Raw genomic sequence first — 56,545 nt, 5'->3', positions numbered from 1 at the left:
GTACGCGTCTACGGCGACAAGCTGACCAACAAAACCGTCGTCACCGACGTGGTCGACTTTATGCTGGGCCGCTTCCGCGCCGCCTATCAGGACGAAGGCATAGGTGCCGATGTGGTGCTGGCCGTACTGGCCCGCCGCCCGACCCGTCCGCTGGACTTCGATCGCCGCGTCAAGGCCGTCAGCCACTTCCGCAGTCTGGATGCCGCACTGGCATTGGCTGCTGCCAACAAGCGCGTCAGCAACATTCTGGCCAAGGTCGAAGGCGAGCTGCCGACCACCGTCAAGCCGGAGCTGTTGCAAGACGCCGCCGAAAAGGCACTGGCCACCCAGGTTGCAGCACTGCAATCCGAGCTGGCCCCGCTGTTCGCTGCCGGTGACTATCAGGCGGCCCTCACCCGTCTGGCCGCCCTGCGCGAGCCGGTCGATACCTTCTTCAACGAGGTGATGGTGATGGCAGAAGACGAGGCCCTCAAGGCCAACCGTCTGGCGCTGCTGAACAACCTGCGCAACCTGTTCCTGCAAGTGGCGGATATCTCCCTGCTGCAGTGATGTTGGTTGGTTTAGTGATATAAAAAACGGCGCCGTTAAGGCGCCGTTTTCTTGGATTCCGTTAAGATCCACACTTTCACGAATAACTGATGCGGAGCCACAATTGAAAAATTTCCTTATATATAAATGCCTATCAAAAGCATTAAAAAAACCGGCACCTGACCTTATTCCTAGAACTGGTGAAGATGCAGCATCGGTGGACTGTTACTCATGCAGAATAATACTAAATGACAACATTTCATTCTGGGTTGAGTCTATTGAAAGAGATTGTATTAATGGATACACGATCGGGGAAAAAAGTGACGACAGGCTTTATAAAAAACTAACACTAAATGATGTAGGATTATCACAAGTAAAAATTAAAAAATACAAAGGGATTTATGATTACACGTTTGAAAATGGCTATGACTTCATACTAAAGGATTTAACAAAATATATTGATATTGTGTTATTCTCTATAAAAGAATTCGATGTCATCACGCAGTCAATTTTCAATAAAAAGTCTCTTCAGAAGAACAAAAGAACTGATATTCTGAAGATTCTAGTTGAACGGTACTCAACCAGAAATACCGAATTCAACATTGTTTCACTCATGATGCATATACATTCCAGTAAATACTTTAACCATCCAGACAAAGATACAGCAACATCATTATTGAAACTATACCTCAACTCATTTGTTGAATCTGGTGAAGTTATAAAAACACAAGGAATAAACTATAAGCTAACTGGAAAGGCAATTGTCACTCTAGAAAATTACGAAAATGAAGAGAGAAAGCACAAAGAAAACTTAAGATTACAACGAATAATAACTTTTACCACCATAATTATGGCATTACTTGCGGCGATTCAGGCTGACCTAGTAAAAATGCCAACCATCCTAGATTTGACTAGTTTTCCGTATATATGCAAGCCATGATTTTTATACAACAGCCCGTAGGTTCGATTAGCGCAGCGTAATCGGATGTTCGTGTAAATCAACTCTTCCGTCATATCAGCCAGCCGAATATCCTCTCCGGCGGGCCAACCGGGACAACTGCTTCTCGATCGTCCGATTACGCTGCGCTAATCGAACCTACGATTCCTTTGCCAGCGCGGCGACAATCTTTTCCACGCTCTGGGCTACCGACAGGGTGGCGCTATCCAGTATCAGGCGCTCCCTGTCCCAGGGTTGATAATCGCGGTCGAGCACCGCCTGCCAGTCCGGCAACGCAAACCTCGCAATATCGGCCGTCCGGCTCTCGACCCGTTCGCGGTGCACACTCGGGTTGGAGCAGACAACCTCGATATCGAGACAGGACACACCGGCCGAGAGGGCAATGTCGTGGTAAGCATCTCGGGTGAGCTGTATGGGGTTAACGGAATCCGTAATGACGGTCGAGCCAAGTTTCAGGTTCTCTCTGGCCAGCTCATAGGCGACAAAATAACCGGCGGGCCCCATCTCTTTGTTTGTCTGGTCGGCGTCACGAATGGCCTGCTCTATGGTATCAATGCGCAGATAGACGGCGCCCAACCGCTGGGCCAAGGCCCGCGCAATCGTGCTCTTTCCGCTGCCCGGCAAACCACTGAAGATAATCAGCATCATGTCTCCCCTGTGATGAAAAAGCTTGCCGGTATTTTCCCCGCGATGGAGGCCCTGAGTCCAGCGCCGGTGTGCCGGCAGCCCACCGACAGGCTCGCCCGATCACCACAACCCCATGCAGGCACCGGCTGCGCGGCGCCCCACAGAGTGAACCTTGCCGCGTTCGGGTATGGGCATGGGAAGCTGCCGCTGCTAGGGTATGACCATCAATTAATCGACGACCGAGGCGTTATGCAACGCAAGACCCTGGCCCTGTTGCTGGTCACCCATCTGCTGGTAGGGGCGGCCGGCTTTGCCGCCGGCATCTATGCCCTGCCGATCCTGATAGCGCCTGCCGCACCGAGCAGTGAACAGGTGGCGGCCAGTCAGCAACTGGCAACCTTTAACGGCACCTTTCGTCGGGATCTGAAAGAGAGCGATCGGCTGCACTGGGGCGAAGGCCAGGTGAGCATAGGGCCAGATGCCATCAGCCTGATGGGCAAGCTGGCGCCGGGGCCCGATTACCAGCTCTATCTGTCGCCGGAATTTGTCGAAACCGAGGCGGACTTTGCCCGCCTGAAGCCACGGATGGTGCGGGTCGGGCCGGTGAAAACCTTCGACAACTTTATCGTGCCGCTCCCCGCCAATATCGATCCGGCCCGCTACGACAGCGTGATCGTCTGGTGCGAAACCTTCGGCCAATTCATCACGGCCGCCCGCTATCGGCAGTAGATGCCATGCCAGCTTCCCGCCGTCATGAGCCAGCAGATCAAAGAGGAGGTTTCTTCTCCCGCGACAGTCCAATACAAAAGGCGCCAACGGGCGCCTTTTGATGATCGGCAGCGGCGAGCCGCACCGACCCCATTGCACGGAACGCCTTACTCCACCGGCGCCATCAGGTGCTGGTAGGGGGTGCCAGACCACATGATATAGGGTATCGAGGTGTCAGGAGCGGCACCTTTCGGGTACTGATCGTAGAAGGCGTCATCCGCCCCGACAACCATCACGTGGGGCCCGGTCTGCAACCAGTGATTGCTGGTGGTGGGCTGGGTGGCGTAAGGATCTGTGTTGCTGGCATCGGTGCCACCCTTGAGCATGTACATAAAGCCGATCTTGCCCTTGGGCGGGGTCTGATGGCCGATCCAGGCGTGAGCCCAGGCCATCGCCGCCGCATCCATGCACATGGGGTCCGGCCCCGGCGTGGCCGGGTTGTCGGGCATGCAGGTAAAACCGTTGCTGCCTTCCCGCAGGGTACGCATCTTGCCATCGGCGCCCATGGCGACAATGGTGGCGCCGGCACCGACCCTGGTGGGGGCCGCCGCCATGGCGCTGGTGATCATCGCCTCGTCCGTCATCGCCGCAGCGCCGGCCATCTCTTCGGCCTGCACCAGGCCGGCCAGGGTGATGGCCGCGAGTGCTCCAAGGGTGGACATGTGCTTGCACATAACGTCTGTCTCCCGGTTGATTGGATAGATCACGCGCGGCCTGACTACCATGGCGGCCGTGCTGCCGGGCAGCAGCTGTCTGGTGGGGGACGGGTGATCGGAAGGTGGCGCCATGGGGTCGCAGCCCGGGGGCGTGCGGTGGGCCGCCGACGTCATCTGTCTGACTATAGTCCCTCCAGCTCCCTGCGCCGGATGGCGCAAAAAACAAGGCGCCACCCGGGCGCCTTGTCATAGGGTGAGGACAAAAAACTAGCCCATGTAGACCGGCAGCAGACCCGCCATGTTGAGCAGATGGAAGAGGGCGGTCAGCACACCGAACAGCAAGACGCCCACTATCATCGGCAGGCCGCCCGGCGCGCGGAAGCCATCGCCTTTGCCGCCTTGCTCGCCCTTGCCGGCGCGCACCTTCCAGGCCAGCAGGGCCGGTATGATGCAGGTCCAGAGCGTCGCCACGGCACCCGCGTAGCCGATGGCCATCAGGAAGCCGAACGGGAACAGCAGGGAGAGCAGCAGCGGCGGCAGGAAGGTGGCCGCCCACGACTTGGCGCGGCCACCGCGGCCGTTGTCGAACTTGAACAGATCCGCCAGATAGTCGAACACCCCCAGACCCACCCCGATGAAGGAGGAGAGGATGGCTGCCATGGAGAAGAGGTTGAGGGCGCTGGAGACGGCCTCCGACTCTATCACCGAGGCCAGCGCCTTGAGCAGCACGTCGACGTTGCCGCCCTGGGCCACCACGGGTCCGAACTCGCTGCGCGGCAGGTTGCCGAACACGCTCACCAGCCAGATGAGGTAGAACAGCAGCGCTATGGCGGTGCCGCCGAGGATGGCGTAACGGGCGCGGCGCTCCTCACCGTAGTAGGCGCGCATGGACGACACCGAATGGTGATAGCCGAACGAGGTGAGCGCCACCGGCAGCATGGCCAGGGCATAGGGGGCATAGCTGGCGTGCTGGCTCAGTGTATCGAACAGCAGGGTCGGCTTGATGTTGAGCGACAGGCCCGAGATGCCGAACACGAAGCTCAGCCCCATGGCGATGACCAGCACCACTGAGATGCGATCCACCGCCCGGGTGGAGTGCCACACCAGGCCGGAGAAGCCCAGGGTGAACAGGATGGATCCCCAGTGGCTGCCGATGCCGGTCATGCCATCTATGATGAGGCCGGCCGAGGTGATGTAGGCGTAGAGCAGTATGCCGCCGACAAAGTAGACGGTGAGGTTGTTGAGGACGTTGACCTTGTCCCCCAGCAGTTCGCGGGTGACGGTATCGAACGACACGCGCAGCGGGTAGCCCTGATAGGACTCCAGCAGCATCCAGCCGGACACCGTCATCACCACCATGGTCAGGGTGATGGCCAGCACCGACCAGATGGTCCAGGCGCCCGCCCCGGCACTCGGCAAGCCCAGCATGCCGGCTCCTACACAGACGCCGGCAATGATGCATGCCCCGCCCACCAAAGATGGTTTCTGTCCCATTTACTTCTCCAAAGACGATTGTGGATCTGGTCGCGACCGCGGACCGTTGCATTTGCTACGCCGGTTGTCATGGTAGATCGCGCTCATCTATGTGCCGGCGCCCAGTGCTTGTTGCTTCGAAAGCGAAGCAAGGTGGTTAAGGCGGGCTGCCGGCCCGACACGGCAGCAGGGCCGCCATGTCGGGGAAGGGACTTTACCCTGCTACCCCTCAGGTATCAAATGCGGGTGCATCTTCAGGCTGCCCGGTGGGCCCTTAGCAGACAGCCTGCAACTGGCGCATCGGCATTCAATGAGCCAGTTGCGGCAACAGCTGCAGCAGCTGGGCGCGATCCGCCAGCGGCGTCTGGCTGACCCAGATACCCAGCAGGCCGTAGGAGAGCAGCGGCAATATCAACAACAGCAGGCAGAGCAAACCCAGCAGCTGGCGGGGCTCAAGCCTGCGCGCCTTGCTGCCAAGGTGCAGCGCATCGGCCCGCTTGGGGCAGGCGGTGATGCAGCTCATACAACTGGTGCACTCCAGGCTGCGCACCGCGATCAGCTGGTGCACCTGGATGCGGGAGGGACAGGCCCGGCTGCACTTGTCGCAGTCATGGCCAGCACTTCGCAGGCAGCGGGCCGGGTCACGCCGAATGCGCAGCGGTGTCAGCAGGCCGAGTAAAGACAGCCAGGCGCCGTAGGGGCAGAGGTAGCGGCAGAAGCCCTGGCGGAAGGTGGCGGTGAGCAGCAGCACCCAGCCCAGACACAGGCCCGAAATCAGGGTCAGGTTGAAGAAGAAGGCCCCCATCTTCATGTCCGCCGCCTGATGGTAGGGGCTGGTGAAGTAGCCGGGCAGGGCGGCGCCCGGCACCGCGACCAGCACGATAAACAGCAGGAAAGCCAGCACCAGAAACTTCTGAGAACGCAGCACGGCATCGAGCCAGCGCGGCGGCGTCCACTCCCCCACTATCCATCGGCTGCGCAGGCCGTGCAGCCACTCGCCCACCAGCCCGAGCGGGCAGAACCAGGCGCAGAAGGCCCGCCCCAGCAGCAGGGCCGACAGGCAGAGCACCAGTACAGTGATGGTGGCTGCCGGATGATGGGGATCCACTATGCCCTGACTGAGCCAGGCCCGCAGCCCGAGCCCGCCGGCGATGGGCAGGAAGCCGTCCACCACGTCCGGGCGCACCAGCCAGGGGGTCTCCCCCTGCCCCAGCTGCCAGATATGGATGCCGTACTGCACAGTCACCAGCCCCCAGCAGAGCAGCAGCAGCTGGCGTGTGCGCGCCCGCAACCACTGGCTGTCGAGCGTCTCGAGGGCGGGCAGCGGCCGCCGGTGGTGCCAGAGGGCAAGCGCGACGACCACCAGCCCCAGCGCGAACCAGAGCAGGCTGTCCGCCGCCACCAGCCAGATCAGGCCCAGCAGGCCGAGGGCAAGACGCCACTGCCAACCGGTGCGCGCCTGCCACCCCAACAGGGCCAGATAGACCAGGCCAGCCACCATGGTCATCGCTTCAATCAGGCTCATGCATCTCCCTCATAGCACTCATTCGGATAAGGGGGCAGGATAACGAACATCTGAATTGATTATTTTGATCTGCATGGGCAGAGGGGGACATTCGCGCCCAATGCCCCTGGCTAGGGTTGAACCTTATGCCTTGCGGCTGTTGAACAGCGGCTGGTCCGATTCGACCTGCTCGGCCCAGAAGTGGATGTTGAAGCGGGCATCCTCCGACAGCTCGACCCTGTGCCAGTACTGGGGCGGGCTGGTGGCAAACTGGCCGGCATGGATCACCAGGCTTATCTCAGGCTCCTCGGCCTGCTCGTCGGCAAAGCCGTGATAGGTGACGGTACCCTCCATCACGCAGAGCTGACCGAAGACGCCGGCTGCCGTGTTGTGATGGGTGAGCAGAGCCTGTGGCACGCTCTGGCGGGTGAAGAAGGGAGTGGAGCGACGCACCACCCAGTGGGTAGGAATAAGGTGCAGTGACATAGACATTCTCCTAAGAGTGCCGGTCGGCCCGGCCTCAATCGATAAAGTGGATCAACGGGGCAACTGACGCAGCAGCGGGAAGGCGGCGCTCATCTGATCGCCCCCCACCACGAAGCCGCACAGCTCGCCATCTTCGCCGTGCGCCTCGGCCACCATGCCGTGGCTGTTCCAGCGGCACTGCCAGGCGAGATCCTCGCCCTTGGTGCGGCCCGCCAGCTGCAAGGGATAACGCGGCGTTTTCACCTTCACCAGCATGGGCGGCAGGGTCAGCGGGGTTGGCGTGCCAAGCAGAGTACGCGCCAACGCATTGGCCCCCAGCACGATTGGTTGCAGGAAGGGGAGCAGCTGGCCCCGCCACTGCACGCAATCACCCAGTGCGAAGATATGGGGATCGCTGGTCTGCAAGTTGTCGTCGACCAGGATGCCGCGCTCCACGTCGAGCCCGGCCCCCCGGGCCAGGGCCAGATTCGGCCGCAGGCCGATCGCGGCGATCACCAGATCCTGCTCGCTGGTGCTGCCATCGGTCAGGGTCACCCGCCAGCCGTCGCCGGGCTGGGCGTCTATCCTGGCGATACCCAGCCCGAATTGCAGGCTGACCCCCTGACTGCGCAGCGCCTGTTGCAGCGGCTGGGTCAGGGCGGCCGGCAACAGGGCGCTGAGCGGGCTGTCGGCCAGATCCAGCAGGGTGACCTCGCGACCATCGCTCGCCATGTCCATCGCCAGCTCGCAGCCGATGAGGCCGGCCCCCAGCACCAGGATGCGGCGGGCCTGCTGGATTAGCCCCTCGGCGGCGGCGTACTCCTGCTGGCTGTTGAGGGTCACCAGATGCTCGCTTCCCGGTATCTCTGGGCGCGCCGCGCTGGCGCCGGTGGCCAGCACCAGCTGGCCGTAGGGGAAGCTGCCCTGCGAGGTCAACAGGGTGCGCCGGGCGGGATCTATACCCAGCACGGGGCAATGGGGCAGCAGCGCGATGCGTTGCTGCTCGGCAAAGTCGCTGCCGCTCTGCCGGGTCATGGCCGCGGCGGCGCAGCCCCGGCTCACCACGTGGCTCAAGTCCGGCTTGTTGTACTCGTCGCCGCTGTCGGCCGTGATGAGGCGGATGGGCTGCTCACCATCCAGCTTGCGCAGGCTCTTGACCAGCTGCTGGGCGGCGAAGCCGCTGCCGATCACCACGATTTCCCGGCTGATGCCGGCCTCATTCAGGGTTGCAGCGTTCATACACAGGCCTCCACGGCGCAGGGTTCGAATACCTCCTTGCCGATGCCGCAGCCGGGGCAGAGGAAGCTGTCAGGCACCTGGGCCCAGGGAGTGCCCGGTGCCACCAGCTGATCCGGCTCGCCCAGTGCCGGGTCATAGACCCACTGGCAGACGACGCAGAGCATGCTCTGCTCATCGTCCAGCGTGCTGGCGGCCGGGGTGGCGACACGCGCAACCGGCACCTCGATCACGGGCGCCGTCACTGCGGCGTTATTTGTGATGATCGGGCGGGGTGCCTCGAGCGGGTGCAGCGCCCACTGGCGGGCCAGCTGGCGGCCGTGCTCGCGGCAGTCGGCCAGGGCCGAACCATCCGGGCGCCACTTGGCCTTGAGGGAGATGCTGATGTCGAAACCCGCATCCATCAGCCGGGTCTGGATGCGGTCCACGGCGCCGCCGGTCCAGCCGTAGCTGCCGAAGGCCGAGGCGCGCTTGTTGCGAAAGCGCAGGCCGGTGATCTCTTCGAGCATGCCCGCCACCTTGGGCATCATGACGTTGTTCATGGTGGAGGAGCCCACCAGAATGCCCTTGGAGCGAAATACCTGGGTCAGGATCTCGTTCTTGTCGTGGCGGGCCACGTTGAAGATCTTCACCGCCACGCCCGGGTCCACCTCGTGGATGCCCTGGGCGATGGCGTCCGCCATCATGCGGGTGTTGTTGGACATGGAGTCGTAGAACAATGTGATGCGGTCTTCCTGATAGTGGTCGGCCCACTCCAGGTATTTCAGGATGATCTGGGTGGGGTCCTCGCGCCAGACGATGCCGTGGGAGGTGGCCACCATGCTCACCGGCAGGTTGAAGCCGAGCACTTCCTTGATCTTGGCGGTCACCAGCGGGCTGAAGGGGGTCAGTATGTTGGCGTAGTAGCGCTGGCACTGCTCCATCAGCTCGGTCTGATCCACCTCGTCGTTGAACAGGTGCTCGTCGCAGTAGTGCTGGCCGAAGGCGTCGTTGGAGAAGAGCACGGCGTCCTCAGTCATGTAGGTCATCATGCTGTCGGGCCAGTGCAGCATGGGGGTCTCGATAAAGACCAGCTGCTTGCCGTTGCCTATGTCCAGGCTGTCCCCTGTCTTGACCGGGTGGAAGTTCCACTCTGGATGATGATGATGACCTGTGATCGAGTCGATGGCGTTGTGGGTGCAGTAGATGGGGGTGCCAGGGATGCGGGCCATCAGCTCGGTCAGGGCGCCGGCGTGATCCTCCTCGGCGTGGTTGATCACCACGAAGTCGATGGAAGCGAGATCGATCTCCGCCGCCAGGTTCTGCACGAACTCCCGGCTGAACTTGTGATCGACGGTGTCGATCAGTACGTTCTTCCCTTCGCGGATGAGATAGCTGTTGTAGCTGGTGCCCTTGTGGGTCTTGTACTCGGTGCCGTGGAAGTCGCGCACCTCCCAGTCCCGTTGGCCGACCCAGTGAATGTTGTTTTTGACGTGAATGCTCATCAAGTTGTTCCTTAGAATGCAATAGCGAATGTGCGACTGAACGGACTATTGCAGTTGACGTGCCAACATGTAACCCATTGTTTTTACTTGATAACAACATCTTACATTGTCATTTAGACATCAGATCTATATAGTCAAAATCACAAACACATGTCATTTGGACAATCGCCGTGATCTCGACCGACAGCCTGGCGCGCATCGCCCTCGACCTGCAACTCGGCATCTCCCATCAGGACAGGTTCCACCGCCTGATCCAGAGCGTGCGCAGCCTGCTGCACTCGGACGCCTCGGCCCTGCTGCGCTACGAGGGGGGCCAGTTCATCCCGCTGGCCATCGACGGCCTGATGCAGGACGTGCTGGGCCGCCGCTTCGCGCTGGCGGACCATCCGCGCATGGAGGCCATAGCCCGGGCCGGCGACGTGGTACGCTTCCCCGCCGACAGCAACTTGCCCGACCCCTATGACGGCCTGATCCCGGATCACGACGACTTCAGGGTGCACGCCTGCGTCGGCCTGCCACTGTTTTCGGATCAGACGCTCATCGGCGCCCTGACCATAGACGGCATGAATCCGACCCAGTTCGACGGCATCAGCGACGAGGAACTGCGGCTGGTGGGCGCCCTGGCGGCGGCCGCCCTCAGCAACGCCCTGTTGCTGGAGCGCCTCGCCCGCCAGAGCAGCGAACCCCTCGCTCCCTCCAGCCAGAATGGGCCGGGCCAGCCCGAGATGATAGGCCGCTCCCCCGCCATGGAGCGGCTGCGCCATGAGATAGCCGTGGTGGCGAGCTCGGAGCTGAACGTGCTGATCCTGGGGGAGACGGGGGTCGGCAAGGAACTGATCGCCAAGGCGGTGCATCAGGGTTCACCCCGCGCCAGCGCGCCCCTGGTCTATCTCAACTGCGCCGCCCTGCCGGAATCGGTGGCGGAGAGCGAGCTGTTCGGCCACGTGAAGGGGGCCTTCACCGGCGCCATTCACAACCGGGCGGGCAAGTTCGAGCTGGCCGACAAGGGCACCCTGTTCCTGGACGAGATCGGCGAGCTCTCCCTGCCGCTGCAGGCCAAGCTGCTGCGGGTGCTGCAATACGGCGATCTGCAGCGCATCGGTGACGACACCCCGCTCAAGGTGAACGTGCGCATCCTGGCCGCCACCAACCGGGATCTGAAACAGGCGGTGGTCGAGGGGCAGTTTCGAAGCGATCTCTACCACCGTCTGAGCGTCTTCCCGATCCACGCCCCGGCGCTGCGGGAGCGACCGGACGACATACCCCTGCTTGCCGGTTATTTTTGCGAACGCTGCCGGGTCAGCCTGGGGCTGGAGCGGCTGCGCATCCAGCCCAGGGCGCTGCAACTGCTCGCCAGCTACGACTGGCCGGGCAACGTGCGGGAGCTGGAGCACGCCATCCACAGGGCCGCCGTGCTGGCGCGGGCCGAACAGGGCAGTCAGGCCCCCGCGCTGGATTGCCACCACTTCAACCTGGCGGCCACCGGCGCCCCCTCATCCAGTCGCATCCCTGTGGAACAGGCAGCGCAGCAGATGACAGCTGGCATTGGACTGCGCACGGCTACCGATGCCTTCCAGCTCCAGCTGATCGAGCAGACCCTGGCGGCCCAGCAGGGCAACTGGGCCGCCACCGCCCGGGCGCTTGAGCTGGACGGCGGCAACCTGCACCGGCTCGCCAGACGGCTCGGGCTCAAGGCCTGATGCTGGCGACACCCCACAAACAAAAACCCCCTCGGTGACGAGGGGGTTTTTCGTGGTGCCTGTGCGATGACCGGGGCCGCAGCATGGTCCATCGGCGGCAGATTCAGTCGCGGGCACGGCGCAGGTGGTAGTCGACGTGATAGTCGTTGGCGTTGCGGAACATGATGGAGTAGTTGAGAAACTCCCCGTTCTCGCCATAAGAGAGGGAGGTCAACCGCAGGATGGGCGCCCCCTGCTCGATATGCAGCAGCTCGGCCATCTGCCGGTCGGCCAGCACGGCGCTGAAGCTCTCGTAGTTGCCGGCGATGGGGAGCTGGCACTCGTTCTCGATGTAGGCAAACTTGGAGCCCTCCAGATGGGCCACCGACAGGGTGCGAAACAGCCGCACCGGCATGTAGCTCTCCTCCAGCAGCAGGGCCCGGCCATCCACAGAACGCACCCGGCTGGAGTAGTAGACGGGTTCGTTCACCTTGACCCTGAGCTGGCTGGCAATCGCCGGTGGGGCCGGCATGGTACGAAACTCCAGCACCTGGCTGGTGAGCTCCCGGCCCTGATCGCGCATCAGCTCGGTAAAGCCGCTCAGCCCCTTGGTCTCATGCTGGACATCCTTCTTGGTCACATAGGTGCCGCTGCCGTGGCGCCGCGCCACCAGCCCCCACTCGATCAGCATGTCCACTGCCTTGCGCACCGTCATGCGTGACACGCCGAACTGGCTCGCCAGCATCTTCTCGCTCGGCAATACGTCCCCCACCCGGCAATCCGCGCCATTGACCCGGATACGCAACCGATCCGCCACCGATTTATAGATCACTGCTAGACCTCTCCCAGCCTGTACCCGCGGCCTCCTCATTCAGGGGCTTCAGGCCCAACCAATTGAAAATAAACAACTTTAAATTCAAATAAACCGACAAGAACGTCACAAAAACAAGATGTACAACAATATCTCAAAATTTAGATCTCTTTGTCTAAATAAGAGCATGCGCCGGATCACATAACCACCACATATTTCATGAGGGCTTGACCCATTGTTGTTAGGTTCAATTCAGCAACACAAACAACACCCTATCAAAAACTCTCTTAATAAAGGGACAATATATGCTCAGTCAAATTCAACGCTTTGGCGGAGCAATGTTTACTCCTGTACTACTGTTTCCATTTGCAGGTATGGTAGTGGGCATTGCAATCATGCTGAAAAATCCCATGTTCGTGGGAGAGGCGCTGGCAAACCCGCAAGGGTTGTTTTTTCAAATAGTACATATTATTGAAGAAGGTGGCTGGACCGTATTCAGAAACATGCCGCTTATATTTGCCATCGGTTTACCGATTGGGCTGGCAAATAAGGCGCAGGCACGAGCCTGTCTCTCCGTATTGGTCAGCTTCATGACCTGGAATTATTTCATCAATGCCATGGGGATGACCTGGGGCGACTATTTCGGGGTCGATTTCAATCAGGCGGTCGGCGGCGAAAGCGGCCTGGCCATGGTCGCCGGGATCAAGACGCTGGACACCAGCATCATAGGAGCCATCGCCATCTCGGGTATAGTCACCGCCCTGCACAACCGGCTGTTTGATCGGCAGCTGCCCGTCTTTCTCGGCATCTTTCAGGGCAGCTCCTTTGTCACCATCATTGCCTTCTTCCTCATGATCCCCTGTGCCTGGCTGACCCTGCTGGGGTGGCCCAAGGTACAGATGGGCATCGCCTCCCTGCAGGAGTTCATGCTGATCTCGGGCCCGCTCGGTGTCTGGGTCTACACCTTCCTCGAGCGCATCCTGATCCCGACCGGACTGCATCACTTCATCTATGGCCCCTTCATCTTCGGCCCGGCCGCGGTGGAAGGCGGCATCCAGCTCTACTGGGCCCAGCATCTGCAGGAGTTCAGCCAGAGCACGCGTCCGCTCATCGAACTGTTCCCCCAGGGTGGCTTCGCACTGCACGGCAACTCCAAGATCTTCGGTGCCATGGGGATTGCCCTGGCCATCTACGCCACTGCAGCCCGTGAAAACAAGGCCAAGGTGGCCGGTCTGCTGATCCCGGCGACCCTGACCGCCATGCTGGTGGGCATCACAGAGCCGCTTGAATTCACCTTCCTCTTCATCTCGCCACTGCTGTTTGCCATCCATGCCCTGCTGGCCGCCACCATGGCCACAGTCATGTACCTGTTCGGTGTCGTCGGCAACATGGGCGGCGGCCTGCTCGACCAGTTCCTGCCGCAGAACTGGATCCCCATGTTCCACAACCATGCCGGCATGATGTTTACCCAGATAGCCATAGGCCTGGTGTTTACCGGACTCTGGTTCCTGATATTCAGGAGTCTCATTCTGAGATTCAATTTGAAAACCCCGGGGCGGGAAGACAGCGAAATAAAGCTGTATTCCAAGGCCGATTATCAGGCCGCCAAACAGCAACGAGGCTGTGATATTGCAGAGCAAATTATCGAGGCACTCGGCGGCAGCAAAAACATAAGAAGCCTGAATAATTGCGCCACCCGATTAAGAATATCGCTGATAAATTCCAGCCAGGTTGCGGCAGATGACATATTCAAACAACTGGGTGCCCATGGGGTGGTTCGTCATGGCGACAGCATTCAAATAATCATAGGTCTGCATGTGCCTCAGGTACGTGAAAATATGGAATCGATAATGAACAACCCCACTCAATCCTCTTCTTTCGTAACGGAGTCATGATCATGAAAAAATTCTCTGTAGTCATCGCCGGCGGCGGCAGCACTTTCACACCGGGTATCGTCCTCATGCTGCTGGAGAACCAGCATCGTTTCCCGCTCAAGGAGATCAAGTTCTATGACAACGATGGTGCCCGCCAGGAAGTCATCGCCGAGGCATGCAGGATACTGCTGAAAGAGAAGGCACCCGAGATTGCCTTCAGCTACGGTACCGATCCCAAGGCGGCCTTCAGCGAGGTGGATTTTGTCATGGCCCACATCCGGGTCGGCAAATACCCCATGCGCGAGCAGGACGAGAAGATCCCCCTGCGTCACGGCGTGGTCGGTCAGGAGACCTGTGGTCCAGGCGGCATCGCCTACGGCATGCGCTCCATCGGCGGCGTACTGGAGCTGGTCGACTACATGGAGCAGTACTCCCCCAACGCCTGGATGCTGAACTACTCCAACCCGGCCGCCATAGTGGCGGAGGCAACCCGTCGCCTGCGTCCCAACGCCAAAATCCTCAACATCTGCGACATGCCGATCGGGATCGAGGGGCGCATGGCCCAGATCGCCGGCCTCAAGTCACGCAAAGAGATGCGGGTACGCTACTACGGTCTCAACCACTTCGGCTGGTGGACCCGCATCGAGGATCTGGCAGGCAACGACCTGATGCCGAAGATCAAGGAACACGTCGCCCGCCACGGCTATGTGCCCAACAGCGCCAGCCATGCCGAAGCAAGCTGGAACGATACCTTCGCCAAGGCCAGGGATGTGTGGGCGCTCGATCCGGATACCCTGCCCAACACCTATCTCAAGTACTACCTCTACCCTGACTATGTGGTGGCCCATGCCAACCCTGAGCATACCCGCGCCAACGAGGTGATGGAGCACCGCGAGAAGCAGGTATTCAGCGCCTGCCGCGCCATCGTCAAGGCGGGTCATTCGGAGGCAGGCGAGCTGGAGATCGACGAGCACGCCTCCTATATAGTGGACCTGGCCACCGCCATCGCCTTCAACACCCAGGAGCGGATGCTGCTGATAGTCCCGAACCGGGGCGCCATCAGCAACTTCGACCCCGAGGCCATGGTCGAGATCCCCTGTCTGGTGGGCAGCAGCGGGCCTGAGCCCTTGCAGGTCGGCAATATTCCCCTGTTCCAGCAGGGCCTGATGGGCCAGCAGGTAGCGGTCGAGAAGCTGGTGGTGGAAGCCTGGGTCGAACGCTCCTACCAGAAGCTGTGGCAGGCGATCACCCTGTCCAAGACGGTGCCCAGCGCCTCGGTGGCGAAGGCCATCCTGGATGACCTGGTGGCCGCCAACAAGGATTACTGGCCGCCGCTGCAATAAATTGCCCATAAACAAAAACCCCCTCGGTGACGAGGGGGTTTTTCGTGGTGCCGACTATCGCCGTGCAATACAGCGTGGCGGTCAGCGCAGGGATTTGACCGAACGGCGGACGATAAGCTCGGGCTCTACCGTCATGGACTCGACTTCCAGCGCCTTGTTGCGGATCCGGCTCACCAGATGTTTCACCGCCAGCAGGCCGAGCTCGGCCTTGGGGTGGCGAATAGTGGTGAGCGGCGGGCTGGAGAAGCGCGCCATTTCCACGTCGTCATAGCCGATCATGGATATGTCGTCCGGCACCTTGACCCCGGCTTCCCAGGCGGCGCAGATGGCGCCGATGGCCATGGGATCATCGAAGGCGAACACAGCCGTCGGGCGAGGCGTGAGGGCCAGGATGCGCTGCATGGCATCGAAACCGCTCTGGCTCTCGTAATCCCCTTCGAAGATCTGCTCGTCCTTCAGGATCAGGCCATGCTCGCCCAAGGCGTCGCGCACCCCGTCCAGCCGCTGCTGGGTGGTCGGCTTGGAGAGCTGGCCGGTGATGCAGACGATCTCTTTATGACCCTGCTCCAGCAGATGGCGTACCGCCAGACGCGCGCCTATGCGGGCGTTGTCATTGATCACGTTGGCAAAATCGCACTCTGTGCCCCAATCCAGCACCACCTGCGGCACATTCTTGTGGATGCGCAGCATGTCGCGCAGCGGGGTGTCGATATCGGTTCCCAGCACCAGCAGGCCGTCGACCCGCTTCTCCATCAGCATTCTCAGGTAATGCTGCTGGCGGGGCGGCTGGTTTTCGGTGTTGCACAGGATCAGGCTGTAACCCTGTTCGAAACAGTACGCCTCCACCCCTTGCACCACTTCCGCGAAGAAGGGGTTGGCACTGGTGGTAACCAGCATGCCTATGGTTTTGGTTGAGTTTATCTTGAGGCTGCGCGCTACCGAGTTGGGCGCGTAGTTGAGTTCTGCCACCGCCTCAAGCACTTTTTGGGTTGCATCTTCGCTGACCCGACGGGTGTGATTGAGTACATGTGAGACGGTGGAGATGGATACGCCTGCACGGGAAGCGACATCCTTGATAGTGGCCATCTCTGTCTCCTGAAGATCAAAAGCGGAACATTAGCAGATTTCCCGAATAAAGGCTTGGTTTTAACAGGCACTGCCAATGAATTGTCAATGCTGGCTAATCTAGGCGCTCATTTCTATTTGCGCAAACGGATTTTGGTCAAAATGGGAGCAGTGTCAGGGTAAAATATCGTCAGTTTTTTCATCTGCCATTTGTCACCAGCACACCTTGTTGTGAAGATGTTAACTGAACAAATCAGTATTAATGTCTACAATGGCATTTGAAATTAGCTATTTGTTTCAAAAAAGCACTATCCCACCCACTCTGGTTAGTATCTTTAACAGCTTGTTATTGCCCAGCGAGGAATGATAGAACCATACCTATTACCGGACTGGCGGGATCCCGGCCCGGAATGGCACACGGAAAATGAAACAATCCACTGATTAAGGGACGAATCAATGCATAAGTTGAGCAAAATCACAGTAAGCGCAGCGGTTTCTTTGGCTCTGTTTGGATCGATATCCATCGCCAACGCGGCTGACACCATCAAGATCGGCATCGCCGGCCCGGTCACAGGCCCGGTCGCCCAGTACGGTGACATGCAGTTCACCGGCGGCAAGATGGCGGTCGAGCAGATCAACAAGGCTGGCGGTATCGCAGGCAAGCAGATCGAAGCCGTCATCTATGACGATGCCTGCGATCCCAAGCAGGCCGTGGCGGTCGCCAACAAGGTGATCAACGACGGCGTCAAGTTCGTGGTCGGCCACCTCTGCTCCGACAACACCCTGCCCGCCTCCGACATCTATGAAGATGAAGGCGTGCTGATGATCACCCCTGCCTCCACCAACCCCAAGATCACCGAGCGCGGCTATCAGCTGGTGCTGCGTACCATAGGTCTGGACAGCGACCAGGGTCCGACCGCCGCCAAGTACATCATCGAGCAGGTCAAGCCCAAGCGCGTGGCCGTCATCCACGACAAGAAGCAGTACGGTGAAGGCATCGCCACCAGCGTGAAGGCATCCCTGGACAAGGCCGGCGTGAAAGTGGTGGCGTTCGAAGGCATCACAGCCGGTGACAAGGACTTCTCCGCCCTGATCGCCAAGCTGCAGAAAGAGAACGTCGATTTCGTCTACTACGGCGGCTACCACCCCGAGCTGGGTCTGATCCTGCGTCAGGCTGGCGAGAAGGGTCTGAAGGCCAAGTTCATGGGTCCGGAAGGGGTAGGCAACAAGGACATCTCCGCCATCGGTGGCCCGGCTTCCGAAGGTCTGCTGGTGACCCTGCCGAACAAGTACGATCTGGTGCCGACCAACGCCCCGCTGGTAGCGGCGTTCAAGGCCAAGGGTCAGGACTCCTCAGGCCCCTTCGTCTGGACCACCTATGCGGCGGTACAGACCCTGGCTGCCGGTATCGCCAAGGCGGGTGAGGATGACCCGGCTGCGGTCGCCGCCGCCATCAAGGCCACGCCGATCGATACCGTCATGGGCACCTTGAGCTGGGCGCCGAGTGGTGACCTGAAAGGCTTTGAATTCGGTGTGTTCCAGTGGCACGCCGACGGTACCTCCACTCAAGTCAAATAATCTGCCGGTCGGGGTGACATGAGTCACCCCTCCTTTCTTTGCGGGCAAGTACAGGGATCGCAGTATGTCCGAACACCTCCTTTACCTGGTTCAGCAGCTGCTGAACGGGTTAACCATAGGCAGCACCTATGCGTTGATCGCCATCGGCTACACCATGGTCTATGGCATCATCGGCATGATCAACTTCGCCCACGGCGAGGTTTACATGATCGGCTCCTATGTCGCCTTTATGGTGATGGCCGGGCTCGCCATGATGGGCATCGACAGCACCTTCCTGCTGCTGGGAGGCGCCTTCCTGGTCAGCATCATCATCACGGGAACCTATGGCTGGACCATAGAGCGGGTCGCCTATCGCCCGCTGCGGGGCGGCAACCGCCTCATCCCCCTCATCTCCGCCATCGGCATGTCGATCTTCCTGCAGAACATGATGCGAATGGCACAGGGCTCGCGCGATATCGCCATGCCCACCCTGATCTCCGGGGGCTGGACCCTGGGCGCCGAAGACGGCTTCCAGGCCAGCCTCTCCTACATGCAGCTCATCATCTTCGTGGTGACCTTCATCACCATGCTGGCGCTGACCCAGTTCATCGGCCGCTCCCGCATGGGCCGTGCCTGCCGCGCCTGTTCGGAAGACATCAAGATGGCCAACCTGCTGGGGATAGACACCCATGTGGTCATCTCCATCACCTTCGTGCTGGGGGCCACCCTGGCCGCCGTCGCGGGCGTGCTGCTCGGCATGTATTACGGCGTCATCAACCCCTATCTCGGCTTCATGGCCGGTCTGAAAGCCTTTACCGCTGCGGTATTGGGCGGCATCGGCAGCATTCCTGGCGCGGTGCTGGGCGGCCTGCTGCTGGGGGTGGTGGAAGCACTCACCGCCGGCTATCTCAGCACCGAGTACAAGGATGTGATGGCCTTCGCCCTGCTGATCGGCGTCTTGCTGTTTATGCCCACCGGCATTCTGGGCCGACCGGAAGTGGAGAAAGTCTGATGAAACGCCAATTCATTCACGCCTGTATCGCCAGCCTGGTATTGCTGGTGCTCTCCTTCTGGCTGCTCGGCTTCAAACTCGAGACCGACGGCACCCGTTTGCTGGTAGTCAGCCGCCTCGACGTGTCGCTGGCCTGGCTGGTGGGCGGTGCCGCCCTGGTGTTCTGGTTCCAGATGTTGCGCGGCCAGATCAGCCGGCTGTTCAAAGGCTCCATCAGCGGCTTCTCCATCGGCTTCACCAAGCTGGTGCTGCCCAGCCCGGAAGAGGCACCCAAGCTCTATAACCTCACCGCCGTGCTGGTGCTGTTGTTTGCGGTGAGCTGGCCCTTCATGGCCTCGCGAGGCGCCATCGATCTCGCCACCCTCACCCTGATCTACATCATGCTGGGGCTAGGCCTGAACGTGGTGGTGGGTCTGGCCGGTCTGCTGGATCTGGGCTACGTCGGCTTCTACGCGGTCGGCGCCTACAGCTATGCCCTGCTCAACACCTACTTCGGCCTGAGCTTCTGGGAGTGCTTGCCCATCGCCGGCCTGACGGCAGCCACCTTCGGCTTCCTGCTCGGCTTCCCGGTGCTGCGGCTGCGGGGGGACTATCTGGCCATAGTCACCCTGGGCTTTGGCGAGATCATCCGCATCCTGCTCAACAACATGACCAGCCTCACCGGCGGCCCGAACGGCATCTCCGGCATTCCCAAACCGACGCTGGGCGGACTGGAGTTCAACCGCACCGTCAAGGACGGGGGTTTTGGCACCTTCCACGACTTCTTCGGCATCGCCTACAACGCCAACCACAAGGTGATCTTCCTCTACCTGATGGCGCTGGTGCTGGTGGTGGCCACCCTGTTCGTCATCAACCGCCTGCTGCGCATGCCGCTGGGCCGCGCCTGGGAAGCGCTGCGGGAGGACGAGATCGCCTGCAAGTCGCTGGGGCTCAACCCCACCATCATCAAGCTGACCGCCTTCACCATAGGCGCCTGCTTCGCTGGCTTCGCCGGCAGCTTCTTCGCCTCGCGCCAGGGCTTCATCAGCCCGGAGTCCTTCGTCTTCATCGAGTCGGCCATCGTCCTTGCGATCGTGGTGCTGGGGGGCATGGGCTCCCAGATCGGGGTGGTGCTGGCCGCCATAGTGATGACGGTACTGCCGGAGCTGGCCCGTGAATTCAACGAGTACCGCATGCTGATGTTCGGTCTGCTGATGGTGTTCATGATGATCTGGCGGCCACAGGGACTGCTGCCGATGACCAGACCTCACCTGGAGCTACAAAAATGAGCAATCAGACGTTGTTAGAAGTCTCTGATTTATCGATGCGCTATTTGGCCGGATTGCTGGCGGTGACTTGCTCCACCTTGAATCGGGGGCTGAAAAAATGAGTGCCAATCAGAAGTTAATGGAAGTCTCTGATCTGTCGATGCACTTCGGCGGTTTGTTGGCGGTCAACGGCGTCAAACTGGACGTGGACAAGGGGGAGGTGATCTCCATCATAGGCCCCAACGGCGCGGGCAAGACCACAGTCTTCAACTGCCTGACCGGCTTCTATCGCCCGAGCGGCGGCACCATTCGCTACAAGGGTGAAGAGATCCAGGGGCTGCCCGGTCACCTCATCGCCCGCAAGGGAATAGTGCGCACCTTCCAGCACGTGCGGCTGTTCAAGGACATGACGGCGGTTGAGAACCTGCTGGTGGCCCAGCATCGCCACCTCAACACCAGTTTCATCGCCGGCCTGTTCAAGACCCCGGCCTTTCGCCGTGCCGAGCAGGAGGGGCTGGAACACGCCGCCTTCTGGCTGGAGAAGGTGGGCCTCAAGGATCTCTCCAATCGCGCCGCCGGCAACCTGGCCTATGGCCAGCAACGCCGGCTCGAGATCGCCCGCTGCATGGCGACCCGGCCCGATCTGCTGATGCTGGACGAGCCGGCCGCCGGCCTCAACCCGCACGAGACAGATGAGCTGAACGAGCTGATCATCAGCCTGCGGGACGAGTTTGGTGTCTCCGTCCTGCTTATCGAACACGACATGAAGCTGGTGATGGGGATCTCCAACCGCATCTTCGTGGTCAATCAGGGCACCCCGCTGGCCCACGGCAAGCCGGATGAGATCCGCAACAATCCGGCCGTGATCAAGGCCTATCTGGGCGAGTCGTAAGGACAAAAAGATGTTAGAACTTCGCAACGTATCGACCCACTACGGCAAAATTCAGGCGCTGCACGACGTCAGCGTCGAAGTGAAAGAGGGGGAAATCGTCACCCTGATAGGTGCCAACGGCGCCGGCAAGACCACCTTGCTGATGACACTGTGCGGCGAGCCCAAGCCCAGCAGCGGCAGCATCTGGTTCGAGGGGGAGCAGATAAGCTCCCTCACCACGGCCCGCATCATGCGCAAGGATATCGCCGTGGTGCCGGAGGGGCGCCGAATCTTCGCCCGCCTGACGGTGGAGGAGAACCTGCTGATGGGCGCCTTCTTCGTCGACAAGGAGGAGCAGCACGGCCTGCTGGATCAGGTGTTCACCCTGTTCCCGCGCCTGCACGAGCGGCTGCAACAGCGCGCCGGCACCATGTCCGGCGGCGAACAGCAGATGCTGGCCATAGGCCGCGCCCTGATGAGCAAGCCGCGCCTGCTGCTGCTGGATGAACCCTCGCTGGGGCTGGCCCCCATCGTCATCCAGCAGATCTTCGACACCATAGAGCAGCTGCGCCAGAAGGGGATGACCATCTTCCTGGTGGAGCAGAACGCCAACCAGGCGCTCAAGCTGGCCGATCGGGGCTATGTGCTGGAGAACGGCCACGTGGTGCTGCAAGACACGGGGGCCGCCCTGCTGGCCAACCCCGCAGTACGGCAGGCCTACCTGGGTGGTTAACCCATGAGCAGGGCCGGTGCCGAGCGGGATCGCCACCTGTTCTGGCGCGATCCGGCCCTGCCCTTCATAGAGGCGCGGGCGGTGCAGGATGGCCGCCGCGTCTGTTACGACAAGCACAGCCACGCCCACTTCTCCATCGGCGCCATCACCGGCGGCCACAGCCACTACCTCAACCAGCGCAGCAGACAGGAGGTCGGCTCGGGCTCCCTGGTGCTGATGAACCCGGAAGAGGTGCACGCCTGCAACCCCATCGCAGACCAGCCCTGGTCCTATCTGATGTTCTACCTCGATACCGACTGGCTGCGCAGCCAGCAGGAGGAAGCCGGACTGGGGGCCCATTTTCGCCCCTTCGACATGACGGCCAGCCGGGATCCCCTGCTGTATGCCCGCTTGCAACACCTCTATCGCACCCTGCAGGATGACCGCCAGGATCGCCTCGCCAAGGAGGTGGCCTGCCATCTGTTCAGCCACCAGCTGCTGGCCAGGCTCACCCCCGCCAGATGGGACGCGCGCCCGCCCCTGCATCTGAGGCGCGCCGCCGAGCTGATGCAGGACGAGTACGCCAGCCCCCTCACCTTGCAGCACCTGAGCACAGTCGCCGGTCTGACCCCGTCTCACTTCGTGCGCGCCTTCAGCCGCCATTACGGCATGACCCCTCACGCCTACCTGCTCAACCAGCGCATTCGCCATGCCCGTGCCCTGCTCGTTCAGGGGCGCCCCCTGGTCGAGGTGGCGCTGGCGACGGGCTTCGCCGATCAGGCCCACTTCCAGCGCCAGTTCAAGCGGCTGGTCGCCGCGACTCCGGGCCAATACCAGTGCCTCCCTCAGCGCTCCAGCACAAGATAGCCAACGCTGAGCAACAGCAGCATCGCCATACCGCGGTTGAACCAGCGCAGACGGCGAGGTGCGAGCAGGGCTTCCTGCAGACAGCTGCCGACATAAGCCCAGCAGGCGATGGAAGCAAGACAGATCACCAGATAGAGGCTGGTGAACCATATCGTCTGACCCACATTGCCCACGGCCCCATAGGCTCCCATGCCCATGCTGGCCGCCAGCCAGGCCTTGGGATTGAGCCACTGCATCAGGGCGCCGTATAAAAAGGCGGGTGGGGTGGCGCCCTCACGCTTCAGTTCTCCCTTGTCCGTCATCAGCAACCAGGCCAGATAGCAGAGAAAGAGGATGCCTCCCCAGCGGATGCCGCTGAGCGCCACTGGCCAGTGCGACAAGGCGGCCCCCAGGCCCAGCCCCATCAGCAGCAATAGCAGGATGAAGCCCAGGGTGGCCCCCACCACATGGCGCAGGCTGGCGCGAAAACCATATTGCGCCCCCGCACCGAGGGCGACCAGATTGACCGGGCCGGGAGAGATGGACATGGCCAGGGCAAACCCGGCCATGGACAACAGCAGACTCATTTCCATGGATGACACTCGTTGAAGGTGTTGAATCCTTACCCTACCCATGAGCCTGGCGCCGATATTGAAGAAAATTGCGATCTCCTCCGGCGGGACGAGCCGACACATTGCGGGCTTAGCACGGACGCACGCTTGCGGTAAACTGACCCACAATCACCTATTCACAGGACATGTTAATGGACCAGTTTGCCCATATCAGTGCCCATGATGCCCACCAGAAGATCGCTGCCGGTGAAGCCCGCCTCGTGGATATTCGCGATCCGCAATCCTTCGAGGCCGCCCACGCGGTCGGCGCCTTCCACCTTACGAATGGTTCTCTGGTTCGCTTTATGGACGAGGTGGATTTCGATACCCCTGTGATAGTGATCTGCTATCACGGCAACAGCAGCCAGGGCGCGGCCCAGTACCTGCTGCAACAGGGCTATGACCAGGTCTACAGCCTGGATGGCGGCTTCGAGGCGTGGCGCAAAGAGTTCCCCGTCCAGGCAGGCGACGCATGACAGGGGCGGGCAAGCCCTCCTCAACCGGCATGATCCAGCTGCTGGTGCTCGACAACGCCCGCATGGCCCAGGCGCTGGTGGACTACCTCGCCACTCTCGGCATCTCGTGCGAGCTGACCCAGTCCGAGCTCGGCGTCTCGGTCTGGCTGGCGGACGAGCAGCGCCTCGCCCAAGCCCAGCTGGAGGTGAAACGCTTCCTGGCAGAGCCGGCCCACCCGCGCTACATGGAGGCCTCCTGGCAGTCGGGTCGGGCGGATGCCCGTATCGACTACAGCAAGGGGATGACGGATCCCGTCACCGACTTCCTCCATCAGGCGGGGCCGCTGACCCTGGTGGTGATCATCGCCTGTCTGGCCATCTATGCGCTCAATGCCATAGGCCTGCCGATCTTTGACGAGCTGGCGTTCCACCCGACCCTGGCCCAGTTCACCGACTGGCAGGCGTGGCGTTACTTCACCCCGGCCTTTATCCACTTCTCGGTGCTGCACCTGGTGTTCAACCTGCTGTGGTGGTGGTATCTGGGGGGGCAGATAGAGCAGCGCCTCGGCGGCGGCAAGCTGCTGATCCTGCTGCTGGTGGGCGCGGCCCTGCCCAACATCGCCGAGTTCTTCGCGAGCGGCCCGCTGTTTGGCGGCCTCTCCGGCGTTGTCTATGCCCTGCTCGGCTACTGCTGGCTGCGCGGCAAGCTGCAACCTGCCTGTGGCCTCACACTGCCACCGGCGCTGATGGGCTTCATGCTGTTCTGGCTGGTGCTCGGTTTCTTCGACCTACTCGGCACCAGCACGGCCAACATGGCCCATCTGGTGGGTCTGCTGGTCGGCCTGCTGCAAGGCTGGCTGGACAGACACCACCAGCCAGCTTGACCCCTTGCCGTCATCGGGTTTTCTTCGACCCACTCGGCAGCCGCATCACAGTCAACATGGCCCACCTGGTGTGTCTGCTGGCCAGCCTGCTGCAAGGCTGGCTGGATCGCCATCACAAACCAGCCTGAGTTTGTTGCCGCAGCCTGCTGCCACTGTTTTTACGCCAGAAAACAAAACGCCGCCCCTAAGGGCGGCGTTTTTATTGGCCGACTGGCTTACTGCTTGAGCAGACCGCCATTGGTCACCTTGACCGCGGTACCGCCACTCATGAAGAAGCTGCCGAACTGGGACTGCATCTCTGTGGTGACGTCGCCACTCGGATCGAAGTTCTCGTCCGGTGCCAGCAGCGAGCTGTGACCACCGGCCACGAAGCGGGCCGCGTTGTGGCTGGCCGCGCCTGTGGCGGTCAGGGGTTGCAGCGCCAGCACCTTGAACAGCGGCTCGGTACCACCCAGCGGGGCGGACGCTATGCTGTTCGGGATCACCTGATCCGACAGGCTCAGGGCACCGTCACCCACGATCTCGGTGGCAAACAGCGGGAAGTCCGCCTTGATGCCACGGCCGAGGTTGATCGGGTCAGCCGAATCCAGCACCGACTGGGCCGCAAAGCTGTAGCTCTGCAGCGTGCTGGCTGCGGTCGCCTGAGTGGCCGCGTCCAGGCTCGGCAGGAACTCGTTGACGAAGCAGGTCGGTACCGCCGTCTGGCAGTTGGGAGCATAGGCGGTGAAACCGGCCTTCAGCTCGGCACTGCCGCTGGTCAGCACGCCCATCTTGATGGTCGGGCCGAAGGTCGGCGAGTTCAGCAGCAGCGGCGCTATGCCGCCACCCGGCATGGCCAGACCACCGGTGTCGAACTTGAACAGGGCATCCGCCTGCGCGTTGCCCAGGGTCTGGTTGGCGACCGCCAGCAGGTTGGTACCCGAAATGGCCCCCAGGGAGTGACCCAGGAAGTGCACCTTGAGGTTGCCGGGCGTCCCGATGGCGCTCTTGGCGTTGGCCAGGCCAACCGCCAGACGCAGACCCAGCAGGTCCGCCACGCTCTGTTTCAGGTTGTCCCGCGCCACTGTCAGGTAGCTCAGGTTCAGGTACGGCGTCGGGTTGTCCGGGGTGGTCACAGTATCCATGCTGCCACTCAGAGCGAAGCCACGCTCACCGTGCAGCGGATGATCGATCACCACCAGCGCCACCTTCTTGCCCGCCTGCATGCCGGCATAGATCTGGCCCAGTGCCAGCGCGTAGGCGTTCTCTTTCACCGAGGTCACGCCGTGCTGATAGATGATGACATCCGTGATGGTGTTGAGGGCATCCTTGGCGAAGACGCGCATCGGCACGGATTGCACCTCTTCCAGCATCGGCAGCGGGTTGAAGCGGCCTATGTTCTGCTCGGCATCCAGCGGCTTGCCGCCGGAGGTGAGGGTCACCCCGATCAGCTTGCTCGCTTCGGCCAGCAGCTCGGCCTGACGGGTCGGATCGGCAATCAGCGTCGCCAGCAGGGCCGGATCCACACCCGCCCCCACCAGCCCACCGATCACTTCGCTGTCAGACGCCTTCAGCGCATTGGCGATGGCGTACAGGCTGGGGATGGCACCGTGCCAGGACTGGGTCTTGGCCTTGCTCCAGGAACCGGCGGTGGCCGGCGAGGAGAGGAAGTAAGGCAGCTTGACGGTGCCGGTATAGACCTTGGTGCCCTGGGCAATGGGATTGAGCGGAGTGCCAGGGCCAAAGGCGGTGGCGATCGCGTCTTTCTGCTCCTGCGGCAGGAACTGCTCGGCATCCAGCTGGGTCAGGAAGGCATTGTTGCCAGTCACGGCCAGGGTATAGGTGCCTGGCAGGCTGGTGTTGCCCAGGGCATCCTGCTTCCAAAGCTTGGCGGCATCCAGGGTAACGGGGTCGGCCTTGAGCACGGACGCCGCAGCCCCCTTCACCGCCACCAGCACATCGGCGCCAGATTGGGTGCCGAACCAGTCGGAGAAGATCACATGATCCGTCGCTATGCCGGTCGCGGCCTTGAACAGCCCTTCCTGCAGCGCGATCAGACCGTTGATGGTCTGCTCCTGGGCATTGCTGCCTACGTTGTTCTTGTAGTTGCCGTAGTCACTGCCTGCCTTGAGGGCATCGCCACGGCTGTCTTTCAGCGAATCGGTGGCCACTATCATGTAGTAGGAGGACGGGTTCAACGGCTTGAGCGGAACCAGGTTCAGCTTGCCGGCCGAGGCGGCGACCACGAAGTCCACGCCGTAGGTCAGCACCTTCTTCACGCCATTCGGGCGCAGGGCGGCACTGTCAAAGCTCAGCTCCAGCAGGTAGAGCGGTGCCACCGAGGCGGCAAACTCGGCCGCGGCCGGGGCCTGCACCTGGATGCCGGATGAAGTCACTGGCACGATCTGGATAGCCTGGGTCGTGGACCAGCCATCCAGGGTCGACATGGCGGAGACGGGGTTGGAGAGATCCGCGGTCTCGGTGGAGAATTTCAGGGTACCATCGCTGGCCCGGGCCGCCAGGGCGCTGGGGCGCACAGCGTTGGAACCGGTCAACAGATAGTCGAGATAGCTTGAGGTGTCGCCTTTGTTATCGTCACTGCCACCACAGCCAGCCAACAGGGCACTGACAACTGCGGCATAAATTAGCTTCTTTTTCATATCCTTATCTCTTTTTAGTTGTTATCCATGATGTGCTGACGGGGGAGGGTGAAAACCCGACCGAACCATCTTAACAGCAACGCAACAATTGTTAAGCGTCTGGTCGGTCATCTGATCTGCTTTTTTTGTGTACAACATCAAGGAATTGGAATAGAAACGGGACTCGATAGGTTAACAGCTTCATTCCGGATACCAGACCCGACCAGCGACTCCCCTGCTCCTGATGGCAAAAAGCCACCCCGATCTCGGCAAAGCGGCTGAATTGTCGGTAGAATGTCGCCATTGCTTAAGGAGAACCACATGATCGACCCGAAGAAACTGGAAGAGATCGCCAAACAGGTGCACAACTCCCTGCCGCCCGGCATTCGCAGCATGGGTGAAGAGGTGGAGAAGAAGATCCGTCAGGTGTTGCAGTCCCAGCTCAACAAGCTGGATCTGGTCAGTCGCGAGGAGTTTGACGTGCAGACCAAGGTGCTGCTGCGCACCCGCGAGAAGCTGACCGCCCTCGAGGCCAAGCTGACGCAGCTGGAACAGCAGCTCGGCGCCAAAGGCGAGTAACAAACGCTGACATCGCCGGCTCGCTCGGCGCATAAAACAAACCCCAGCCAGGCTGGGGTTTGTTGTTTCTGGCTCGCCGAAGAGACTGGTAAATCGCCCTCGGCTAGCGCTCAGATAAACTCGTAGGCGTCGCCAAAGATGCGCTCAGGCTCGGCACCGAGGATCTTGAACTCCTCCCGCGCCGCGCCGGCCATCTCGAAACGGCCGGCCACATAGATGTCGTAGTCATGCAGACTGACGAAGTCATCCATGATGGCCTTGTGCACCAGCCCCGTCTTGCCGGTCCAATCCGCTTCCGGCTCCTGCACCACGGGGATGAAGGTCAGCGGTGCATAGTCGCGCGCCCACTGCTGCATCTGCTCCTGTTCATAGAGCCAGTGCGCCTGGCGCACGCCCCAGTAGAAGAACACAGGGCGCTTGCTGCCGGTATCGATCAGGAACTCCAGAATGGAGCGGGCATAGGAGAAGCCGGTTCCCCCCGCCATCAGGATCAACGGACGGGGCGACTCTTCCCGCAGGAAGGCCTTGCCTGCCGCCAGTTCAATCTCTATCTCGCCCTGCTCGCGCATGCGGGCCAGTACCTGACCTGCATAAGCGTTCTCGGGGGTGGCACCGATCTGCAGCTCCAGCACGCCGGGGCGGGTCGGTGAGTTGGCGATGGAGAAGGGGCGCTTGTCCGAATCGCTCATCACCACCAGCAGATACTGGCCCGGCTTGAAGCTGACCGCTTGCTGCGGCGTCAGGGCCACGTGCCAGATGGTGTCGACATATTCGCGCAGTTCCTCTACGCGGCACTTGATACGTTGCATTCTTATCCTTGTGACGGGCTCGCTCGGCCCGCTTTCGCTCATTGATTCACTGTGGACTGACGACCAGTGCAGCTGGTCAGGTTCCCCGAGCATACCCAATTCCGCTCGGAGATCATCAACCTTTTGCACCAGAACGGCGGTGGCACCGCGGATCCTCTGGCTGGCCGGGCATGTTCGACCCGGCCCGAGTGATATAAATCCCAGGCAGCCGGGCCTAGCCGAGAATAGCCAGCTCGTCCCAGATGGCATCCACCTTCTGCTTCACCGCCTCGTCCTGGACTATGGGTTGCCCCCACTCGCGGTTGGTCTCCCCCGGCCACTTGTTGGTGGCATCCAGCCCCATCTTGGAGCCAAGACCGGAGACGGGCGAGGCGAAGTCCAGATAGTCGATCGGGGTGTGCTCGATCAGGGTGGTATCCCGGGCCGGGTCCATCCGGGTGGTGATGGCCCAGATCACATCCTTCCAGTCGCGGGCGTTGATGTCGTCGTCGCAGACGATCACGAACTTGGTGTACATGAACTGGCGCAGGAAGGACCAGACTCCCAGCATCACCCGCTTGGCATGGCCTGGGTAACGCTTCTTGATGGTCACCACCGCCATCCGGTAGGAGCAGCCTTCCGGCGGCAGGTAGAAGTCCACAATTTCGGGGAACTGCTTCTGCAGCAGCGGCACGAACACCTCGTTCAGCGCCACCCCGAGCACCGCCGGCTCATCGGGCGGTCGGCCCGTGTAAGTGCTGTGATAGATGGCATCGCGACGCATGGTCATGTGGGTGATGGTGAAGACAGGGAACTCGTCCACCTCGTTGTAGTAGCCGGTGTGATCCCCATAAGGCCCTTCGGGAGCCATCTCCCCCGGCTCCAGATAGCCTTCCAGCACGATTTCGGCGCTGGCGGGCACCTCCAGCTCACAGCTCAGCGCCTTCACCACCTCGGTGCGGCTGCCGCGCAGCAGACCGGCAAACGCATATTCGGAGAGAGAGTCAGGCACAGGCGTCACAGCGCCGAGTATGGTCGCAGGATCGGCACCCAGTGCCACCACCACGGGGAAGCGCTCGCCCGGATGGGCTTCCTGCCACTCGCGAAAATCGATGGCACCGCCGCGGTGATCCAGCCAGCGCATGATCAGCTTGTTCTTGCCGATCTTCTGCTGACGGTAGATACCGAGGTTCTGGCGCTTCTTGTAGGGACCGCGGGTGATGGTGAGGCCCCAGGTGACCAGAGGCGCCACATCGCCGGGCCAGCAGTGCTGGATCGGGATCTGGTCCAGATCGACCGCCTCCCCTTCCAGCACCACCTGCTGACAAGGGGCGGAGGAGAGCCGCTTGGTCGGCATGTTGAGCACCTGCTTGAAGATGGGCAGCTTCTCCATCAGCTCCTTGAGGCCGCGCGGCGGCTCGGGCTCCTTCAGGTAGGAGAGCCAGACCCCGACCTGGCGCAGGGCGCCGACGTTGGGCTGGCCCATGCCCATGGCGACCCGATCCGGGGTGCCGAACAGGTTGGTCAGCACCGGCATGCGGTAACCTTTGGGATTTTCGAACAGCAGGGCCGGGCCACCCGCACGCAGGGTGCGATCGCTGATCTCCGTCATTTCCAGATAGGGATCTATCTCGCGGGTGATGCGCTTGAGTTGTCCGTTTTGTTCCAGCTGCGCGATGAAATCACGCAAATCCTTGTATTTCATGCAGGTACCCTGTGTTCAGGCGATGCCGCATTATAACCCTGGCGGGGCGACGGGTGTACCCGTATCGGGCAGCATCACAGGACTTGCATGGCGCTTTTCCTGCCGGGTGAGCCGATCGGCGAGCTGAGCCAGCAGCCTGGGTTCATCCATCTGCAACAGCAGACTTGCTACCTGACCGCTGTACTGACGATTGCCGAGCTCGGCCAACAGGAACTGCTGCGCCGTGTCGGGCAGGGGTGAGAGCTGGCTGAGTTGTTGCAGGGCGGGCAGTTTCAGGCGGCCGTTGCGGCTGGCGGCGATCAGCAGGTCGCTCGCCGCCTGCCCCTGGTGAAAACGGGCCACGCTCCGAAGGGCGGCAACGCTGTCGTGATCCACCGGCTGGTGCCACAACTTCTGATAGAGGGCGCTGTCGCCGGTGCGCTCGAGCAGCTGTCGCAACAGCTGGTTGTCGGGCAGGAAGATGCTCATGGCAGCCAGCTTGCGCGCCTCGCGCTGCAAGACAAAGAGCGGCTGCCGCTCGAGTACCGCCAGCAACGCCTGCTGCTGCTGGGCCAGGTCCGGGTTGCGGCTGTTGTAGATCTGTTTGAATTCGAAGCTGTTCTGTTCCAGCAACTGACGGTAGTTGTCCTGCCAGGCCTGTTGCTGCCAGCGGCTCAGCACCAGCCGCGCCGCGGCGGCAAAATCATAGGCGGGCTGCTGGATCAGAAAACCGTCCACCTCCTTCTCCACCAGCCAGCGGGGCGCCTTGACCGACTGGGCGCGCACCCAGGCCAGCAGTTCGGGGGAACTCGCTCTGGGGCTGGCATCCAGGGTGGCCAGCAACCGGCACAGCAGGTATTCCCGCTGGCCCACGGCCAGCGAGTCCAGCAGCGAGTCCATGGCGGCAAACTGCCCCTGCTGCAGACGACTGCCCAGATAGTCGAGATGGCCCTGCAGCCCTTCATCGGCGACCAGCTCGGACTTGACCACCGAGGGGGCAGCATGCACCGGCATGCCCATCAGCCAACCGAGCCATATCAGGAGTACCAGCTTCATGACGTCCCTGTCCTTGTGACATCGAGGTTTCATACTACTCAAGCGACCGGAAAATAGATAAACAAAAACCGCGACCTGAGCCGCGGTTTCGTCATTCTCCGACCGGATTACTTCTGTTGACGCCGCATGGAGTCAAAGAATTCGTCGTTGGTCTTGGTGGCAGCCAACTTGTCGATCAGGAACTCTATGCTGTCGATCTCCCCCATGGGGTGAATGATCTTGCGCAGGATCCACATCTTCTGCAGCTCGTCACCGGTAGTCAGCAACTCTTCCTTCCGGGTGCCGGAGCGGGTGATGTCGATGGCCGGGTAGACGCGCTTCTCGGCAATCTTGCGCGAGAGGTGCAGTTCCATGTTGCCGGTACCCTTGAACTCTTCGTAGATAACCTCGTCCATCTTGGAACCGGTATCAACCAGCGCGGTCGCTATGATGGTCAGGCTGCCGCCTTCCTCAACATTACGCGCGGCGCCGAAGAAACGCTTGGGTCTGTGCAGGGCGTTGGCGTCCACACCACCGGTCAGTACCTTGCCGGATGAGGGGATGACGGTGTTGTAGGCACGGGCCAGACGGGTGATGGAGTCCAGCAGGATCACCACGTCCTTCTTGTGCTCGACCAGGCGCTTGGCCTTCTCGATCACCATCTCGGCGACCTGGACGTGACGGGATGCCGGCTCGTCGAAGGTGGAAGCAATGACTTCACCCTTCACCATGCGCTGCATCTCGGTCACTTCTTCCGGACGCTCGTCGATCAGCAGGACGATCAGTTCGCAGTCCGGGTGGTTGTAGGCGATGCTCTGGGCGATGTTCTGCAGCAGCATTGTCTTACCGGCCTTGGGCGGTGCCACGATCAGGCCGCGCTGGCCTTTACCTATGGGGGAAGCCAGGTCCAGCACACGGGCCGTGATATCTTCGGTCGAACCATTGCCCCGTTCCATGCGCAGACGCTCGTTGGCATGCAGGGGAGTCAGGTTTTCGAACAGGATCTTGTTGCGGGCGTTTTCCGGACGGTCGTAGTTGACCTCGTTGACCTTGAGCAGCGCGAAATAACGTTCGCCCTCTTTCGGTGGCCGGATCTTGCCGGAGATGGTATCGCCGGTACGCAAGTTGAAGCGGCGGATCTGGCTCGGGGAGACATAGATATCGTCCGGGCCTGCCAGATAGGAGCCGTCTGCACTGCGCAGGAAGCCAAAACCATCGGTCAGGATTTCCAGCACACCGTCGCCAAAGATATCCTCACCACCCTTGGCATGCGCCTTGAGGATCGCGAAAATAATATCTTTCTTGTGCGCCCGAGCCAGATTTTCTAACCCCATGGATTCGCCAAGCTTGACCAGCTCGGACACAGGAGTGTTCTTTAATTCAGTCAGATTCATAGTGGTGAAAGTCTGTAAGCAAGGATTGAAATGAGGAGACAGTCTGCTGGATTGATGCTGATCGGATTTGATTTGCCGGGCTGTTGTTAAGCAAAGAGTCAGGCAAAAAGGTTAGCAAACGAACGATAAACTAGCACCAATCGGGATGAGCGTCTAGGTGATAAAACACAAGGAGCGCATTATTGCAATGCGCTCCTTTTTGATTATTACAGGTTACCGTCCAGAAACTCTTTCAGCTGAGTCTTGGACAGGGCACCGACCTTGGTCGCTGCCACTTCGCCATTCTTGAACAGCAAGAGGGTCGGAATACCGCGAATGCCATACTTGGGCGGAGTGTCGGCGTTATGGTCGATGTTCAATTTCGCCACAGTCACACGACCGGCATACTCTTGGGCGACTTCGTTCAGGATCGGGGCAATCATCTTGCACGGACCACACCATTCGGCCCAGAAGTCGACCAGAACGGCGCCATCGGCTTTGATTACATCTGCCTCGAAGCTGGCATCGCTCAGCTGAACAATCTTGTCACTCATCTCCAACTCCAGTCAGTAATTAAGGCTTTATTGACGTATCAACAAAGGCAATAGTTGCCCTATTTGAAATGATCCTGTTTATTATTGCAAGCCTAACCTGATAACCTACCGCCATGAGCAAAACACACTTAACGACCGAAAAATTCGCCCAAATGGGCCTCGAACCCGAAGTTCTGGCTGGTCTGGAATCAAAGGGATTTCACTATTGCACGCCCATCCAGGCACTGTCTCTGCCACTGCTGGTAGAAGGCCATGACCTCGCCGGTCAGGCCCAGACAGGAACCGGCAAGACCATTGCCTTCCTGGCCGCGACATTCAACTATTTGCTGACCCACCCGCTGACCAATCCCCGTCTGGTTAACCAACCCAGAGCCATCATAATGGCACCCACCCGGGAACTGGCAGTACAGATCTACAACGATGCCGACAGCATAGCCGCCTCTACCGGCCTCAAGCTTGGCCTCGCCTACGGCGGCGAAGGTTACGACAAGCAGCTGGCCGTGCTGGAGCAGGGCGTCGACATCCTGATCGGCACCACGGGCCGCATCATCGACTACTTCAAGTCCAAGGTCATCGATCTGAGCAACATTCAGGTCGTGGTACTGGACGAAGCGGATCGCATGTTCGATCTGGGCTTCATCAAGGACATACGTTTCCTGTTCCGCCGCATGCCGGCGCCGACCGAGCGGCTGAGCATGCTGTTCTCCGCCACCCTCTCCCTGCGGGTGCAGGAGCTGGCCTACGAGCACATGAACCACCCGGAACACGTGCAGGTGGAGCCTGAGCAGATGACGGGCGTGCGCATCAAGGAGGAGCTGTTCTACCCCTCCAACGAAGACAAGATGCTGTTGTTGCTCTCCCTGATGGAAGAAGAGTGGCCGGAAAAGGCCATCGTCTTCGCCAACACCAAGCATGTCTGTGAAGACGTGCATGCGTGGCTGGAGAATGACGGCCACCGCGTCGGTCTGCTGACCGGTGACGTGCCGCAGAAGAAGCGGATGAAGATCCTGGAAGACTTCACCAAGGGGACGCTGGACATCCTGGTCGCCACCGACGTGGCCGCCCGTGGTCTGCACATCCCGGACGTGACCCACGTCTTCAACTACGACCTGCCCGACGACGCCGAGGACTATGTACACCGTATCGGTCGTACCGGTCGTGCCGGCAAGAGCGGTCACTCCATCAGCCTGGCCTGTGAAGACTATGCCTTCAACCTGCCGGCCATAGAGGAGTACATCCACCACCCGATCCCGGTCAGCAAGTATGACCGCGAGGCGCTGCTGGATGACGTGACCGCACCGAAACGGGTCGTTCGCAACCGTCAGCCGGTGAACCGCAACATGCGGGATCGCCAGGGCGGTGGCAACAGCAACAACCGTCGTCGTCCGCCGCGCAAGAGCTGAAGGACAGGCACAGTTGTACAACTCGCCGCTCTATGCCGCCATCGACCTCGGCTCCAACAGCTTTCATATGCTGGTGGTGCGCGAGGTCGCCGGTGCGCTGCGCACCGTCACCAAGGTCAAGCGCAAGGTTCGCCTCGCCGCCGGGCTCGATCCGGAATTTCGTCTCAGCCGTGCCGCCATGGAGCGGGGCTGGGACTGTCTGCGCCTGTTCTCCGAGCAGTTGCAGGACATTCCGGCCGACAACATCCGGGTGGTGGGCACAGCCACCTTGCGCCTTGCCACCAATGTCGACGAGTTCCTCAGCGAAGCGGAACGGGTGCTCAACCACAGCATAGAGATCATCTCGGGCGAGGAAGAGGCCAAGACCATCTACGAGGGGGTCTCCTGGACCTCTGCCGGGGAAGGCAACCGACTGGTGATCGACATAGGCGGCGCCAGCACAGAGCTGGTGATCGGCGAGCACAGCGAAGCGAAACTGCTCAACAGCCTGCACATGGGCTGCGTCACCTGGCTCAACAACCACTTCGGTGATGGCGAGCTGAGTGAAGCCCGCTTCGGGCAGGCCATCGCGGCCGCCAAGGCAGTGCTGGAGAAGGTGGCGGAAGATTACCGCACCCTGGGCTGGCGCACCTGCGTCGGCGCCTCCGGCACGGTACAGGCGCTGCAGGAGATCATGCTGGCGCAAGGGAAGAGCGAGCGGGTCACACTGCCGAAACTGCAGGAGCTGATGGGTCAGGCCATCGCCTGCGGCAGGCTGGACCGGCTGCAGCTGGAAGGGCTGGCGGCCGAGCGGCTGACCGTGTTCCCCTCCGGCCTCGCCATCCTGATCGCCATCTTCGAGACTCTCGGCATCGAGAGCATGACCCTGGCGGGCGGCGCCTTGCGGGAAGGGCTGATCTACGGTCTGCTCGGCAACAATCACGACTGTGATGCCCGGGATCGCACCGCCGACAGCCTGATCAGCCGTTATCAGCTGGACAAGGAACACGCCGAGCGGGTGCGCGACACCGCCATCGAGGCCTTCACCCAGCTGCAGCCGAGCTGGCGCCTCTCGAAACGTTACGGTCGCCCCATCCTGCGTTATGCGGCTCTGCTGCACGAGATTGGCCTCTGCATCGAGTACAAGAAGGCGCCGCAACACGCCGCCTACATCATCGACAACATCGACATGCCTGGCTTCACCCCTGCGCAAAAGAAGCTGTTGTCGGCCCTGCTGTTCAACCAGCGGGACGAATTAAAGCTGGAAACCCTGGAGAAGCAGGGCGCCGTCACCGGTCGTCAGGCGATCCGGCTGGCCCGCATTCTGCGCATCTCGCTGATCCTCTGCATGCGTCGCACCCAGGGCACAGTCCCCAGCTTCACCCTGCAGGCCGATGAAGAGGCGCTGACCCTGACCCTGCCCAAGGGCTGGCTGGATGAGCACTACCTGCGCGCCAGCGAATTGCGGCTCGAAGTGGAACGCCAGCAGAAGCTGGGCTGGCCCACCCGCTTGCTGGAAGCCTGATTGGGCCCGCGCCCAATCAGCTCCCCTTTTCACCCCGCCTCACCTGTTCCGACAATCCCTTTCGCAGCCATACAGAGCTTCATTCAAGACTTGTCTTTGATTTCATTGGCTTTTCAGCTCGATCATGCCCCTCCTGATCGTCTTGCACTCTACCCAGTTTCTCCATCTCGGCTAGAGTAGGATCGTCTCTCAAACAGGAATGGACGCTATGAAACCTTTGACTCTGATAGGCCTGACCGCCCTGCTGACTGCCTGTGGTGGTGGCGGCGGTGACAACAACAGCCAGCAGAATGCCCAGCTGTCGCTGGCCTTCTCCGATGCCCCCGTGGATGCGGTCAGCAAGGTCTGCATCGCCGTCTCCAGCATCAGTATTCACCCAGTGACGGGCACCGAGCTGGGCTGGACAACCGCCAGCTTCCTGACCTCGGCCCAGGACGACGGTTGCACGCCGACGGGGGAGACAATTCCCCTCGACAGCGCGGGACATCCCCTGTTCACCTACATAGATCTGCTGCAATACCAGGGCTCCACCAGCCGTCCCCTGCTGGCCAGCCAGAGCGTGGTACCCGGTGACTACAGCCAGATGCGGCTGCGAGTGCTGGATGGACGGGAGGTCAGCAACCAGTTTCTGGGTGGCACCCCCTACTCCTACGTCAAACAGGATGATGGGGTGATCAAGCCGCTGGAGGTGCCCAGCAGCGAGCTCAAGCTGGACGCCTTCACCATAGCCGCCAACGGTCTCAGCGCCTTCACCACAGAGTTCGACCTGCGCCACGCCATGGTGCTGCCGGGCCACGAGCAGTATTACAAGCTCAAGCCCAGAGGGGTGCGGCTGGTGAACAATACCCAGGTCGCCACCGTCAAGGGCACTGTGGCGAGCGGTGCCTGCGGCGGTCAGCTGACCGACAAGGCCTTCGTCTATCTCTATCAGCCGAGAAACGATGACAACTACCCCGACATGGCCGACAGCGACAACGGCTTCTACGCCAGCGCCCCCGTGCAGCCCTTGACCGCAGGTGGCTTTGGCTACGAGCTGGGCTTTGTTGACCTCGGCAATTACGATCTGGCCCTGGTCTGCAATGGCAACGAGGATGATCCCGAGCTGGCAGGCGATCCGCTGCAACTGGAGCAGGTGCTGAAGGGTCAGGCGGTAGTGGCCCCCGCCACCAGCATCAACTTCCAGTAGCGAGAGGCAAGACAGCATGGCAGATTACCAGCCCATCAGCTGTGACCTCTACGACTGGCTGGAGATCGCCGCCAGCTGGCAGTTATCCGTCACGCTCACCAGCCGCGATGGTCGTCTGTGGGATGACAAGATCCGCACCATAACAGCCAGCGAGGGCGTCGAGTACCTGCTGCTGGAGAGTGGCGAGCGGCTCAGCCTGGCCGAGCTGGCTAGCCTGAGCCTGGTCTGGCAGGGGGAAGAGAAGCTGATCCGCTTCGCCCCCGCCACCTGAACGCCAAACCTAAAAAAGGAGGGCCAACACCTTGTTGGCCCTCCTTTTTCATCCCGCGACCTCAGGCCGGCAGTCAACTCGCCGCCAGCGCCGCCATCACGTAGACATCGAAGCGGTTGCTCTTGGTCTCGATGGCCATGCTGGGTTTCTGCTCATTGAGCCAGCCCGCGTAGTCGGGCCGCTTCACCACCACCCGCTTGTCCGCCATCTTGAGGGCCGCCGGCAACAGGGCATCCGCATCGAGATCCGGCCCCACCAGCGACTGGAATACCCGCATCTCTTTTTTCACCAGCGCCGACTTCTGCTTGTGGGGGAACATGGGGTCGAGATAGACCACCTCGGGCCGCTCGGTCAACGCCAGCAGGTTGTCCACCGCCGGCCCTTGCAGCAGCCGCATCCGCTCGCTGACCCAGGGGCCAATTTCGGGATCCTGCGCCGCCCGCATCAGCCCATCCTGCAGCAGGGCTGCCACCACGGGGCTGCGCTCGATCAGCGTCACCTTGCAGCCGAGGGAGGCCAGCACGAAGGCGTCGCGGCCCAGCCCGGCGGTGGCATCCACCACGGTCGGGGTCGCCCCGGCCTTGAGCCCGACCGCCTTGGCGATGGACTGGCCCCGTCCGCCGCCAAACTTGCGGCGATGGGCCACAGCTCCTTCCACGAAGTCCACGTAGACGGCCCCCAGTTTGGGCTCATCCAGCTTGCGCAGCTCCAGCCGCTCGGGCGTAAACACCAGGGCGAACTGGGGGTAGTCGGTCTGGTCAAGCTGGCTGGCCAGCGCTTGCGCCAGCGCGGCCTTGGCGGGGTCTTCGAGGAGGATTTGCATGGTCTTTGGAGGCGTTCTAAGTTCAGTGAAGGGAGTGTACCACAGCCCCTTTCCATCGCTGTAGGGAGGAAACCCCATGCACCTGCTCATCGCCTTGCTACTCGCCGCCCAGAGCGGCACAGACCTGAAGGTATGCGGGGTGGACTGGCCCCCCTTTTCCTATGCGGAGCAGGGGCGCCTGACCGAGGGGATTTCCATCGAGATCCATCAGGAGGTCGCCCGGCGTCTGGGGATGAAGCTCAGCCTGATCGAGCTGCCATGGGGGCGCTGCGAGCAGTATGTCAGCACCCGGCTCGCCGACGGCATTCTCGACAATGCCCCGCTGCCCGGTTGTCATCACCCCGATCTCGCGACCGCTTTTTATCCCTTGGCCGCCTATGTGCGCACCGACAGCCCCCTGCACAACTTCTCATGGGAGATGGCCAGGGGGATGAAGGTCGGCATGGTGAGGGGCTATGACTACACGGAGAAGATCAAACACTATGACGGCTGGGTGCCGATCAAGGCGCACTCGGACAAACAGCTGCTGTTGCTGCTCGAAAAGAGCCGGGTCGACATGATCATCCTGGATTACTTCTCGGCTCCCATCTTGTCGAAGGAGCAGGACGTGCCGATCCGCGCGCTCTCCCCCTTCATCGACTCGACCCCGCTCTACCTCTGCTTTGGCGAGCAAAGGGCCGCGCTGCTGCCCGCATACAGCAAGGCACTGCAGCAGATGCTGGAGGAGGGGGTACTGGATCGCATCTACCTGCGTTATCTCGGCGAAGACTATCGGACGCTGAAAGGCAGGCAGGACAAGCTGAAACCGGCGGAGTGATCGCCCGCTAGCTGATCTGCAGGAACATGCTCTTGTCGTTGAGCTGCAGGTATTCGATCAGGTCGTCATAGGCCAGCGGGCGGCTGAGCAGGAAGCCCTGGGTGAAGGCACACCCCTTCTGGCAGAGGAAGTTGAGCTGCTCGCGCGTCTCCACCCCCTCGATCACCACCTGCATGCCGAGGTTGTGCACTATGTTGATGATGCCGTCGAGCAGCAGCCTGTCCTGTTCGTTGAACGGGATGTGGCGCACGAAGGCGCGGTCAATCTTGACCAGATCCACCGGGAAGTTGCGCAGGTAGTTGAGGGCCGAATAGCCGGTGCCGAAGTCGTCGATGGCCAGCTTGCAGCCCGCCTCGCGCAGGGCATCGATCCGCACCCTGTGCTGATCGCTGGTCTCCATCAGCAGGGATTCGGTGATCTCGATGACGATGTCGCAGGGGTCGAGCCCGAAGTGGTGGATCACCTTGAGCCACTCGCTCGCTTCCGGGTCTATGGTCTGGAACTCCAGGGTGGAGCGGTTGATGGACATCTGCAGATCCGGGAAGCCGGATTGCTGCAACCGCGCCAGATCGCGGCAGGACTGCCAGAGCACCAGCGCCCCCAGCCCCTGGATGAGCCCCGCCTCCTCCGCCAGCGGAATGAAGTCCGCCGGCGAGACCTGGCCCCAATGCGGGTGATACCAGCGCACCAGCGCCTCCAGCTTGGCCACCCGGCCGCTGCGGTTGTCCCAGATCGGCTGATAGGCCATGGTCAGCTGCTCCAGCTTGATGGCCTCCGCCAGATCCTGCTGCATCTGATGACGCTGGCGCACCTCCTCGCGCATGGAGGCGCAGTAGGTACCGAGCAGGCGCCCCTGTCGCTTGGCGGCAAACAGCGCCTGTTCGGCGTTGCGCAGCAGCTCGTCGCTCTCGACGCCATCCCCGGGGCAGAGGGTGATGCCTATGGTGGCCGTCACATAGAGGTGCTGATTGGCCAGCATGAAGGGACGGGCGAAGCCGCCTATCACCTGCTTGGCGAACACCTCGGCCTGGCGGCGGTTGACTATGCCGGGCACCAGGAAGGCGAACTCGTCGCCGCCGATGCGGGCCACCAGATCCTCGGTGCGTACCCGGCTCACCAGCCGATCCGACACCTCCCGCAGCAGGGCGTCACCGGCGTGGTGATCCATGCTGTTGTTGACCGCCTTGAAGTTGTTGAGATCCAGCACCATGAGCGCGAAGCGCTCGCCCCGCTCGCAGAAGCGGCTCAGGCAGCGGCCAAACAGCCAGCGATTGGGCAGGCCGGTGAGGTTGTCGTAGTTGGCCTGGGCGGCGATCTTCTGCTCCGCCAGCTTGGTCTGGGAGAGATCGCTGAAGATGGCGATGTACTGGCTGATCCTGCCCCCTTCCCGCAGGGTGCTGATCATCAGCTGCTGGGGATAGAGCTTGCCGTTCTTGCGCTTGTTCCACACCTCGCCACGCCAGACCCCTACCCGCTCCAGCGCGTGATACATGTCGGCGTAGAAGGCCTGATCGTGCAGCCCGGACTTGAGCAGGCTGGGGCGCTGACCGCACACCTCGGTCTCGCTGTAGCCAGTGATCTGCTCGAACGCCGGGTTGACCGAGATGATGCGGCTGTCGGCATCGCACACCAGAATGGCTTCGGAGAGGTTGTCATAGACCCGGTGGGAGAGCTTGAGTTGCTCGGCGTGGCGCTTGAGGGGGTCGATATTCTCCAGCACCACCATCAGGTAGTCGGGCTGCAGCTGATCATCCCGCACCAGGGTGACTGTGACTCTCCCCCACAACACCTGACCGTCCCGGTGCAGGTAGCGCTTCTCCTGGGTGAAGGCGGTACGCTCGCCGCGCTTGAGCTCAGCGTAACAGGAGACGCTGCGCAGCCAGTCTTCCGGATGGTTGAGCTCGGCGGCGGTGCGGTGCAGCAGCTCATTCTGGCTGTAACCCAGCATCTTTTCGATGGCCGGGTTGGTCCAGAGGATCCTGCCATCCAGATCCAGCTTGCCAATCCCCACGGGGGCGTGGGACATCATGGTGTGCAGGAAGTGGTGATACTCGGGCTGGCTCTGCACCGGCAACGACTGGCACATCAGCGCCAGCTCGCGGCCCGCCAGCGGTGCCAGCAGCCGCAACAAGCCCATCACCTTGTCCATGTTGGCGAGCGGCTGTTTGAACAGCACGCTGCAGATGCCTATGGTCTCGCCCTGGGCATTCTTGAGGGCCACACCGGCATAGGCCTGAATATGCCAGGCCTGCAGCACGACGGCATGAGGAAACAGCTGCTGGACGCGATCGCTGAACCAGGCCTCCCCCTCTTGCAGGGTGACTTCCCCCGGGGTGGCGCTGACCGGAAAGCTGAAGTTGGTGGTGTCGAGAGATGCGGGATGGGCGGCATGCACCTTGAAAAACAGCCCCGCTTGATCCCTACCTGAAATCAGGACGAAGTCGGCCCTGACCGCTGCTGCGATTTCACTCACAAAGGTATCGAAATATCCCTGACCACTCGAATGAGACAGACTTGAGATGATTTGATAGACAGACTCGAGTGCTCGCCTCATGGCAAGGTTCTTTCTCTCCTTGGAAGGTAGAACCCGACTCTACTGAAGAGGCGGGGACAGTGCAAACATGCACTCCGCAAGATATTAAAAAGCCTTGAGAAAAGGGACCAAAAGGTCCCTTTTTATCTCAAAAATCACGCAAGGATCCCACTATGCCGCAAAAGTGTACCTGCTTGAAGCTCACGGCGGCAAAGGGCGCCGGGCCTCAGGCGGCAATCCCGCTATGGCGTAGCAGGGCATCGACCCTGGGTTCGCGGCCACGGAAGGCACGGAACAGCTCCATGGGCTCCTTCGCCCCCCCCTTCTCCAGAATATTCTTCAGGAAGGATTGGCCGGTGGCGGAGTTGAAGATCCCCTCCTCCTCGAAGCGGGAGAAGGCATCGGCGGAGAGCACCTCGGCCCACTTGTAGCTGTAGTAGCCCGCCGCATAACCGCCGGCGAAGATGTGGGAGAAGCTGTGCTGGAAGCGGTTGAACGCCGGCGGCGTCATCACGGCCACCTGGCTGCGCACTTCACTCAGCAGGGCCGGGATCTGATCCGGCTTGGCCGGGTCAAACTCCTGGTGCAGACGGAAGTCGAACAGGGCGAACTCCAGCTGACGCAGCATCTGCATGGCGGCCTGGAAGTTGCGGGCAGTCAGCATCTTCTCCAGCAGATCGGCAGGCAGCGGCTCGCCGGTTTCATGATGACCGGAGATGAAGGCCAACGCCTCGGACTCCCAGCACCAGTTCTCCAGGAACTGGCTCGGCAGCTCTACCGCATCCCAGGCCACGCCGTTGATACCGGCGACACCGGCCACGTCGATCCGGGTCAGCATGTGGTGAATGCCGTGGCCGAACTCGTGGAACAGGGTCACAACCTCGTTGTGGGTGAACAGAGCCGGTTTGCCATCCACAGGGCCGTTGAAGTTGCAGGTCAGATAGGCCACCGGCTTTTGCAGCGAGCCATCCTGACGGTAGCGACGGCCCAGGCAGACATCCATCCAGGCCCCGCCCTGCTTGTGCTCGCGGGCATAGAGGTCGAGGTAGAAGCTGCCGCGCAGCTCGTCCTCGGCATCGAAGATATCGTAGAAGCGCACATCAGGGTGCCAGGTGTCGATGCCGAGGCGCTCGCGCACCTTGATGCCAAACACCCGTCTCACCACCTCGAACAGGCCCTTCACCACCTTGTTGGCGGGGAAGTAAGGGCGCAGTTGCTCGTCGGAGATGGAGAACTTGTGCTGCTTGAGCTTCTCGGCGTAATAGGGCAGATCCCAGGCCGCCAGTTCGCTCTGGCCATGCTGCTCGGCGGCGAAGGTGCGGATCTCCTCCAGCTCGGCCTTGCCCTGTGGCAGGGATTTGGCCGCGAGATCCGAGAGGAAGCCCACTACCTGCTCCGTCTTGTCCGCCATCTTGGTGGCGAGCGACAACTCGGCATAGTTGCCAAAACCCAGCAGCAGGGCCAGTTCGCGGCGCAGGGAGAGCAGCTCGGTCATGATGGCGGAGTTGTCCCACTTGCCGGCGTTCGGGCCCTGATCCGAGGCGCGGGTGGTGAAGGCCTCATACAGTTCGGCGCGCAGCGCGCGGTTGTCGGCATACATCATCACCGGCAGGTAGGAGGGAATATCCAGAGTGAACAGCCAGCCCTGCTGACCCTTCTGCTCCGCCAGCTGGCGGGCGGCGGCCTGCGCACTCTGCGGCAGGCCGGTCAGGTCTGCCTCGTCGGTCACCAGCCTGGTCCAGCCCTGGGTCGCATCCAGCACGTTGTTGCTGAAGCGGGAGGCCAGCTCGGAGAGGCGGGCCTGGATCTCGCCGTAGCGCTGCTGCGCCTCGGCGGGCAGACCGATACCGGACAGGCGAAAATCGCGCAGGGTATTCTGGATCTCCTTGCGCTGGGCACCGCTCAGCAGCGGGAAATCGTCGCTCTCGGCCAGCTCGCGATAAGCCTGATAGAGGCCTTCATGCTGACCGACATAGGTCTGGAACTCGGACAACAGCGGCAGGCAGGCGTCGTGGGCCGCGCGCAGCGTTTCGCTGTTGAGCACGGAGTTGAGATGGCTGACCGGTGACCAGACTCGCGCCAGGCGGTCATTCACCTCTTCCAGCGGCGCGATCAGACTGTCCCAGGTATGTGGGTCGCGCTGGGCCAGCACATCGCTGATCTTCTGTTTGCAATCGGCGATGGCCTGCGTCACGGCAGCTTGCACCTGGTCGGGCTGGATCTGGCTGAAAGGGGGCAGCGAGTCCATTGTCAGCAAAGGGTTGTTCATCCTGCGGTACCTCTAAATTCTCTACAGCCCCTGCCGTCCAGAAGCCTGCTTGGACCATCTAAGATGTAGGCAGAAACCTCATTAATCAAGCCTTTGCCACCGAGAGGCGGGCCAGTTGCCCACTTTTCGCGAAAACTTGCTCATTAAATCAGCGACAAGGCGGCCAGAGACGACAATGCCGACCCGGGGGTCGGCATTGTCAGCGAAAGCGCAAGGCGGGCATCAGCGTCTGGCGTCTTCCTGCAGCCACTGCGCCACCCGCTTGGCGAAGTAGGTGAGGATGCCGTCGGCACCGGCCCGCTTGAAGCAGAGCAGGGACTCCATGATGCTCTCCTTCTCCTTCAGCCAGCCGTTCTGGATCGCCGCCATGTGCATGGCGTACTCGCCGCTCACCTGATAGGCAAAGGTCGGCACGCCGAACTGATCCTTCACCTGGCGGATCACGTCCAGATAGGGCATGCCCGGCTTGACCATGACGCTGTCGGCCCCTTCCTGGATATCCAGTGCCACCTCGTGCAAGGCTTCGTTGCTGTTGGCCGGATCCATCTGGTAGGTGGCCTTGTTGCTCTTGCCGAGGTTGCCGGCAGAGCCGACCGCATCGCGGAACGGGCCGTAGTAGCAGGAGGCGTACTTGGCGGAGTAGGCCATGATCTGGGTGTTGATAAAGCCGTTCTCCTCCAGTGCGGCACGGATCGCCCCGATACGGCCATCCATCATGTCGGACGGCGCCACTATATCGACCCCGGCGGCGGCGTGGGAGAGCGCCTGCTTCACCAGGATTTCCGTGGTGATGTCGTTCAGCACATAGCCTTCATCGTCGATGATGCCGTCCTGACCGTGGGTGGTAAAGGGGTCGAGCGCCACGTCCGTGATGACACCCAGCTCGGGGAAGCGGGCCTTGAGGGCGCGGGTCGCCCGCTGGGCCAGACCGTCCGGGCTGTAAGCCTCTTCCGCCAGCAGGCTCTTGCTCTGAAGCGGGGTGACCGGGAACAGGGCGATGGCGGGCACGCCGAGGGCGACCAGCTCTGCGGCTTCCGCCAGCAACAGATCGATGGAGAGACGATCCACCCCCGGCATGGAGGTGACGGCCTCACGGCGGTTCTCCCCCTCCAGCACGAACACGGGATAGATGAGATCGTTGGCGGTCAGTACGTTCTCGCGCACCAGACGACGGCTGAAATCATGTTTGCGCACCCGGCGCAGGCGGCGACCCGGAAAGGCGCCAGGAAGTGTTGTAGCCATGAATCACTCCAAAAGAGGAAGTTGGAAGAACGCGGCGGAGGTGGCCCGGGTGTGGGCCAGCAAGGCCTCGGGCGCTTCACCACGGCAGGCCGCCACCACCTGGGCGATGTGCGGCAAAAAAGCGGGTTCGTTGCGTTTTGGTCTGGGCTTCAGATCTCGCGGCACCAGATAAGGGGCATCCGTCTCTATCATCAGCCGGCCGGCCGGAATGCGGGCCACCTGTTCCCGCAGCAGCTGACCGCGGCGCTCGTCACAGAGCCAGCCGGTCACCCCTATATGCAGCCCGAGCGCCAGACACTCGTCCAGCTCCTCGTCGGAGCCGGTGAAGCAGTGCAGCACGGCCCCCGGCAGCCTGGGCAGCCAGGGACGCAGGATCTCGACAAAACGGGCGTGCGCATCGCGACAGTGCAGAAACACCGGCATCCCTAGCTCGGCGGCCAGCGCCAGCTGGGCGTCGAATACCGCATCCTGCACCGGACGGGGGGAGAAGTCCCGGTTGTAGTCGAGGCCGCACTCGCCGATGGCCACCACCTGCGGCAAGGCCGCCAGCGCACGCAATGCGGGCAGGGTCTGCTCATCGACGCTCTTGGCATCGTGGGGATGCACACCCGCGGTGGAGAAGCAGTAACCCGGCCACAGCGCAGCCAAGTCAGCGCTTTCGCGGCTGCCGACCAGATCGGTGCCAGTCAGGATCAGCGCCTCGACCCCGGCGGCGCGGGCACGGGCCACCAGTGCTGGCTGTTCACCGGCAAACTGGCTGCTGGTGAGGTTGAGACCAATGTCGATCATGCCAACTCCCAAATCCCTTTGGGAGTCAGGTCTTTATCCTTAATTTGCTTGGATTTTCTTAATTCAGTCGCAGCCCAGCGCATGTCATATTGCCATGTGAAGAACAGTTCTCCAGCGCCTTTCAATTCTTGCTCTTTATGTGTCCATATCCATTCAGCAACACTAACAATTCGAGCTCTACCACCGCGATCTGCTAGCGCAGTAAGCACCCATTCTTGTAAATCCGTTTTCGTAACCATGTATCGGCTCTATCAAATTAAGAGGAGCCTCAGCTCCCCTCTTCCGTTTGTTCCTGTTGCTCCTCTTCCTTCACGTAGAAACGGGCGAAGAACAGACCTATCTCCCACAAGGCCCACATGGGGATGGCGAGCAGGGTCTGGGAGAAGACATCGGGCGGAGTCAGCAACATGCCGACCACGAACACCCCGACGATGACGTAAGGGCGCTTCTCCCCCAGACTCTTGGGGGTGGTCACCCCGGTCCAGCACAGCAGTATGGTGGCCACCGGGATCTCGAACGCCACCCCGAACGCGAAGAACAGGGTGAGCACGAAGTCCAGATAGCTGGCGATGTCGGTCGCCACCGTCACCCCGGCGGGCGCGGTACTGGTGAAGAAACCGAACACCAGCGGGAACACCACGTAGTAGGCAAACGCCATGCCGCTGTAGAACAACACGGCAGTGGAGACGACCAACGGCATGATGAGACGCCGCTCATGCTTGTACAGACCGGGGGCGATGAAGGCCCAGGCCTGATACAGCAGATAGGGGATCGCCACGAAGAAGGAGACCACCAGGGTCAGCTTGATCGGCGTCAGGAAGGGGGTCGCCACATCCGTCGCTATCATGCTGGTGCCTGCCGGCAACTGACTGAGCAGCGGCTGGGCCACGAAGTCGTAGATGTTGTTGGAAAAATAGATCAGCGCGATGAACACCAGCAGGACGGCCGAGATGGACCGCAGCAAGCGGGTTCTCAGCTCGACCAGATGGGTGATCAGGGGTTGTTCGGCCTGACTCATGGCTTCACCTCCCCTTGCTCGACACGCAGCTCTGCACCCTGGACAGGGATCATGGCGGTTTCCTCGTCATGAGCCGCCGTCACGGCTGGTTGCTCGGATGTATCTTCCTGCACCTCGGCAGCGGCCGGGGCGGGGCGGATGGTGTTTTGCTGTTCGTAAGGGCGGGTCACCGATTGTGCGGCCGCTTTCAGCTGCTCGATAGACTCCTGCAACTCGGGGCTCAGGTTGTTCATCTGCAACTGTTCGGCCTTCTTCAGGTCGTTGTGCAGATCCTGCAACTTGAGCTCCTGCTCCAGCTCGGACTTGACCGAGTTGGCAGTGCTGCGGATCAGCCTGATCCAGTGGCTGGCGGTACGGATCGCCACGGGCAGCCGTTCGGGACCGAGCACCACCAGGGCGACGACACCGATGACAACCAGCTCCCAGAAACCGATATCGAACATGGCTTAGGCCTGATCTTTATCTTTCTGCTTGGCGGTCTCGGCACTATTGGCCGCTTCGTTCAGCTGCTTGGGAGGAAACTCGGCATCTTTCTGCTCGGGTTTGCCATCGGTCGGCTCATCAGACAACGCCTTCTTGAAACCCTTGACGGCCGCACCCAGATCGCCGCCGATCCCGCGCAGCTTCTTGGTACCGAACAGCAGCACGACTATGACTGCGATGATCAACAACTGCCAAATACTGATACCACCCATGATATGTCTCCAAGTCCAACATTGACGCTAAGGTATGCGAGTGTGTTATTAACGATCACGATGCTGATACCAGCCCGTAATTTCTTCAAAACTGACGCCAAACTGCACGAGTGCGTTATTGGCGGGAGCGGGCCTTGAACCAGCCCAACAGCCAGCATAAACCGGTGCCGGCCAGGCTGATTTGTCCCCACTCAATGTATTGTTTTTGGGTCAGCAAGAATACACCCGCCAATAGCAGGCTGGCTCCAACCCCTAAGAGGTAGCGAGCCTGTCCCTGTCGACGGCTGTGACGGCGAAAATCGGCAAACATCTGATCGAAGTGGCGCTGCTGGTGGCGGGTCTGGCGCAGGGTCTCATAGACCAGCTCAGGCAATTCAGGCAGTTTCTCCGCCCAGAATGGCGCCTTCTCCTTGATGGCATTCCACACGGCTTTCGGCCCGACCTGCTCGTGCATCCAGTTTTCCAGATAGGGCTTGGCGGTCTGCCACAGGTCCAGCTGGGGATAGAGCTGACGACCCAGCCCCTCCACATAGAGCAATGTCTTCTGCAACAGCACCAGCTGCGGCTGCACCGCCATGTTGAAGCGACGGGCGGTGTTGAACAGGTTGAGCAGCACGTGGCCGAACGAAATTTCGGACAGCGGCTTCTCGAAGATGGGCTCCAGCACGGTGCGGATAGCGAATTCGAACTCGTCCACCTTGGTGTCTGGCGGTACCCAGCCGGACTCCACGTGCAGCTCGGCCACCCGGCGATAGTCGCGGTTGAAGAAGGCGAGGAAGTTCTCGGCCAGGTAGCGCTTGTCTTCCCGGTTCAGGGTGCCGACTATGCCGCAGTCGATGCCGATCCAGAGCGGATTGTCGGGATGTTCATAGGAGACGAAGATGTTGCCGGGATGCATGTCGGCGTGGAAGAAGCTGTCGCGGAACACCTGGGTGAAGAAGACCTCCACCCCACGCTCGGCCAGCAGCTTCATGTTGGTGCCGTTCGCTTCCAGCGCCGGAATGTCGGAAACCGGTATGCCGTAGATGCGCTCCATCACCAGCACATGCTCACGGCAGTGTTCGGTGAACACCTCGGGCACGTAGAGGGCATCTGAGCCGGTGAAGTTGCGGCGCAGCTGGATGGCGTTGGCGGCTTCGCGCATCAGGTTCAGCTCGTCGAGTATGGTCTTGCGATACTCTTCCACCACCTCGATGGGGCGCAGGCGCGCACTCTGGGGCACGAAGCGGGCCACCAGGCGGGCCAGGGTCTGCATCAGGCGCAGATCGGCCTCTATGACCGGTTCTATGTCGGGGCGGATCACCTTGATGACGATCTCGCGGCCATTTTCCTTCAATCGACCCGTGTGTACCTGGGCGATGGAGGCCGACGCCAGCGGCGTCTCGTCGAAGTCGTCAAATAGAGTCTCGATGGCGCAGCCCAGGCTCTCCTCGATCTTGAGGCGCGCCGCCTGACCGCAGAAAGGTGGCACCCTGTCCTGCAACAGGGCCAGCTCTTCGGCGATATCCGGCGGCAGCAGATCGCGCCGGGTCGACAGCATCTGGCCGAACTTGATGAAGATGGGACCGAGCGCCTCGAAGGCGAGGCGAATGCGGGCGCCGCGACTCAGCCCCTGCTGCTTGTTCTTGAGCCAGAACAGGCTGCGGCGGGCCAGACGACCCGGCCAGGGCTGATAGCGGGCAGGCACGAGTTCATCTATGCCCTGCTCCAGCAGGATGCTGATGATGCGATAGAGGCGCTTGAACTCCTTCGGGGTCATCAGGCTACCTGCTGTTCGAAGCGGGCCAGCCGCAGCTCGACCGCTTTCATCCGTTGCGCCAGCAGCTCGACATCGTCGTTGAAGCTCGCCACTTCCAGCGGACCCGGTGCGAGGCGGATCTCTTCGGTCAGGTATTCCGCCAGCTGACTGCGGGAGCGGCACAGCTCGCGCCCCAGCACGCGGCGCGCCTGACGGGCACCACTGAACAGGGTGTGGGCCAGCACATCGCCGGTATAGCGCGACAGCTCCTCTTCCCAGTCGATGTCCAGCTCGCCCAGCAAGACGCTGAACGCCTGCACCAGCTGGGGATCGCCGCTCAGATCCAGCTTCTCCTCACGGATGTAGCGAGTCAGGGCGGAAGGGTCTTTCAGCAGGCCCAGCGCCGTCAGCGACAGGCTGAGCACGGCATCGGCCTCGCCTTCGTGGCGGGCCAGCACATCCAGCCGGCGATCGGAGAAGACAAACCAGAGCGGCTTGAGTTCACGCAGCTCCAGCTTGAGCACCTTGCCCGTCAGCTTGCGCAACCGTTCCTGACTCTGCTTGTCGAGCGTCAGCAACTGGTTGAGGCTGGTTTCGATCACGGCGGTGACCATGGCATCCATCGGCATAGGCGACCTTAAAACTTGTAACCACGGTGCAGGGCAACCACACCCTGGGTCAGGTTGTAGAACTCGACCTGCTCAAAACCGACATTCTCCATCATTCCCTTCAGGGTCTGCTGATCCGGGTGCATGCGGATGGATTCCGCCAGATATTTGTAGCTTTCACCGTCGTTCGCGACGATTTCACCCATTTTCGGCAGCAGTTTGAAGGAGTAGAGATCGTACAGCTTGGCGATCACCTCGCTGGCGGGCTTGGAGAACTCCAGCACCAGCAGACGGCCGCCCGGCTTCAGCACCCGGAACATGGAGGCCAGAGCCTTGTCCTTGTCGGTGACGTTGCGCAGGCCAAAGCCGATGGTAATGACATCGAAGTGGTTGTCCGGGAAGGGCAACGCCTCGGCGTTGGCCTGCACGTAGGAGACGTTGTTCGCCACTCCCAGGTTGCGCAGCTTGTCGCGGCCCACCTTGAGCATGGAGTCATTGATATCCGCCAGTACCACCTGACCGGTCTCGCCGACGATACGGGAGAACTTGGCGGTCAGATCGCCGGTGCCACCGGCCAGATCCAGCACCTTCTGACCCTTGCGCACACCTGAGCAGTCGATGGTGAAGCGCTTCCACAGGCGGTGGATGCCGAACGACATCAGATCGTTCATCAGATCATACTTGGCTGCCACCGAATGAAAGACGCCGGCGACCAGGGTTTCCTTCTCGGTCGCGGCCACGGTTTTAAAGCCAAAATGCGTTGTCGTAGTCTGTTCTGACATCCCTTAAACACCCATAGAGCAAAGAATGGTCGCCAGTTTACCAGAGCCAATGGCGTGCGGACACCTTAAACCCGGCTGGCAACCAACTGCATGCCCAGCAACACCATGGCCAGACAGAGGAAAAGGTTGAGGCCTATATTGAGCACCGCCTTCAGGTAGGCGCCCTGCTGGGCCAGTACCACAGTATCCAGCGCGAAGGAGGAGAAGGTGGTGAGCGCTCCGAGGATCCCCACCATCAGCAGCGGTTTCATCGGGCTCTCCAGCACATGGCCGTGGCTGATCAGGGCAAACGCCAGCCCCATGATGAAGGAGCCGACCACGTTCACCGCCAGGGTGCCATAGGGAAAGTGGCGTCCCAGCAAGAGTGCCATCAGCTCGGCGATACCAAAACGCAGGCAGGCGCCGATGGCACCGCCTGCCGCAACATATAACCAAGTTTGCATAGGGCAGACTCCACAGTATCAGGCCGACATTATGCAAAATGTCGGCAAGCGGGGACAGCGGGGCAATTAATCGATATCGACCGCCTCACCGGCGAAAGTCGACCGGTTCGATCCGATCCAGATGGAGTGAGGTCTGAGCCGGCCGGGTCTCGGCAATCACCCGGCCATGGCGGATGGAGTAACGCACCGGCACCTGACGGCGCACCGCATCGAAGCCGTTCTCGGCAGGCAGGATCAGCAGATTGGCCGGCTTGCCGACCTCGATGCCGTAGCGATCCTGCACGTTCAGAGTACGGGCGCTGTGGCTGCTGATGAGCTTCAAGCCGTCGTTGATCTGCTCATACCCCATGATCTGGCACACATGCAGCCCCATGTGCAGCACCTGCAGCATGTTGGCCGTGCCCATGGGATACCAGGGATCGAACACGTCGTCGTGGCCGAAACAGACGTTGATGTTCGCCTCCAGCATCTCCTTCACCCGGGTGATGCCGCGGCGCTTGGGATAGGTATCGAAGCGCCCCTGCAGGTGGATGTTCACCAGCGGATTGGCGACGAAGTTGATGTCCGCCATCTTGAGTAGCCGGAACAGGCGGGAAGCATAAGCCCCGTTGTAGGAGTGCATGGCGGTGGTATGGCTGGCGGTCACCCGCTGGCCCATGCCGCGCTCATAAGCAAGCGTCGCCAGGGTCTCGATGAAACGGGACTGCTCGTCATCGATCTCGTCACAGTGCACATCCACCAGAACCTGATACTTCTCGGCAAGATCGAAGACGTAGTGCAGACTTTCGACCCCATATTCCCGGGTGAACTCGAAATGGGGAATGGCGCCGATCACATCGGCTCCCAGCCTGAGCGCCTCTTCCAGCAACGCCTTGCCGTTGGGGTAGGAGAGGATCCCCTCCTGTGGGAAGGCCACTATCTGCAGCTCGACCCACTCCTTCATCTCCTCCTTCACCTCCAGCATCGCCTTCAAGGCGACCAGGTTGGGATCGGAGACATCGACGTGGGTGCGGACAAACTGGATGCCGTTGGCGATCTGCCACTTCAGCGTCTGGATGGCGCGCTGTTTCACATCTTCATGGGTCAGCAGCGCCTTGCGCTCGGCCCAGCGCTCTATCCCCTCGAACAGGGTACCGGACAGGTTCCAGCTCGGCTCCCCGGCGGTCTGGGTAGTATCGAGGTGAATATGAGGCTCGATAAAGGGGGCCATGGCCAGACCCTCCTCCCCATCCAGCTCCCGGGTAGACAGGAGAAGCTGGCTCATGGGAGCTATGGTCCGGATCAGGCCATCCTGGCACAGGATCTGCCACAACCCCTCTCTGCCAGCCAGACGCACATTCTTTATCAGCATGTTTTTCTTCCTTTTTCTGACACCGATTACCTTTTCCAATCCACAACTTAGCTTGGATCAATTTAATAGAAAAGCGTTCATATTGAATACATATGAGACTGCTACTATTGATAAACAGCAACAATAAAAGGGAGTTAATTGGGATGAAAGCAGGATTGACCGAGATCGGCAGCGCTGGTCTGTTTCACGAATATCTGCAGGCGCTGGGTATCAACAAGCCGCCGTTGACCTCGATCGACAAGCAGTGGGAATACAAGCGCAACGAGCGGCTGGTCGCGGCTATCCAGATAGAAGCCTCGGGGCAGGCCCGTTTCTATCTCGATGCCAGACAGATTTCGGTAAACTGAGAAAGACGAATACAAAAAAGCCTCCCGATTGGGAGGCTTTAATATTTACTGGTGCTGATACCCAGAGTCGAACTGGGGACCTCATCCTTACCAAGGATGCGCTCTACCAACTGAGCCATATCAGCACACTAACCGGTAAAGACCGCACTGCGTGCGTTATCTAAATCTTCTGTCCAACACAACCTGACGTTGTATCGCGACCAACTACATCGCTGTAGTTGCTTAATTGAAGCCTGGCAGTGTCCTACTCTCGCATGGCGAATGCCACACTACCATCGGCGCTACCGCGTTTCACTTCTGAGTTCGGCATGGGATCAGGTGGTTCCACGGCGCTATGGCCGCCAGGCAAAATCTTAATCTAGAAAGCTGACGTGAGTAACGACTGATTGGCTATTGCCTGGTCGCTATCACTGAATTAGGTAAGTAGTCTCGCACTTGCTACAAGTCTCAGAACACTTCTTGGGTGTTGTATGGTTAAGCCTCACGGGTAATTAGTATGGGTTAGCTCAACACGTCGCCGCGCTTACACACCCCACCTATCAACGTTGTGGTCTCCAACGGCCCTTTAGGACCCTCAAGGGGTCAGGGATGACTCATCTCAGGGCTCGCTTCCCGCTTAGATGCTTTCAGCGGTTATCGATTCCGAACTTAGCTACCGGGCAGTGCCACTGGCGTGACAACCCGAACACCAGAGGTTCGTTCACTCCGGTCCTCTCGTACTAGGAGCAACTCCCTTCAATCATCCAACGCCCACGGCAGATAGGGACCGAACTGTCTCACGACGTTCTGAACCCAGCTCGCGTACCACTTTAAATGGCGAACAGCCATACCCTTGGGACCGACTTCAGCCCCAGGATGTGATGAGCCGACATCGAGGTGCCAAACACCGCCGTCGATATGAACTCTTGGGCGGTATCAGCCTGTTATCCCCGGAGTACCTTTTATCCGTTGAGCGATGGCCCTTCCATTCAGAACCACCGGATCACTATGACCTACTTTCGTACCTGCTCGACCTGTCCGTCTCGCAGTTAAGCTGGCTTATGCCATTGCACTAACCTCCTGATGTCCGACCAGGATTAGCCAACCTTCGTGCTCCTCCGTTACTCTTTGGGAGGAGACCGCCCCAGTCAAACTACCCACCAGGCACTGTCCGCGATCCCGATTCAGGGACCTGCGTTAGAACATCAAACATACAAGGGTGGTATTTCAAGGACGGCTCCAACGCAACTGGCGTCACGCCTTCAAAGCCTCCCACCTATCCTACACATGTAGGTTCAATGTTCAGTGCCAAGCTGTAGTAAAGGTTCACGGGGTCTTTCCGTCTAGCCGCGGGTACACCGCATCTTCACGGCGAATTCGATTTCACTGAGTCTCGGGTGGAGACAGCATGGCCATGGTTACACCATTCGTGCAGGTCGGAACTTACCCGACAAGGAATTTCGCTACCTTAGGACCGTTATAGTTACGGCCGCCGTTTACCGGGGCTTCGATCAAGAGCTTCGCTTGCGCTAACCCCATCAATTAACCTTCCGGCACCGGGCAGGTGTCACACCCTATACGTCCACTTTCGTGTTTGCAGAGTGCTGTGTTTTTGATAAACAGTCCCAGCCATCTGGTCACTGCGACTCCCAACTGCTCCATCCGCGAGGGACTTCACTGTCAAGAGCGAACCTTCTCCCGAAGTTACGGTTCTATTTTGCCTAGTTCCTTCACCCGAGTTCTCTCAAGCGCCTTGGTATTCTCTACCCGACCACCTGTGTCGGTTTGGGGTACGATGACTTGTAATCTGAAGCTTAGAGGCTTTTCCTGGAAGCAGGGCATCAATGGCTTCACCACCGTAGTGGCTTCGTCTCGTGTCTCAGTGTTGTGTCTCCGGATTTGCCTAGAAACACCACCTACGCACTTTCACCAGGACAACCGTCGCCTGGCCCACCTAGCCTTCTCCGTCCCCCCATCGCAATTACAAGTCGTGCAGGAATATTAACCTGCTTCCCATCGATTACGCCTTTCGGCCTCACCTTAGGGGTCGACTCACCCTGCCCCGATTAACGTTGGACAGGAACCCTTGGTCTTCCGGCGAGGAGGCTTTTCACCCCCTTTATCGTTACTTACGTCAGCATTCGCACTTCTGATATCTCCAGCATACCTCTCGATACACCTTCGCAGACTTACAGAACGCTCCCCTACCACTCACACATAAGTGTGAATCCGCGGCTTCGGTGCCTGGTTTGAGCCCCGTTACATCTTCCGCGCAGGCCGACTCGACTAGTGAGCTATTACGCTTTCTTTAAATGATGGCTGCTTCTAAGCCAACATCCTAGCTGTCTGAGCCTTCCCACATCGTTTCCCACTTAACCAGAACTTTGGGACCTTAGCCGGCGGTCTGGGTTGTTTCCCTCTTCACGACGGACGTTAGCACCCGCCGTGTGTCTCCCGGATATTACTTACTGGTATTCGGAGTTTGCATGGAGTTGGTAAGTCGGGATGACCCCCTAGTCCAAACAGTGCTCTACCCCCAGTAGTATTCGTCCGAGGCGCTACCTAAATAGCTTTCGGGGAGAACCAGCTATCTCCGAGTTTGATTGGCCTTTCACCCCCAGCCACAGGTCATCCCCTAACTTTGCAACGTTAGTGGGTTCGGTCCTCCAGTTGATGTTACTCAACCTTCAACCTGCCCATGGCTAGATCACCCGGTTTCGGGTCTACACCTTGCAACTAGACGCCCAGTTAAGACTCGGTTTCCCTACGGCTCCCCTATACGGTTAACCTCGCTACAAAATGTAAGTCGCTGACCCATTATACAAAAGGTACGCAGTCACCCCGAAGGGCTCCCACTGCTTGTACGTACACGGTTTCAGGTTCTATTTCACTCCCCTCACAGGGGTTCTTTTCGCCTTTCCCTCACGGTACTGGTTCACTATCGGTCAGTCAGGAGTATTTAGCCTTGGAGGATGGTCCCCCCATATTCAGACAGGATGTCACGTGTCCCGCCCTACTCGATTTCACTTCAAGGTCGTTTTCATGTACGGGGCTATCACCCTGTATCGCTGGCCTTTCCAGGACCATTCCACTAACTTCCAAGAAACTTAAGGGCTAATCCCCGTTCGCTCGCCGCTACTGAGGGAATCTCGGTTGATTTCTTTTCCTCGGGGTACTTAGATGTTTCAGTTCTCCCGGTTCGCCTCTATTACCTATGTATTCAGTAATAGATACCCAGCTTATGCTGGGTGGGTTTCCCCATTCGGAAATCTGTGAGTAATAGCGTCTCTTACCGACTTCTCACAGCTTATCGCAGGTTAGTACGTCCTTCATCGCCTCTGACTGCCAAGGCATCCACCATGTACGCTTAGTCACTTAACCATACAACCCCAAGAAGTGTCGTCGAAACGACGCGACTTGTTGTCGTACAACAAGGACCAAAATAAATTT

Annotated in this window: 52 protein-coding genes, 1 tRNA gene and 2 rRNA genes (1 of these 55 only partly in view); 22 read left to right on the top strand and 33 right to left on the bottom strand. The window is 60.6% G+C overall.

The window, feature by feature from the left end; translation table 11 throughout:
- Both glyS and CK910_RS05165 read left to right on the top strand, forming a co-directional pair.
- A protein-coding gene (gene glyS / locus CK910_RS05170; protein WP_098981344.1) for a glycine--tRNA ligase subunit beta crosses the window boundary here: on the top strand, positions 1-549 show its end. Its footprint begins 1,521 nt before the window's first position; 549 of the gene's 2,070 nt are visible here — the last part of the coding sequence; its start codon lies off the left edge, out of view; it ends in the stop codon at positions 547-549.
- A 103-nt stretch (positions 550-652) separates the two neighbouring features.
- Positions 653-1,468 (top strand): hypothetical protein, encoded by an 816-nt coding sequence (locus CK910_RS05165; protein ID WP_157774592.1) that lies wholly within the window; start codon positions 653-655, stop codon positions 1,466-1,468.
- A gap of 156 nt (positions 1,469-1,624) precedes the next feature.
- On the opposite strand, the gene CK910_RS05160 is transcribed toward CK910_RS05165, so the two are convergent.
- Entirely contained in the window at positions 1,625-2,131 is a 507-nt protein-coding gene (locus CK910_RS05160) for an AAA family ATPase (protein ID WP_098981339.1), read from the bottom strand.
- Positions 2,132-2,362: 231 nt separating this feature from the next.
- Here CK910_RS05160 and CK910_RS05155 point away from each other — a divergent pair, with 231 nt between their 5' ends.
- Positions 2,363-2,842 carry a DM13 domain-containing protein gene (locus CK910_RS05155; protein ID WP_098981337.1) on the top strand — a complete coding sequence of 160 codons (480 nt, stop codon included), beginning with the start codon at positions 2,363-2,365 and terminating at the stop codon, positions 2,840-2,842.
- Between the two features lie 146 nt (positions 2,843-2,988).
- Here CK910_RS05155 and CK910_RS05150 read toward each other — a convergent pair whose 3' ends face one another.
- The 6 genes from CK910_RS05150 to norV form a co-directional block, all read right to left on the bottom strand.
- Positions 2,989-3,543, bottom strand: a complete 555-nt coding sequence (locus CK910_RS05150; protein WP_043135890.1) for a hypothetical protein — start codon at positions 3,541-3,543, stop codon at positions 2,989-2,991.
- Positions 3,544-3,804: 261 nt separating this feature from the next.
- A complete protein-coding gene (locus CK910_RS05145; RefSeq protein WP_043135835.1) occupies positions 3,805-5,031 on the bottom strand; it encodes an aromatic amino acid transporter in 1,227 nt (408 codons plus the stop codon).
- A 286-nt stretch (positions 5,032-5,317) separates the two neighbouring features.
- On the bottom strand, positions 5,318-6,535 hold the full coding sequence (locus CK910_RS05140; RefSeq protein WP_098981334.1) for a 4Fe-4S binding protein: 1,218 nt from the start codon (positions 6,533-6,535) through the stop codon (positions 5,318-5,320).
- Between the two features lie 123 nt (positions 6,536-6,658).
- Entirely contained in the window at positions 6,659-7,000 is a 342-nt protein-coding gene (locus CK910_RS05135; protein ID WP_098981331.1) for a DUF1971 domain-containing protein, read from the bottom strand.
- A gap of 51 nt (positions 7,001-7,051) precedes the next feature.
- Positions 7,052-8,218 carry an NADH:flavorubredoxin reductase NorW gene (gene norW, locus CK910_RS05130; protein ID WP_098981328.1) on the bottom strand — a complete coding sequence of 389 codons (1,167 nt, stop codon included), beginning with the start codon at positions 8,216-8,218 and terminating at the stop codon, positions 7,052-7,054.
- Positions 8,215-9,699, bottom strand: coding sequence for an anaerobic nitric oxide reductase flavorubredoxin (norV, locus tag CK910_RS05125; protein WP_098981325.1), 1,485 nt, complete (start codon positions 9,697-9,699; stop codon positions 8,215-8,217). Before norV ends, norW begins: the two co-directional genes overlap by 4 nt.
- A gap of 170 nt (positions 9,700-9,869) precedes the next feature.
- Between norV and norR the strand changes: the two genes are divergently transcribed.
- Positions 9,870-11,399, top strand: coding sequence for a nitric oxide reductase transcriptional regulator NorR (norR, locus tag CK910_RS05120; RefSeq protein ID WP_098981322.1), 1,530 nt, complete (start codon positions 9,870-9,872; stop codon positions 11,397-11,399).
- A gap of 103 nt (positions 11,400-11,502) precedes the next feature.
- Here the strand turns inward: norR and CK910_RS05115 are convergent, their stop codons facing one another.
- Entirely contained in the window at positions 11,503-12,210 is a 708-nt protein-coding gene (locus CK910_RS05115; protein ID WP_043135820.1) for a GntR family transcriptional regulator, read from the bottom strand.
- A 284-nt stretch (positions 12,211-12,494) separates the two neighbouring features.
- On the opposite strand from CK910_RS05115, the gene CK910_RS05110 reads away from it, so the two are divergent.
- Both CK910_RS05110 and CK910_RS05105 read left to right on the top strand, forming a co-directional pair.
- On the top strand, positions 12,495-14,084 hold the full coding sequence (locus CK910_RS05110) for an alpha-glucoside-specific PTS transporter subunit IIBC (protein WP_098981319.1): 1,590 nt from the start codon (positions 12,495-12,497) through the stop codon (positions 14,082-14,084).
- Positions 14,081-15,406, top strand: coding sequence for a 6-phospho-alpha-glucosidase (locus tag CK910_RS05105; protein ID WP_216640176.1), 1,326 nt, complete (start codon positions 14,081-14,083; stop codon positions 15,404-15,406). Before CK910_RS05110 ends, CK910_RS05105 begins: the two co-directional genes overlap by 4 nt.
- Before the next feature lie 81 nt (positions 15,407-15,487).
- On the opposite strand, the gene CK910_RS05100 is transcribed toward CK910_RS05105, so the two are convergent.
- Positions 15,488-16,492: a substrate-binding domain-containing protein gene (locus CK910_RS05100; protein WP_098981315.1), complete on the bottom strand. Its 1,005-nt coding sequence runs from the start codon at positions 16,490-16,492 to the stop codon at positions 15,488-15,490.
- Between the two features lie 435 nt (positions 16,493-16,927).
- On the opposite strand from CK910_RS05100, the gene CK910_RS05095 reads away from it, so the two are divergent.
- The 6 genes from CK910_RS05095 to CK910_RS05070 all read left to right on the top strand — a co-directional run bounded on the left by CK910_RS05095 (position 16,928) and on the right by CK910_RS05070 (position 22,737).
- On the top strand, positions 16,928-18,049 hold the full coding sequence (locus tag CK910_RS05095; protein ID WP_043135811.1) for a branched-chain amino acid ABC transporter substrate-binding protein: 1,122 nt from the start codon (positions 16,928-16,930) through the stop codon (positions 18,047-18,049).
- Positions 18,050-18,113: 64 nt separating this feature from the next.
- Entirely contained in the window at positions 18,114-19,040 is a 927-nt protein-coding gene (livH, locus tag CK910_RS05090; RefSeq protein WP_042867383.1) for a high-affinity branched-chain amino acid ABC transporter permease LivH, read from the top strand.
- Entirely contained in the window at positions 19,040-20,308 is a 1,269-nt protein-coding gene (locus CK910_RS05085; RefSeq protein WP_043135809.1) for a high-affinity branched-chain amino acid ABC transporter permease LivM, read from the top strand. The genes livH and CK910_RS05085 overlap by 1 nt, the downstream gene beginning before the upstream one ends.
- A 97-nt stretch (positions 20,309-20,405) precedes the next feature.
- The gene (livG, locus tag CK910_RS05080) at positions 20,406-21,179 is read left to right on the top strand and encodes a high-affinity branched-chain amino acid ABC transporter ATP-binding protein LivG (RefSeq protein ID WP_098981313.1); all 774 of its coding nucleotides are present in this window, start codon (positions 20,406-20,408) and stop codon (positions 21,177-21,179) included.
- Positions 21,180-21,189: 10 nt separating this feature from the next.
- Positions 21,190-21,891, top strand: a complete 702-nt coding sequence (locus CK910_RS05075) for an ABC transporter ATP-binding protein (protein WP_098981311.1) — start codon at positions 21,190-21,192, stop codon at positions 21,889-21,891.
- Positions 21,892-21,894: 3 nt separating this feature from the next.
- Complete coding sequence (locus tag CK910_RS05070; protein WP_043557279.1) at positions 21,895-22,737, top strand: AraC family transcriptional regulator; 843 nt, start codon at positions 21,895-21,897, stop codon at positions 22,735-22,737.
- Here the strand turns inward: CK910_RS05070 and CK910_RS05065 are convergent.
- Positions 22,716-23,309: a LysE family translocator gene (locus CK910_RS05065; RefSeq protein ID WP_098981309.1), complete on the bottom strand. Its 594-nt coding sequence runs from the start codon at positions 23,307-23,309 to the stop codon at positions 22,716-22,718. The genes CK910_RS05070 and CK910_RS05065 overlap by 22 nt on opposite strands.
- Positions 23,310-23,479: 170 nt before the next feature.
- Here CK910_RS05065 and glpE point away from each other — a divergent pair, with 170 nt between their 5' ends.
- The 3 genes from glpE to CK910_RS23625 are packed head-to-tail and all read left to right on the top strand — an operon-like array spanning position 23,480 to position 24,794.
- A complete protein-coding gene (glpE, locus tag CK910_RS05060; protein WP_043557281.1) occupies positions 23,480-23,803 on the top strand; it encodes a thiosulfate sulfurtransferase GlpE in 324 nt (107 codons plus the stop codon).
- A 29-nt stretch (positions 23,804-23,832) separates the two neighbouring features.
- The gene (gene glpG / locus CK910_RS05055; RefSeq protein WP_098984992.1) at positions 23,833-24,666 is read left to right on the top strand and encodes a rhomboid family intramembrane serine protease GlpG; all 834 of its coding nucleotides are present in this window, start codon (positions 23,833-23,835) and stop codon (positions 24,664-24,666) included.
- Complete coding sequence (locus CK910_RS23625) at positions 24,663-24,794, top strand: hypothetical protein (protein WP_441296861.1); 132 nt, start codon at positions 24,663-24,665, stop codon at positions 24,792-24,794. The genes glpG and CK910_RS23625 overlap by 4 nt, the downstream gene beginning before the upstream one ends.
- Positions 24,795-24,881: 87 nt before the next feature.
- Here the strand turns inward: CK910_RS23625 and CK910_RS05050 are convergent, their stop codons facing one another.
- Positions 24,882-27,305 (bottom strand): VolA/Pla-1 family phospholipase, encoded by a 2,424-nt coding sequence (locus CK910_RS05050; protein WP_098981307.1) that lies wholly within the window; start codon positions 27,303-27,305, stop codon positions 24,882-24,884.
- A gap of 300 nt (positions 27,306-27,605) precedes the next feature.
- Here CK910_RS05050 and ubiK point away from each other — a divergent pair, with 300 nt between their 5' ends.
- Entirely contained in the window at positions 27,606-27,863 is a 258-nt protein-coding gene (gene ubiK, locus CK910_RS05045) for a ubiquinone biosynthesis accessory factor UbiK (protein WP_042867376.1), read from the top strand.
- Positions 27,864-27,973: 110 nt separating this feature from the next.
- Here the strand turns inward: ubiK and fre are convergent, their stop codons facing one another.
- The 5 genes from fre to trxA all read right to left on the bottom strand — a co-directional run bounded on the left by fre (position 27,974) and on the right by trxA (position 33,297).
- Entirely contained in the window at positions 27,974-28,672 is a 699-nt protein-coding gene (gene fre, locus CK910_RS05040; protein WP_098981305.1) for an NAD(P)H-flavin reductase, read from the bottom strand.
- Positions 28,673-28,886: 214 nt separating this feature from the next.
- A complete protein-coding gene (gene ubiD / locus CK910_RS05035; RefSeq protein WP_043135797.1) occupies positions 28,887-30,356 on the bottom strand; it encodes a 4-hydroxy-3-polyprenylbenzoate decarboxylase in 1,470 nt (489 codons plus the stop codon).
- Positions 30,357-30,386: 30 nt separating this feature from the next.
- Positions 30,387-31,391, bottom strand: a complete 1,005-nt coding sequence (locus CK910_RS05030; protein ID WP_098981303.1) for a hypothetical protein — start codon at positions 31,389-31,391, stop codon at positions 30,387-30,389.
- Between the two features lie 107 nt (positions 31,392-31,498).
- Positions 31,499-32,764: a transcription termination factor Rho gene (gene rho / locus CK910_RS05025; protein ID WP_042036072.1), complete on the bottom strand. Its 1,266-nt coding sequence runs from the start codon at positions 32,762-32,764 to the stop codon at positions 31,499-31,501.
- 206 nt (positions 32,765-32,970) lie between these two features.
- A complete protein-coding gene (gene trxA, locus CK910_RS05020) occupies positions 32,971-33,297 on the bottom strand; it encodes a thioredoxin TrxA (RefSeq protein ID WP_005307306.1) in 327 nt (108 codons plus the stop codon).
- Positions 33,298-33,410: 113 nt separating this feature from the next.
- Between trxA and rhlB the strand changes: the two genes are divergently transcribed.
- From rhlB to CK910_RS05000, 4 genes are all read left to right on the top strand, one after another.
- Complete coding sequence (gene rhlB, locus CK910_RS05015; protein ID WP_042867371.1) at positions 33,411-34,700, top strand: ATP-dependent RNA helicase RhlB; 1,290 nt, start codon at positions 33,411-33,413, stop codon at positions 34,698-34,700.
- 13 nt (positions 34,701-34,713) lie between these two features.
- Entirely contained in the window at positions 34,714-36,204 is a 1,491-nt protein-coding gene (gene gppA / locus CK910_RS05010) for a guanosine-5'-triphosphate,3'-diphosphate diphosphatase (protein ID WP_043135795.1), read from the top strand.
- 208 nt (positions 36,205-36,412) lie between these two features.
- Positions 36,413-37,390 (top strand): DUF4382 domain-containing protein, encoded by a 978-nt coding sequence (locus CK910_RS05005; protein WP_172955241.1) that lies wholly within the window; start codon positions 36,413-36,415, stop codon positions 37,388-37,390.
- A 16-nt stretch (positions 37,391-37,406) separates the two neighbouring features.
- A complete protein-coding gene (locus tag CK910_RS05000; protein WP_098981298.1) occupies positions 37,407-37,661 on the top strand; it encodes a Rho-binding antiterminator in 255 nt (84 codons plus the stop codon).
- A gap of 73 nt (positions 37,662-37,734) precedes the next feature.
- Here the strand turns inward: CK910_RS05000 and CK910_RS04995 are convergent, their stop codons facing one another.
- Positions 37,735-38,484 carry a class I SAM-dependent methyltransferase gene (locus tag CK910_RS04995; RefSeq protein ID WP_098981296.1) on the bottom strand — a complete coding sequence of 250 codons (750 nt, stop codon included), beginning with the start codon at positions 38,482-38,484 and terminating at the stop codon, positions 37,735-37,737.
- Positions 38,485-38,560: 76 nt separating this feature from the next.
- Here CK910_RS04995 and CK910_RS04990 point away from each other — a divergent pair, with 76 nt between their 5' ends.
- Positions 38,561-39,301 (top strand): substrate-binding periplasmic protein, encoded by a 741-nt coding sequence (locus tag CK910_RS04990; RefSeq protein ID WP_098981294.1) that lies wholly within the window; start codon positions 38,561-38,563, stop codon positions 39,299-39,301.
- A gap of 7 nt (positions 39,302-39,308) precedes the next feature.
- Here the strand turns inward: CK910_RS04990 and CK910_RS04985 are convergent, their stop codons facing one another.
- From CK910_RS04985 to CK910_RS04925, 13 genes are all read right to left on the bottom strand, one after another.
- Positions 39,309-41,855: a putative bifunctional diguanylate cyclase/phosphodiesterase gene (locus CK910_RS04985; protein WP_098981292.1), complete on the bottom strand. Its 2,547-nt coding sequence runs from the start codon at positions 41,853-41,855 to the stop codon at positions 39,309-39,311.
- A 205-nt stretch (positions 41,856-42,060) separates the two neighbouring features.
- Complete coding sequence (gene prlC, locus CK910_RS04980; RefSeq protein WP_098981290.1) at positions 42,061-44,103, bottom strand: oligopeptidase A; 2,043 nt, start codon at positions 44,101-44,103, stop codon at positions 42,061-42,063.
- 222 nt (positions 44,104-44,325) lie between these two features.
- The gene (gene hemB / locus CK910_RS04975; protein WP_098981288.1) at positions 44,326-45,345 is read right to left on the bottom strand and encodes a porphobilinogen synthase; all 1,020 of its coding nucleotides are present in this window, start codon (positions 45,343-45,345) and stop codon (positions 44,326-44,328) included.
- Positions 45,346-45,348: 3 nt separating this feature from the next.
- Positions 45,349-46,134, bottom strand: coding sequence for a TatD family hydrolase (locus CK910_RS04970; RefSeq protein WP_098981285.1), 786 nt, complete (start codon positions 46,132-46,134; stop codon positions 45,349-45,351).
- Positions 46,131-46,373, bottom strand: coding sequence for a hypothetical protein (locus CK910_RS04965; protein ID WP_098981283.1), 243 nt, complete (start codon positions 46,371-46,373; stop codon positions 46,131-46,133). Before CK910_RS04965 ends, CK910_RS04970 begins: the two co-directional genes overlap by 4 nt.
- 29 nt (positions 46,374-46,402) lie before the next feature.
- Positions 46,403-47,152 carry a twin-arginine translocase subunit TatC gene (gene tatC, locus CK910_RS04960; protein WP_098981280.1) on the bottom strand — a complete coding sequence of 250 codons (750 nt, stop codon included), beginning with the start codon at positions 47,150-47,152 and terminating at the stop codon, positions 46,403-46,405.
- Positions 47,149-47,595, bottom strand: a complete 447-nt coding sequence (tatB, locus tag CK910_RS04955; RefSeq protein WP_098981278.1) for a Sec-independent protein translocase protein TatB — start codon at positions 47,593-47,595, stop codon at positions 47,149-47,151. The genes tatC and tatB overlap by 4 nt, the downstream gene beginning before the upstream one ends.
- Before the next feature lie 3 nt (positions 47,596-47,598).
- The gene (gene tatA / locus CK910_RS04950; protein WP_043135785.1) at positions 47,599-47,847 is read right to left on the bottom strand and encodes a Sec-independent protein translocase subunit TatA; all 249 of its coding nucleotides are present in this window, start codon (positions 47,845-47,847) and stop codon (positions 47,599-47,601) included.
- A 115-nt stretch (positions 47,848-47,962) separates the two neighbouring features.
- Positions 47,963-49,606, bottom strand: coding sequence for a ubiquinone biosynthesis regulatory protein kinase UbiB (gene ubiB, locus CK910_RS04945; RefSeq protein WP_098981275.1), 1,644 nt, complete (start codon positions 49,604-49,606; stop codon positions 47,963-47,965).
- Positions 49,606-50,214 carry a ubiquinone biosynthesis accessory factor UbiJ gene (locus CK910_RS04940; RefSeq protein WP_043135884.1) on the bottom strand — a complete coding sequence of 203 codons (609 nt, stop codon included), beginning with the start codon at positions 50,212-50,214 and terminating at the stop codon, positions 49,606-49,608. Before CK910_RS04940 ends, ubiB begins: the two co-directional genes overlap by 1 nt.
- Positions 50,215-50,222: 8 nt before the next feature.
- The gene (ubiE, locus tag CK910_RS04935) at positions 50,223-50,975 is read right to left on the bottom strand and encodes a bifunctional demethylmenaquinone methyltransferase/2-methoxy-6-polyprenyl-1,4-benzoquinol methylase UbiE (protein ID WP_042867354.1); all 753 of its coding nucleotides are present in this window, start codon (positions 50,973-50,975) and stop codon (positions 50,223-50,225) included.
- Between the two features lie 65 nt (positions 50,976-51,040).
- Positions 51,041-51,418: a fluoride efflux transporter CrcB gene (crcB, locus tag CK910_RS04930; protein WP_098981273.1), complete on the bottom strand. Its 378-nt coding sequence runs from the start codon at positions 51,416-51,418 to the stop codon at positions 51,041-51,043.
- An 85-nt stretch (positions 51,419-51,503) separates the two neighbouring features.
- Positions 51,504-52,769, bottom strand: coding sequence for a cytosine deaminase (locus tag CK910_RS04925; RefSeq protein ID WP_098981270.1), 1,266 nt, complete (start codon positions 52,767-52,769; stop codon positions 51,504-51,506).
- A gap of 92 nt (positions 52,770-52,861) precedes the next feature.
- Between CK910_RS04925 and CK910_RS04920 the strand changes: the two genes are divergently transcribed.
- On the top strand, positions 52,862-53,116 hold the full coding sequence (locus CK910_RS04920) for a hypothetical protein (RefSeq protein ID WP_098981267.1): 255 nt from the start codon (positions 52,862-52,864) through the stop codon (positions 53,114-53,116).
- A gap of 49 nt (positions 53,117-53,165) precedes the next feature.
- Here the strand turns inward: CK910_RS04920 and CK910_RS04915 are convergent.
- From CK910_RS04915 to CK910_RS04905, 3 genes are all read right to left on the bottom strand, one after another.
- Positions 53,166-53,241, bottom strand: a tRNA-Thr gene (locus CK910_RS04915).
- A 106-nt stretch (positions 53,242-53,347) separates the two neighbouring features.
- A 5S ribosomal RNA gene (gene rrf / locus CK910_RS04910) occupies positions 53,348-53,462 on the bottom strand.
- Positions 53,463-53,586: 124 nt separating this feature from the next.
- Positions 53,587-56,476, bottom strand: a 23S ribosomal RNA gene (locus CK910_RS04905).
- Positions 56,477-56,545: the final 69 nt, after the last annotated feature.

Source organism: Aeromonas sp. CA23 (genome assembly GCF_002587065.1).
Taxonomy (GTDB): domain Bacteria; phylum Pseudomonadota; class Gammaproteobacteria; order Enterobacterales; family Aeromonadaceae; genus Aeromonas; species Aeromonas bestiarum.
This window is presented reverse-complemented; position numbering and strand designations above follow the sequence as displayed.

Excerpts from the sequence above, each read along its gene's own strand:
- CK910_RS05160 (WP_098981339.1), bottom strand. The coding sequence starts at position 2,131 with ATGCTGATTATCTTCAGTGGTTTGCCGGGCAGCGGAAAGAGCACGATT.
- CK910_RS05155 (WP_098981337.1), top strand. The coding sequence starts at position 2,363 with ATGCAACGCAAGACCCTGGCCCTGTTGCTGGTCACCCATCTGCTGGTA.
- CK910_RS05150 (WP_043135890.1), bottom strand. The coding sequence starts at position 3,543 with ATGTCCACCCTTGGAGCACTCGCGGCCATCACCCTGGCCGGCCTGGTG.
- CK910_RS05145 (WP_043135835.1), bottom strand. The coding sequence starts at position 5,031 with ATGGGACAGAAACCATCTTTGGTGGGCGGGGCATGCATCATTGCCGGC.
- CK910_RS05140 (WP_098981334.1), bottom strand. The coding sequence starts at position 6,535 with ATGAGCCTGATTGAAGCGATGACCATGGTGGCTGGCCTGGTCTATCTG.
- CK910_RS05135 (WP_098981331.1), bottom strand. The coding sequence starts at position 7,000 with ATGTCACTGCACCTTATTCCTACCCACTGGGTGGTGCGTCGCTCCACT.
- norW (WP_098981328.1), bottom strand. The coding sequence starts at position 8,218 with ATGAACGCTGCAACCCTGAATGAGGCCGGCATCAGCCGGGAAATCGTG.
- norV (WP_098981325.1), bottom strand. The coding sequence starts at position 9,699 with ATGAGCATTCACGTCAAAAACAACATTCACTGGGTCGGCCAACGGGAC.
- CK910_RS05110 (WP_098981319.1), top strand. The coding sequence starts at position 12,495 with ATGCTCAGTCAAATTCAACGCTTTGGCGGAGCAATGTTTACTCCTGTA.
- CK910_RS05105 (WP_216640176.1), top strand. The coding sequence starts at position 14,081 with ATGATCATGAAAAAATTCTCTGTAGTCATCGCCGGCGGCGGCAGCACT.
- CK910_RS05100 (WP_098981315.1), bottom strand. The coding sequence starts at position 16,492 with ATGGCCACTATCAAGGATGTCGCTTCCCGTGCAGGCGTATCCATCTCC.
- CK910_RS05095 (WP_043135811.1), top strand. The coding sequence starts at position 16,928 with ATGCATAAGTTGAGCAAAATCACAGTAAGCGCAGCGGTTTCTTTGGCT.
- livH (WP_042867383.1), top strand. The coding sequence starts at position 18,114 with ATGTCCGAACACCTCCTTTACCTGGTTCAGCAGCTGCTGAACGGGTTA.
- CK910_RS05085 (WP_043135809.1), top strand. The coding sequence starts at position 19,040 with ATGAAACGCCAATTCATTCACGCCTGTATCGCCAGCCTGGTATTGCTG.
- livG (WP_098981313.1), top strand. The coding sequence starts at position 20,406 with ATGAGTGCCAATCAGAAGTTAATGGAAGTCTCTGATCTGTCGATGCAC.
- CK910_RS05075 (WP_098981311.1), top strand. The coding sequence starts at position 21,190 with ATGTTAGAACTTCGCAACGTATCGACCCACTACGGCAAAATTCAGGCG.
- CK910_RS05070 (WP_043557279.1), top strand. The coding sequence starts at position 21,895 with ATGAGCAGGGCCGGTGCCGAGCGGGATCGCCACCTGTTCTGGCGCGAT.
- CK910_RS05065 (WP_098981309.1), bottom strand. The coding sequence starts at position 23,309 with ATGGAAATGAGTCTGCTGTTGTCCATGGCCGGGTTTGCCCTGGCCATG.
- glpE (WP_043557281.1), top strand. The coding sequence starts at position 23,480 with ATGGACCAGTTTGCCCATATCAGTGCCCATGATGCCCACCAGAAGATC.
- glpG (WP_098984992.1), top strand. The coding sequence starts at position 23,833 with ATGATCCAGCTGCTGGTGCTCGACAACGCCCGCATGGCCCAGGCGCTG.
- CK910_RS05050 (WP_098981307.1), bottom strand. The coding sequence starts at position 27,305 with ATGAAAAAGAAGCTAATTTATGCCGCAGTTGTCAGTGCCCTGTTGGCT.
- ubiK (WP_042867376.1), top strand. The coding sequence starts at position 27,606 with ATGATCGACCCGAAGAAACTGGAAGAGATCGCCAAACAGGTGCACAAC.
- fre (WP_098981305.1), bottom strand. The coding sequence starts at position 28,672 with ATGCAACGTATCAAGTGCCGCGTAGAGGAACTGCGCGAATATGTCGAC.
- ubiD (WP_043135797.1), bottom strand. The coding sequence starts at position 30,356 with ATGAAATACAAGGATTTGCGTGATTTCATCGCGCAGCTGGAACAAAAC.
- CK910_RS05030 (WP_098981303.1), bottom strand. The coding sequence starts at position 31,391 with ATGAAGCTGGTACTCCTGATATGGCTCGGTTGGCTGATGGGCATGCCG.
- rho (WP_042036072.1), bottom strand. The coding sequence starts at position 32,764 with ATGAATCTGACTGAATTAAAGAACACTCCTGTGTCCGAGCTGGTCAAG.
- trxA (WP_005307306.1), bottom strand. The coding sequence starts at position 33,297 with ATGAGTGACAAGATTGTTCAGCTGAGCGATGCCAGCTTCGAGGCAGAT.
- rhlB (WP_042867371.1), top strand. The coding sequence starts at position 33,411 with ATGAGCAAAACACACTTAACGACCGAAAAATTCGCCCAAATGGGCCTC.
- CK910_RS05005 (WP_172955241.1), top strand. The coding sequence starts at position 36,413 with ATGAAACCTTTGACTCTGATAGGCCTGACCGCCCTGCTGACTGCCTGT.
- CK910_RS05000 (WP_098981298.1), top strand. The coding sequence starts at position 37,407 with ATGGCAGATTACCAGCCCATCAGCTGTGACCTCTACGACTGGCTGGAG.
- CK910_RS04995 (WP_098981296.1), bottom strand. The coding sequence starts at position 38,484 with ATGCAAATCCTCCTCGAAGACCCCGCCAAGGCCGCGCTGGCGCAAGCG.
- CK910_RS04990 (WP_098981294.1), top strand. The coding sequence starts at position 38,561 with ATGCACCTGCTCATCGCCTTGCTACTCGCCGCCCAGAGCGGCACAGAC.
- CK910_RS04985 (WP_098981292.1), bottom strand. The coding sequence starts at position 41,855 with ATGAGGCGAGCACTCGAGTCTGTCTATCAAATCATCTCAAGTCTGTCT.
- prlC (WP_098981290.1), bottom strand. The coding sequence starts at position 44,103 with ATGAACAACCCTTTGCTGACAATGGACTCGCTGCCCCCTTTCAGCCAG.
- hemB (WP_098981288.1), bottom strand. The coding sequence starts at position 45,345 with ATGGCTACAACACTTCCTGGCGCCTTTCCGGGTCGCCGCCTGCGCCGG.
- CK910_RS04970 (WP_098981285.1), bottom strand. The coding sequence starts at position 46,134 with ATGATCGACATTGGTCTCAACCTCACCAGCAGCCAGTTTGCCGGTGAA.
- CK910_RS04965 (WP_098981283.1), bottom strand. The coding sequence starts at position 46,373 with ATGGTTACGAAAACGGATTTACAAGAATGGGTGCTTACTGCGCTAGCA.
- tatC (WP_098981280.1), bottom strand. The coding sequence starts at position 47,152 with ATGAGTCAGGCCGAACAACCCCTGATCACCCATCTGGTCGAGCTGAGA.
- tatB (WP_098981278.1), bottom strand. The coding sequence starts at position 47,595 with ATGTTCGATATCGGTTTCTGGGAGCTGGTTGTCATCGGTGTCGTCGCC.
- tatA (WP_043135785.1), bottom strand. The coding sequence starts at position 47,847 with ATGGGTGGTATCAGTATTTGGCAGTTGTTGATCATCGCAGTCATAGTC.
- ubiB (WP_098981275.1), bottom strand. The coding sequence starts at position 49,606 with ATGACCCCGAAGGAGTTCAAGCGCCTCTATCGCATCATCAGCATCCTG.
- CK910_RS04940 (WP_043135884.1), bottom strand. The coding sequence starts at position 50,214 with ATGCCGATGGATGCCATGGTCACCGCCGTGATCGAAACCAGCCTCAAC.
- ubiE (WP_042867354.1), bottom strand. The coding sequence starts at position 50,975 with ATGTCAGAACAGACTACGACAACGCATTTTGGCTTTAAAACCGTGGCC.
- crcB (WP_098981273.1), bottom strand. The coding sequence starts at position 51,418 with ATGCAAACTTGGTTATATGTTGCGGCAGGCGGTGCCATCGGCGCCTGC.
- CK910_RS04925 (WP_098981270.1), bottom strand. The coding sequence starts at position 52,769 with ATGCTGATAAAGAATGTGCGTCTGGCTGGCAGAGAGGGGTTGTGGCAG.
- CK910_RS04920 (WP_098981267.1), top strand. The coding sequence starts at position 52,862 with ATGAGACTGCTACTATTGATAAACAGCAACAATAAAAGGGAGTTAATT.